Annotated in this window: 40 protein-coding genes (1 of these 40 only partly in view); 8 read left to right on the plus strand and 32 right to left on the minus strand. The window is 41.2% G+C overall.

What is annotated here, in order from left to right; all coding sequences use genetic code 11:
• Positions 1–208: 208 nt before the first annotated feature.
• The 16 genes from J7E57_RS07280 to J7E57_RS07355 form a co-directional block, all read right to left on the minus strand.
• Positions 209–1,231, minus strand: a complete 1,023-nt coding sequence (locus J7E57_RS07280; RefSeq protein ID WP_215126555.1) for a LacI family DNA-binding transcriptional regulator — start codon at positions 1,229–1,231, stop codon at positions 209–211.
• A 26-nt stretch (positions 1,232–1,257) separates the two neighbouring features.
• The gene (locus J7E57_RS07285) at positions 1,258–2,862 is read right to left on the minus strand and encodes a hypothetical protein (protein ID WP_215126557.1); all 1,605 of its coding nucleotides are present in this window, start codon (positions 2,860–2,862) and stop codon (positions 1,258–1,260) included.
• 18 nt (positions 2,863–2,880) lie between these two features.
• Positions 2,881–4,083, minus strand: coding sequence for an alginate lyase family protein (locus tag J7E57_RS07290; RefSeq protein ID WP_215126559.1), 1,203 nt, complete (start codon positions 4,081–4,083; stop codon positions 2,881–2,883).
• 10 nt (positions 4,084–4,093) lie between these two features.
• Positions 4,094–5,866: a right-handed parallel beta-helix repeat-containing protein gene (locus tag J7E57_RS07295; protein ID WP_215126561.1), complete on the minus strand. Its 1,773-nt coding sequence runs from the start codon at positions 5,864–5,866 to the stop codon at positions 4,094–4,096.
• Positions 5,867–6,558: 692 nt separating this feature from the next.
• Positions 6,559–7,689 carry an alginate lyase family protein gene (locus J7E57_RS07300; protein ID WP_215126563.1) on the minus strand — a complete coding sequence of 377 codons (1,131 nt, stop codon included), beginning with the start codon at positions 7,687–7,689 and terminating at the stop codon, positions 6,559–6,561.
• 14 nt (positions 7,690–7,703) lie between these two features.
• Entirely contained in the window at positions 7,704–8,747 is a 1,044-nt protein-coding gene (locus J7E57_RS07305; protein ID WP_215126565.1) for a family 43 glycosylhydrolase, read from the minus strand.
• 237 nt (positions 8,748–8,984) lie between these two features.
• Complete coding sequence (locus tag J7E57_RS07310) at positions 8,985–9,548, minus strand: RNA polymerase sigma factor (RefSeq protein WP_215126567.1); 564 nt, start codon at positions 9,546–9,548, stop codon at positions 8,985–8,987.
• 153 nt (positions 9,549–9,701) lie between these two features.
• On the minus strand, positions 9,702–13,847 hold the full coding sequence (locus J7E57_RS07315; protein ID WP_215126569.1) for a two-component regulator propeller domain-containing protein: 4,146 nt from the start codon (positions 13,845–13,847) through the stop codon (positions 9,702–9,704).
• 379 nt (positions 13,848–14,226) lie between these two features.
• Positions 14,227–16,035, minus strand: coding sequence for a RagB/SusD family nutrient uptake outer membrane protein (locus J7E57_RS07320; protein ID WP_215126572.1), 1,809 nt, complete (start codon positions 16,033–16,035; stop codon positions 14,227–14,229).
• Between the two features lie 10 nt (positions 16,036–16,045).
• Positions 16,046–19,369 carry a SusC/RagA family TonB-linked outer membrane protein gene (locus tag J7E57_RS07325; protein WP_215126574.1) on the minus strand — a complete coding sequence of 1,108 codons (3,324 nt, stop codon included), beginning with the start codon at positions 19,367–19,369 and terminating at the stop codon, positions 16,046–16,048.
• A gap of 725 nt (positions 19,370–20,094) precedes the next feature.
• Entirely contained in the window at positions 20,095–21,327 is a 1,233-nt protein-coding gene (fucP, locus tag J7E57_RS07330; protein WP_215126576.1) for an L-fucose:H+ symporter permease, read from the minus strand.
• Positions 21,328–21,355: 28 nt separating this feature from the next.
• Positions 21,356–23,254: a glycoside hydrolase family 97 protein gene (locus tag J7E57_RS07335; RefSeq protein WP_251029839.1), complete on the minus strand. Its 1,899-nt coding sequence runs from the start codon at positions 23,252–23,254 to the stop codon at positions 21,356–21,358.
• 113 nt (positions 23,255–23,367) lie between these two features.
• Positions 23,368–23,550 (minus strand): hypothetical protein, encoded by a 183-nt coding sequence (locus tag J7E57_RS07340; RefSeq protein WP_215126579.1) that lies wholly within the window; start codon positions 23,548–23,550, stop codon positions 23,368–23,370.
• 324 nt (positions 23,551–23,874) lie between these two features.
• Positions 23,875–25,503 (minus strand): glycoside hydrolase 43 family protein, encoded by a 1,629-nt coding sequence (locus J7E57_RS07345; RefSeq protein WP_215126581.1) that lies wholly within the window; start codon positions 25,501–25,503, stop codon positions 23,875–23,877.
• A gap of 270 nt (positions 25,504–25,773) precedes the next feature.
• On the minus strand, positions 25,774–26,973 hold the full coding sequence (locus J7E57_RS07350) for a glycoside hydrolase family 88 protein (protein WP_251029840.1): 1,200 nt from the start codon (positions 26,971–26,973) through the stop codon (positions 25,774–25,776).
• Between the two features lie 159 nt (positions 26,974–27,132).
• Entirely contained in the window at positions 27,133–28,023 is an 891-nt protein-coding gene (locus J7E57_RS07355; protein WP_215126583.1) for an ROK family protein, read from the minus strand.
• 449 nt (positions 28,024–28,472) lie between these two features.
• Between J7E57_RS07355 and J7E57_RS07360 the strand changes: the two genes are divergently transcribed.
• Positions 28,473–28,667, plus strand: a complete 195-nt coding sequence (locus J7E57_RS07360; RefSeq protein WP_215126585.1) for a hypothetical protein — start codon at positions 28,473–28,475, stop codon at positions 28,665–28,667.
• A gap of 178 nt (positions 28,668–28,845) precedes the next feature.
• Here J7E57_RS07360 and J7E57_RS07365 read toward each other — a convergent pair whose 3' ends face one another.
• The 7 genes from J7E57_RS07365 to J7E57_RS07395 all read right to left on the minus strand — a co-directional run bounded on the left by J7E57_RS07365 (position 28,846) and on the right by J7E57_RS07395 (position 37,236).
• Positions 28,846–29,856 (minus strand): NAD-dependent epimerase/dehydratase family protein, encoded by a 1,011-nt coding sequence (locus J7E57_RS07365; RefSeq protein WP_215126587.1) that lies wholly within the window; start codon positions 29,854–29,856, stop codon positions 28,846–28,848.
• Between the two features lie 64 nt (positions 29,857–29,920).
• On the minus strand, positions 29,921–30,409 hold the full coding sequence (locus J7E57_RS07370) for a Crp/Fnr family transcriptional regulator (RefSeq protein WP_317196527.1): 489 nt from the start codon (positions 30,407–30,409) through the stop codon (positions 29,921–29,923).
• 189 nt (positions 30,410–30,598) lie between these two features.
• The gene (locus J7E57_RS27450; protein WP_215126592.1) at positions 30,599–30,715 is read right to left on the minus strand and encodes a YciI family protein; all 117 of its coding nucleotides are present in this window, start codon (positions 30,713–30,715) and stop codon (positions 30,599–30,601) included.
• A gap of 231 nt (positions 30,716–30,946) precedes the next feature.
• Complete coding sequence (locus J7E57_RS07380) at positions 30,947–32,542, minus strand: RagB/SusD family nutrient uptake outer membrane protein (RefSeq protein ID WP_215126594.1); 1,596 nt, start codon at positions 32,540–32,542, stop codon at positions 30,947–30,949.
• Positions 32,543–32,568: 26 nt separating this feature from the next.
• Positions 32,569–35,046, minus strand: a complete 2,478-nt coding sequence (locus tag J7E57_RS07385; protein ID WP_317196528.1) for a SusC/RagA family TonB-linked outer membrane protein — start codon at positions 35,044–35,046, stop codon at positions 32,569–32,571.
• 47 nt (positions 35,047–35,093) lie between these two features.
• On the minus strand, positions 35,094–35,747 hold the full coding sequence (locus J7E57_RS07390; RefSeq protein WP_215126596.1) for a carboxypeptidase-like regulatory domain-containing protein: 654 nt from the start codon (positions 35,745–35,747) through the stop codon (positions 35,094–35,096).
• A 601-nt stretch (positions 35,748–36,348) separates the two neighbouring features.
• Positions 36,349–37,236, minus strand: coding sequence for a helix-turn-helix domain-containing protein (locus J7E57_RS07395; RefSeq protein ID WP_215126598.1), 888 nt, complete (start codon positions 37,234–37,236; stop codon positions 36,349–36,351).
• A gap of 397 nt (positions 37,237–37,633) precedes the next feature.
• Between J7E57_RS07395 and J7E57_RS07400 the strand changes: the two genes are divergently transcribed.
• Positions 37,634–39,457, plus strand: coding sequence for a M60 family metallopeptidase (locus J7E57_RS07400; RefSeq protein ID WP_215126600.1), 1,824 nt, complete (start codon positions 37,634–37,636; stop codon positions 39,455–39,457).
• 175 nt (positions 39,458–39,632) lie between these two features.
• Here J7E57_RS07400 and J7E57_RS07405 read toward each other — a convergent pair whose 3' ends face one another.
• Complete coding sequence (locus J7E57_RS07405) at positions 39,633–39,863, minus strand: hypothetical protein (RefSeq protein ID WP_215126602.1); 231 nt, start codon at positions 39,861–39,863, stop codon at positions 39,633–39,635.
• A gap of 257 nt (positions 39,864–40,120) precedes the next feature.
• Here J7E57_RS07405 and J7E57_RS07410 point away from each other — a divergent pair, with 257 nt between their 5' ends.
• The 3 genes from J7E57_RS07410 (at position 40,121) to J7E57_RS07420 (ending at position 43,447) form a co-directional block, all read left to right on the plus strand.
• A complete protein-coding gene (locus tag J7E57_RS07410; RefSeq protein ID WP_215126605.1) occupies positions 40,121–40,804 on the plus strand; it encodes a phosphatase PAP2 family protein in 684 nt (227 codons plus the stop codon).
• Entirely contained in the window at positions 40,805–42,334 is a 1,530-nt protein-coding gene (locus tag J7E57_RS07415; RefSeq protein ID WP_215126607.1) for an ArnT family glycosyltransferase, read from the plus strand. It abuts the gene before it with no gap.
• 159 nt (positions 42,335–42,493) lie between these two features.
• Positions 42,494–43,447 (plus strand): alpha/beta hydrolase, encoded by a 954-nt coding sequence (locus J7E57_RS07420; protein WP_215164947.1) that lies wholly within the window; start codon positions 42,494–42,496, stop codon positions 43,445–43,447.
• A gap of 19 nt (positions 43,448–43,466) precedes the next feature.
• Here the strand turns inward: J7E57_RS07420 and J7E57_RS07425 are convergent, their stop codons facing one another.
• From J7E57_RS07425 to J7E57_RS07440, 4 genes are all read right to left on the minus strand, one after another.
• A complete protein-coding gene (locus tag J7E57_RS07425; protein WP_215126611.1) occupies positions 43,467–44,282 on the minus strand; it encodes an endonuclease/exonuclease/phosphatase family protein in 816 nt (271 codons plus the stop codon).
• Positions 44,283–44,350: 68 nt separating this feature from the next.
• Positions 44,351–46,057, minus strand: a complete 1,707-nt coding sequence (locus J7E57_RS07430; RefSeq protein ID WP_215126613.1) for a RagB/SusD family nutrient uptake outer membrane protein — start codon at positions 46,055–46,057, stop codon at positions 44,351–44,353.
• A gap of 7 nt (positions 46,058–46,064) precedes the next feature.
• The gene (locus J7E57_RS07435; RefSeq protein WP_215126615.1) at positions 46,065–49,436 is read right to left on the minus strand and encodes a TonB-dependent receptor; all 3,372 of its coding nucleotides are present in this window, start codon (positions 49,434–49,436) and stop codon (positions 46,065–46,067) included.
• Between the two features lie 55 nt (positions 49,437–49,491).
• On the minus strand, positions 49,492–50,610 hold the full coding sequence (locus J7E57_RS07440; protein WP_215126617.1) for a FecR family protein: 1,119 nt from the start codon (positions 50,608–50,610) through the stop codon (positions 49,492–49,494).
• A gap of 161 nt (positions 50,611–50,771) precedes the next feature.
• Between J7E57_RS07440 and J7E57_RS07445 the strand changes: the two genes are divergently transcribed.
• A complete protein-coding gene (locus J7E57_RS07445) occupies positions 50,772–51,434 on the plus strand; it encodes an RNA polymerase sigma-70 factor (RefSeq protein ID WP_215126619.1) in 663 nt (220 codons plus the stop codon).
• Between the two features lie 9 nt (positions 51,435–51,443).
• On the opposite strand, the gene J7E57_RS07450 is transcribed toward J7E57_RS07445, so the two are convergent.
• Positions 51,444–51,641 carry a hypothetical protein gene (locus J7E57_RS07450; protein ID WP_029277580.1) on the minus strand — a complete coding sequence of 66 codons (198 nt, stop codon included), beginning with the start codon at positions 51,639–51,641 and terminating at the stop codon, positions 51,444–51,446.
• Between the two features lie 276 nt (positions 51,642–51,917).
• On the opposite strand from J7E57_RS07450, the gene J7E57_RS07455 reads away from it, so the two are divergent.
• Positions 51,918–52,889: a Gfo/Idh/MocA family protein gene (locus J7E57_RS07455; protein WP_215126621.1), complete on the plus strand. Its 972-nt coding sequence runs from the start codon at positions 51,918–51,920 to the stop codon at positions 52,887–52,889.
• 132 nt (positions 52,890–53,021) lie between these two features.
• On the opposite strand, the gene J7E57_RS07460 is transcribed toward J7E57_RS07455, so the two are convergent.
• Together J7E57_RS07460 and J7E57_RS07465 are read right to left on the minus strand one after the other, a co-directional pair.
• Positions 53,022–53,993 carry a zinc-binding alcohol dehydrogenase family protein gene (locus tag J7E57_RS07460; RefSeq protein WP_215126623.1) on the minus strand — a complete coding sequence of 324 codons (972 nt, stop codon included), beginning with the start codon at positions 53,991–53,993 and terminating at the stop codon, positions 53,022–53,024.
• 61 nt (positions 53,994–54,054) lie between these two features.
• Positions 54,055–54,636 (minus strand): Crp/Fnr family transcriptional regulator, encoded by a 582-nt coding sequence (locus tag J7E57_RS07465; protein WP_215126625.1) that lies wholly within the window; start codon positions 54,634–54,636, stop codon positions 54,055–54,057.
• Positions 54,637–54,766: 130 nt separating this feature from the next.
• On the opposite strand from J7E57_RS07465, the gene J7E57_RS07470 reads away from it, so the two are divergent.
• Positions 54,767–56,509 carry an ABC transporter ATP-binding protein gene (locus J7E57_RS07470; RefSeq protein WP_215126627.1) on the plus strand — a complete coding sequence of 581 codons (1,743 nt, stop codon included), beginning with the start codon at positions 54,767–54,769 and terminating at the stop codon, positions 56,507–56,509.
• A gap of 518 nt (positions 56,510–57,027) precedes the next feature.
• Here the strand turns inward: J7E57_RS07470 and J7E57_RS07475 are convergent.
• On the minus strand, positions 57,028–57,671 hold the final stretch of the coding sequence (locus J7E57_RS07475) for a right-handed parallel beta-helix repeat-containing protein (RefSeq protein WP_215126629.1). It continues 1,168 nt past the right edge of the window; only the last 644 of its 1,812 coding nucleotides appear in the window; the start codon falls outside the window, past its right edge — the gene reads right to left on this strand; its stop codon occupies positions 57,028–57,030.

The raw sequence follows: 57,671 nt of genomic DNA on the forward strand, positions 1-57,671 counted from the left end.
GGCAACAAAACATCTTGTGATGTTAAATAAAATATTCATAAAATGGCTGTATGATGAAATCGGGCCGGATAATACCCTGCCTTGATGATGGCAAAACACGTATTTATGGCCTTGATGACCCAAACCGTAAAATTCTGCCCTGTTTCCATCATAAGACACACCACGCTGCTTTCTATACCTATTATTTACCAGAGATTTTCATCACATTTTATAACAGTCTGGCCGTTGAATCCCTGATAATGAAATGGGCAGGAACGATCACCTTTTGGACAGCTCTCTCTTCCAAAGGTTTGTTGAGCAAGCTGAGCAGTACCCTGATCGACTGCCCTGCGAGTTCAGATATAGGCTGAGCGACTGCAGTTATGGTAGGTTCATAAAAATCAAAAACCTGATGGTCATCAAATGCGATAATAGCCATTGTACCTGGGATCTTATATCCAAGCTGGTTAATAGCCTTCACGCCACTAAAAGCCAGGTAATTGGTAGCGAAATAAACAGCGTCGACTCTTTTGTTCTGCCTGAGAAACCGAACAAGTTGCTTAACCGTTTGGGCAGGATCATTTCCATAAGGTATTTTTTCTATAATAACCTCCAGCCCGTGTTCAGCCATTGCTTTAGCGTAACCCTGTTTCCTATCTTCCATCTGGCTCTGGTTACTATCCAGTGTAATGAATGCAATATGGGCAAAAGCATTGTCTGCCAAGTATTTCGAAGCATTATAACTGGCTTTGAAATTATCAAGAATCACATAGCTTGATTCAATATCCGGATAATACCTATCGAACAATACAACCGGAGATCCCTCATCAAGAAGGGACTGTATTTCTTTTTCCATCCCGGCCGGAGGAGTTATGATGTAACCATCTACATTGCGGTCTCTGAAAAGCTGGATAAGTTCCCTGGTCTTATCCGGATCATTATCGGTACTACAGTAGAAAATTTTATATCCGTTTTGGTAGGCAATTTCCTCAATATGATAGGCCATCTGGGCAAAAAAATAATCGGAGATCTTTTCTATCATCAGGCCAATAATCATTGTTTTACCAGTACTCAGGCTCTGGGCCAGGCGGCTTGGTTTATATCCGTTTTCATCAATGTACTGCAGTACTTTTTCGGTTAAAGCCGAACTTATGCGTTTCTCTTTGCCTTTGCCATTGATAATGAAGGAAATCGTTGACTTTGAAATATTCAGGGCAGTAGCTATATCGCCAATGGAGATCTTTTTTATCATTACCGGAATTGGATTGAAGTGACCGATCAGTTGGTTATTGAAAATGTCCTTTGCATCGGAACAGCCGATTGGATCTGGCGCGCCGGAGTGTTATACCCATATTGCCATGCCACCAGGGTAACCTTTATCGGCAACCTGCTCTTGGGCGGGATCGTTGCAAAATAAAGTATGCCATCTACGATTTCTGCAGGCCCTTCCTTTACGAAATACTGTAAGGGCAGTCCGGCATCAGAATAGCCAATTAGTTTCAGGGACTTTACAAACCTTCTCTGGTCGGGGATCTCCGGAAAAATAATTTTCTGTTGAGCCCCTTTCACATTGGAAAGTGGGATCTTCATATTTGCCTGCTGTACTGAAGAGCGATATTTAGTATCTCCTTTCTGACTGGCCATTAACCAGATATCGTTGCTCCGCTTGGTGTTGTTGAATCCCATTCGGTAAAAAGATACCTGAAATGTAGAGTCATTGATTTTCCTGACCGGGCCGCAGACCCTGGAGATCACGATTTTCTCTTCAGGACGGTAAAACACATCAATTGCATGAGTTGTGGTATCTGTATTTATTGCAGAAACATGAAAGGTGATCCCGTCCGTTAAGGGCTCAAAAACAGGCCTGAAACCAGCAAAGCCTGCAGGAGGCAAAAGTTTGCCATGCTGGGTGAATCCAATTGACCGTTTTATTTTAGCCTGCGCAACTTTATACTGATGCTCGGTTAACTTTACCATCTGTCCATCAAATGCCCATCCGGCCTCTGCTTTGTTTCCCATATAATCATTGTAGGGAGCAGAAAGGCCATTTGGCAAGCTACCTCTTCTCCATCTATCCACCAGCCATCCTTTTTTGGGGTCTACAGCAGAAAGTATCGGGAAGGTATTTAAAGGTGTTATTTTGGGGAGCCGGTTTTTTACAGCTTTAGAGATAAACAGATTAAGATAGGCTATCAGTTCATCTGAATAGTCAAAGTGACCATGACCAGCATCACAGAGAAACGCAATGGGAGCATCAGGATTATCTTTTCTGTATTTCATTGCCGGGGTAATCCGCCCCTCAAGCCATTCATCTTCGCCCATTACAAAAAGTCCGGGGATGCCGTTTAGGTTCCTTCCCCCCCAGTCTGGATTGGGCTTACCGCTACCAGTCATATTGGTTAATGGTGCATCTCCATGTATGGATAGCACGGCAATTGTCCGATCGGGATTATAAGCTGCAAAATTCCAGGGATAGCTTGCAGCAGCAGAGTGTCCTATAGGTATAACAGGGGCAAATGCCAGTTCACTGTAACCCGATATTTCTGCCAGGTTTTTCATTGTTGCGAAAAAAACCGCCGAGGAGCTAAAATTAAAGACCATATCCACTGAAGGCGTAATCCAGATTTCAGCAAGGCCGAGCGCAGAAAGGTTTTTTCTAAAAGCACTGTGTTCCAATATCCCTTCTTCGAGCATATTGTGCTGCCCTATAACTACCCCCCTTACCTGTTTACAATCAGGCGGGATCCATAAAAATGCTGTTGGCAGTTCTCCTGTCTCGGAAGAAATACTGCTCTTTACCGGAACAGACCATTGCCATTCGGCAGCAAAAATGTTTTGGCACAGCAATAAAAAAGTAAAGCAGATAAAAATTATTCTGTTCATACAAATTAATTTAGATTATTACGGCTGTGGCAGGGAAAAGAAAAGTGTTCCGAAACCTGCATTATCGGCATTAAATCCTGCACCTTCTGGTCTAAGTTTATCTGCGGCCTGTTTAGTGTAACGGTACTGATCTGCCGGTATACCCTTTATACGAAAGGCATAATGGTTGTATACCTGTTCAAAGATCGAACGGAGGTTACCCCTTCCACTGGTTGATACCTTATGGGCCGGAAATCTACCACTGATGTCGGTGTAAGACTGAAAGGGCACATCTTCACCGAGATTATAACGGGCCGTATACTCAAAGCCTTTGAGCAACCTGTTCTGCGAAAAACTGTACATGTCCATTCCCTGGTTCCATCCAATTTCGCACATTTCTGCCAGATGGCCGATGCCAAGCATACTGTGTGGCTGATCTCGTCCGCTCTCCTGCCCCTGGCCCTCTTCATTTACGATATAATGCAAAAGGCTACCATTTCCTGGGCCCTTGTAGTAAAAATCAACCGCGCGATCGAACATTTCATGATCATCATTAAAAACGGCAATAGCCATCATGCCTTTCATGCAGGCAAGATCCCAGTTACCATGGGCCCAAAGCGCAAAATATTGAATCGGAGGATAAAATACTTCCCTGAACATAACTTTGCATCTTTCGATGTCTTCCTGTTTCCATTTTGGATAGGTAGCGCGCATGATCTCTGCGGCACTCGCCATCTTAAAAACATTTAGTCCAGCCCCTAACTCCACATCTGTCCCATCAAACACCTTAAAAGTTTCAGACCAGGCATTGATAATTTTTATGGCAGTTTTGGCATGAGCTTCATCGCCAGTAACAGACCACATCACTGCATTTTGATAAGCGGCACAAACATCTTTCTCCAGGTTTCCGATATTTTTGCCGGCACCGATCAGCAAGCTACGCTCTACATGTTGGACGGCATGAGGTTCCCAGGAAGCGCTTGACCATGGATGCGATCTGAATTTCTCAAATGCACTCTTCCATGGTTCTCTGCCCAAGGTAACCATATCTTTCATCCGCTGGAGATCATTAGCTGAATGCAACAGGCCGGGATGGGTAAAAGGTTTGGGATGATAGACGACCGGTTTTTCCAGTTTTAGCACCTGCCCGTAAGCATTCACCATATAGAAAAAGAATATGATTAAGGCTAACATCCATTTATTGTAGTGGATTAACCTGGTATAAACATTTAAACTATGCATGCTTAATATTTTAAAATAATTTTATTCTTGGTTTAAGGCCCTGCCCTTGATAAAAAGGTCCGGGAGTTCTTTCTAAAGTCCCGCCCACCGCATTGAGGAAATCCCTGTCAATGGTTATCTTTTTTCCATCAGGATACTCTATGTATTGCTTGCTCAGCGCAAAAAAACCAAAAAATTCAGCTGTTAGCGCCGGAATTTTTATTTGCTTTAGTGCTTCCTTTTTCCAAAATAATTCTACCCCTTTCTGGCTGTGTTCCAGGCGAAAGGAAAAACTATTTTTGGCTTTTGAGCTATTCAGATCGGCCCAGCTTAGCGGAAGGGCCCCATCTGCATAAAGGTTAAAATCTGCCTCACTTCCTGCTGACTTTGCTATGCCTGCACCTTTGCCGATAAAAAGATTGCCATACCAACGGTGGTCGATATCCAGTGCTGGGATAGTCTGTTTGATCACCAGGCTATGTGGCAAAAAATTTGAGGTTGATACTGATTTACCGGGTTGCCGGCCATTGTAGAAGCTACAGTTATAGAACAGGTTCTGAACAAAAACATTTGCTTCTGATGCCTCCATCTTTACACCTGCCATATCTTTATCTGCAGTATCTGCCATTGCAAGTATATTGTTGTCAAATAAAACAGGTCCATGGTTTTTAAACAGGTAAAACAGTCCGGCGCCACTATTTGAAATAATATTTCTCGACAAGCGGGCACCCTGAAAAATTGGGCCTAAAAATACACCATAACTGTTTTTTCCATAAACCCTACGGATCAGGTTATGCGTAATGGTGGCATCAACCGCCATGGCCAGCCGGATACCTGCAGATTCATTGCCCGTATAACCGCCATGCTGGTTAATGTTCTCTATCAGGTTATCTTCGATGGTGCTTGAAGTGCCACCAATTAACCCAAAAATCCCTGCCTGCCCACAGTTGAAAATATGGTTTCCTTTGATCTTGTGATGCCCAACCGAAGCCAGATCCGTATAATCGTTAAACTCTGGCCTTCCTGGATTAGCATCTGCATAAACATGCCCTGGCACACCGATAGAAATACCTACAGCGCGGCATTCACTTATGGAGCAGCCTATTATATTCCAGTACTTTCCATTTTTAGTATCTATTGCGCCGGGCTGTTCTGCATAAATAGAGGCATAATCATTGAAAATCTGACTGACAGCAATCCCTTCAATGGTAAGATAATCTACACCAGACCTGGCACTGATCCCGACATTTCTGACCGAAATTTCCGCTAGCCCGGCATTGGGATTCAATACCCCAAAATTCGCCCATATTATCGTTTTTCCTTTCTCTAGGGTTTTAGTCCACCGCAGTGCATTACTGCACTCCTGAGGGGTGGATACATTGACCATTTTTTTGTCATTAAAGAAGAGCATCATCCCGGTTTGGGAAGAATCCAGCATACATTTCCAGAGTTTATCTTTACCCTTTACCCAGCCTGTCTTCCGCTCAGAACCTTTGATTATAACTTTTGCCTGATTTAAGGCCTGCAGCGTAATCCTTTTGCGCTCCGAACTTCCACCACGTTCAAACACCACCGATTCACGGTAAACTCCTGCCGAAACAAGTATCCTATCTCCAGGCATTGCCCTGGAAACAGCATAACTGATTGTTCTTAAAGGTTTTGCTGCCGAGCCCTCTGCCCTATCGCTCCCAGATACCGAAACATAAATGCTTTTTGGAGGAACTGGAACTGAGACATGTTCAAAAGCTTTCCCCGCAAATTGCATTAGTAAGGGAAAAATCAGAAATATGATAATTTTATTCATCAATGGTTATAGGGTTTCTTTTATGTAAATGAAAGATCCGACAGGATAAAAGATTTTCGGATTTCATGAATAATGACACCAGGTTGCCGCTGGGATACTCTAAATATCCAAAAATTGTTTGTCGGAGAATATCCTGGTTATGTGAATTGCTTATATCTGGCTACCCAAACTTAATTAAACAAAACCAGTTTAGCAAAATGAACGTCTTTTTCACGTTTATTATCGCATACTAACCCAGATCCACAGCATTATAGACCGACTGCCTGGGGCAATTGCGGTAGGCTGTGAGGAATCGTCATTGCGAGAAGGCTTTTTCAGCCGACGAAGCAATCTTAATGCGCACGCTGTTAGTGATCGTTGTAAGATTGCTTCGTGCCTCGCAATGACGACCTTTCTTCGGGAACCTGTCAATACTAGGATAATTATTCCATAAAAATCAATACGAATGACAGAGGATTTTAAGGAGATAAACGGTCTCGAAGTATCGTCATTTCGAGCGGAGTGCAACATAGTCGAGAACCAGGAAATGCTCAGCGAAGCTAAATCTAACTAGTATAGATCTCTCTATTTCACTACGCTACAGTCGAGATAACGACCTTTCTACTGACGACTGTGGTGCTTAACTCAATGACATTGACTGCCCTTGGCAATCGGAAAAAGGAATCAGATAAAATGACGATTGGTAGCGAAGCTTATTTGCTGCCAAGGTAAAGTAAGCCACCAAAACCCGGTTGGTCCCGATCATAGCCTTCTGCCCCCATCTTTGCTATTAACTGCTGGGTAAACGGCATTGAAAGCCCTTTTCTGCGCACATAATGGTTATAAACCATTTGGTAAATAGGGATAAATCTTCCCCTTCCCATAACAGATATCTGTTCCCAGTCACTATACTTTCCGGTAATATCTTTCCATTTTTTAAACGGAACCTCGTTGCCGAGATTATAGCTGGCGGTATATTCAAATCCTTTTAACAGCCGGTTATCAAGCGCACCATAAAGGTTATCGCCTTGTTTCCATGCAATCTCGCAGATAGTGGCCATTGCCCCGATCCCTAACTGGGAATGCCCCTGGTCTCTACCACTTTCCTGGATCTGTCCGGTTTCCGCATCCACATAGTTGACTATGGTTCCGTTATCGTTAGCATGGAGATAAAAACGTACAGCTTTATCGTACATTTTCTGATCATCAAGATAGATTGCGGCCGAGAGGTAGAATTTTGTCACTATGGGTCCCCAATTGCCATTTGTATAAGCAGGGCTTGCATAAAACTGCTCACAGACTGTCAAAAAAATCCCTGTTACCATACGGGCTATCCGCTCAAGCGTTCTGGGATCAGCCCTTTTAAAATCGTGTTTCAGGATTTCCAAGGCATTGATAATCTTGGTTCCTTCCAATCCGACCAATAATGGTGCATCGTTGGTAGCTGGAATGCGCTGCAGGGAATCTGCATAACCTAGCAATATTGTAATAGCTTTTTCAGCATGTTTTTGATCACGGGTAGCTACCCACATGAGGCTGTTAAGATAGGCCGAGCTGAAGTCTGCTTCCATCAGGCTCTTGGTATTCCCGAACTCCCCATCCCTGGATATTACCCTGAACGGCCCTTTCATCTTATAGTCTGCGCTGGCCAGTGGGTTATTCCTTAATAGTTCAAACGATGTATAACCGACTGAACTTTTATCCTGGGCGGCCTGATATATCCTTTGTAGATCTGAGCCGGAAAAGAGGATACCAGGATGTACAAACTTCTGCTGTGCGGATGAAATGGAACTTAAAAAAAACAGAAAATAAACTATCAAATAAAGACACTGTATTTTTTTCATTGTTTGGGATTAAATTATTTTATGACCTCAGTTTCTCCTGTTTTCACGTTGATGCGCCATGGTTTAGGTTCCGGAAGCCAGAGTTTGCCATCGCCGATCTCCAGGGGCATCCAAAGGTATCGGGAATCCCATTGGGTACGGGGTTTCCATTTGTCGGCCACAAAGATTACAGCAGTTGATTTTGTACCGACAACCTTAAGCATAAAGGTAGACTGTGAGCCATAAGTATTGGTCAGAGGTGGGGCAATATCTTCGAATTCGGACCATGGCCCTTCCAGGGATTTAGCAGTTGCGTACTTATTTGGGTTTGGGTTCCAACTGGTCAGTGCCGAACCAATCGCATAATAAAGTCCATTATATTTTACCACCGCTCCGCCTTCCAGCGGTGCTTTAATGACACAGATATCTTTTTCAACATTCAGGTAATCCTCAGAAAGCTTCGCAATGTGGAAGCCTTTAACTGGTCTGTCTTCAAAAATAAGATAAGCAGATCCGTCGTCATCTATAAACTGGCCTATATCACGGCTTTCCTGACCCAAGGGGCGGAAAGTACGAATAAACTTGTAAGGTCCTGTTGGAGAATCACCAATTGCCACACCTACCCGCGCATAGCTATAATTACCTTTCTGGCCCTTTACCTGCCCATCGATATGCATATACATGATGTATTTTCCGGTTTTGATGTTATGGTAAACCTTTGGGCGCTCCAATACCCATTTTTTCCCTAAGCTGTCAGGATCGGTCATTTTAAATACATCTCCCCTGAATTTCCAGTTCATCAGATCTTTTGACGAATAGCAGCTCACATACCTGTAATTGGAATCAAGTCCCTGGCGGCGTTCTTCTCCATACCAATAATAGGTATCCTTCACTTTAGTAATCCCTCCCCCATGTGCCTGGATATGGTTTCCTTTATCATCTGGCCAAAGTTCGCCGGGAAGGATTGATTTTCGCTGTTGTGCCATACCTGTTGCTGTGTATAACAATGCAAACAGGAAAATGGCAAATCTGAACAGACATTTGCCTCTATGGTTCATTCTCATTTTATATAGTTTCATTTTTTTAATAGAGCAGTCTCATACCATCGGAACAGGTTTCTAACTATCCTGAAATATAGATGTCCCAGAAGTATGTTATTGGTCAATATTATTAAGTTAAGCATATACGTTGTCAGTCTGAGCCTGTCGAAGACCTTTACTAGTCGAAAACAAAAAAATATTTGTCCTTCGACAGGCTCAGGATGACAATACTTTTTTGTTTTCTCCTTAACTTAATCACATTGGGCTATTGGTTGGTTAAGCTGCATAAACGGATGAAAGGTCTGAGACCTGCCGAAGCGTTTGTACCGCACGGTAAACATGGTTTATTACTGACTGATAACGGATCTTAAGAATATCAGCAATCTGTGGATAGCTAAGCTCATCATAGAAACGCATGGTAAGTATTTCCCGCTGTTTGGCAGGAAGCGAATTGAGCGCCGTTACCATCTGTTGCTTCATCAGGGAATCTGATTCATTAGATACCATAATCTCCTCTGCAGAAAATACTAAACTTGGTGCGGGCATTAAGGTCAACTTATTTTCGCGATGTTTGGTGAGACGGATATGGTTAAGTACGATCGACCTGGCAGATCTATAAAAGTAGGCTTCCACATTCCTGATCGTTCCGATTTTTTCTCTGTTCTCCCAGAACTTAATAAAAAGGTCCTGTAAAAGATCATTTACCAGATCATCATCATCTAACATTCTGGTGGTAAAAACGAAAAGCTTTGGATAAAGTTTTGCATGCAGTTGTGCATAATCGCGCTCATTTCCCCTCAGTGTACCTTCCCATAGTGCAATCAATTTCTCAGTCATCATAACATATCAATATTTGGTTGATACGAAGATGGCACGAGCTAAAAAAAATGACGGGTATAAATTCGTAAAATAGGAGTGTATTTTCGCCAAACCGCTTTAGCAATACCTAAAAAGCCATTTTACCCTTAAAATCGGCAGCATGATGAAACATATCTATTTCATTTTATACCTTTTATTGAAAGTCTTCCGGTGTTTTCTGATAAACGCTGAGGGGGTTGCGCCAAAAAGTTTTGAGAACTGTTTACCAAAATATTTGGCATCATTAAATCCCGAACGGAAAGCTACTTCGGTTACATTATGGTCTGAATTGATCATCAGTTCTGCAGCCTTCCTCAAACGGATGAAGCGGATGAAGGAATTCACCGATTGTCCTGAAATGCTTTTCACGCGCTTATACAAATTAGAGTGGCTCATTCCTATCTCATCGGCAAGCGCCTTTATGCCAAAGTCAGAATCGGTAAGGTGATTTTCAACAACTAAGATGCAGGTATCCAAAAATTTCTTGTATTCTTCTGATACCACCACGGCATTACTTTGAAGGGTAATTTCGTTATAGAAATAGTTTTGGAGATTATTCCTGTTACGCAGCAGATTGGCTACCCTGGCAATCAGGTATTCGCGTTCGAAGGGTTTGTTAATATAGTCATCAGCACCACCATGTACACTTTTCAGCTTCACTTCCTGAGATGAACTTGCCGTTAATAGAATGACGGGGATATAGGAAAGCGTAGGATTGGATTTGATCATCTGACAGAATTCTATCCCATCTATCCCTTGCATTTTGAAATCTGTAATGATCAGGTCTGGAAGTTTTTCCGCCGCGAGCTGAAGTCCCTGTTCACCATTTTCTGCCTGGTAAACGGTGTAAATGCCGGAGAAAAGACTGGAAATATACTGGCGGATATCCCTTTCATCATCAACAACCAGAATAGACTGCCTATCACTAACCAGGTTTATATCCAGACTGATATTATTTTGCTCTGCAGATTCAGGAAGTGCGGTAGCATACATTTCATTAAAAAGCGCTTCTGACCCTTCCTGTTCTTCTTCAATGACCTGGCTAACAAGATGTTCTTTCCCCTTTAGAAGACAGATATTGAACACACATCCACCTTCGGCCCTGTTTTGATAAGAAATATTGCCAGAATGCGCTTCCATAAACTGTCTTGCCAGATAGAGCCCGATCCCAAATCCGGCTTTATGATTCCCGTCTTTTCGTTCTGCCTGATAAAAACGGTCAAAAATCTTTTCCCCAGCGGCATCAGGAATACCGGGACCAGAATCCTGGACGGCGATTAAAAGACTTTTATCGTCTTCGGTTAGGCTTACCACTATTTCTCCTCCCTTTGGCGTATATTTCAATGCATTGGAAATCAGGTTAAACAGTACGATTTCGATCTTTATCCTATCGGCATAAACTTCTTTATCAACAGCAACACTTTCAAACCTATAATCGATCTCCTTGGCCGAGGCCTGTTGAACAAAGCAATAAAAAACCTCTTTGGATAGTTTTTCAAGATCAAGTTTAGCAGCTTTAATGTGCTCAAAACCTTCTTCTGCTTTTCTGAAGAGCAGCAGCTGATCTACCAGCGACAGCATCCTTTTGGCATTTCGCTGGATCATGCTGAGCTCCGCATTTTCCTTACCTTCCACACTACTGTTTTTGATCAAGTCATTAATTGGATTAATGATCAGGGAAAGCGGAGAACGGAACTCATGCGAAATATTGGTAAAGAACGACATACGCTTTTCGGCAAGTGCTTTTTCCTGCTCATTGATCAGTCTCTCTTTGTCATGCGCCAAACGTTCCATATTATGGAGGGCTACCTGCGTATCATATTCAGCTTTTTTCCGTTGGGATTCAAGACTTACGATCTGAACTTCATATTTTAAACGGGTCTGTGCCGACCGATATCGAAGATATACATAGATAACCGAGGAGATAATGGCGATATATCCCAGGTAGGCCCACCAAGTTCTGTACCATGGTGGAAGAATTCTGATCTTCAGGGTAATTTCGTTGCTTCCCCACATCCCTTCCGTATTGGTACTCTTGACCCGAAATATATAACTTCCTTCAGAAATATGCGTATAAGTTGCTTTTCTGTCCTTTCCCGAATTTGTCCAGCCCCTATCCCAGCCATCCATAAAATATTTATAGGAAATCTTTTCGGGGGATGAAAATTCAAGTGCCGTAAACGAAAAGGTAAATACAGCCTGATCATAAGGCACTTCTATTTCCCGGATGGCAATATTGTCTTCATCCACAATTAGTTTCAGGTTCTCTTCCAGTGGCGTATTGTTAATGGTTATTCCGGTAAGGAACAGACTCGGCATCTGGCTGTGCGGAATAATTTCCCGTGGATCGAAAAGACTAAACCCTTTTATGCCTCCAAAAACGATTTCGCCGGTACCAAGTTTGATTCCTGCATTGATCTGAAACTGGTTACTCTGCAGGCCGTCACTCTGATAAAAACTTCTGAAGGTACCTTTATCAAGGTTATAGCACGATACTCCAAAATAGGTACTCATCCAGAGATTTCCCTGGTTATCAGGAATCAGGCTCAGTACCGAATTATTGCAAAGGCCATTGGCAGTAGTCAACCTCGACACCACTTTGCTTTTGAAAGGATCAAAAATGATGAGTCCCCCACCTTCTGTCCCTATCCAGAGCAGCCCTTTTTTGTCCTCAAATATCACCCGAACGGTGTAGCCAAGATTATAAAATCTATGTTTCTTTCCCTTTTTATCAACCCGGATCAACTGATCAAGATTACCCGCCCAAATCCGGCCATCCCTGGCCTGCATCATTGCAAACAGATCACCCAGCTTCTGATCGAAAAGTTCAAACTTATCCAAACGGTGGTTAAAGCGATAAAGCCCTCCAAGAAGACTTCCACGTCTGAGTGTTCCTGCCCAGATGTCATAGTCCCGATCCTCAAATACCGTGAAAGCGACCTTGCTTTCTACCCCGGTCTGCGGATCTATGATCTTATACCTGGTAAATTTCCTTGTCCTTGGATCGAAACGGTTGGCACCTTCTGTAAAGGTTCCGATCCAGATATCCCCATGGCTGTCAGATACCATCGATGAAATAAAATTACTGGATATAGTGTTAGGGTCTGCAGCGTGCTTATAATTGGTGAATTGATTTAACTTCCTATCCCAGATGCTAAGCCCGGTACCATCGGTACCGATATAAAGTTTCCCATCTTTTGGAGCTAAAAACGATGATATTGAGTTTCCGGGGATAGAATTTCCCTGCGGATTGTGTACCCATGTCTGGAATATTTTTTTTACCGGATCAAGAATGGTTACCCCTCCTGAATAAGTTCCGATCCATTTTCTATCCTTTTTATCGATAAATATGGAGTAGATCTGTTCACCGCTCAGACCTTTATCGATTTCATTGCCCAATAACTGCATGCCCCCACTTGCCGGATCATAGCGGAACACGCCATCTCCATTTGTTCCCAGATAAAGAATGTTATGACTGTCGGGGGTGATAGCAAGAATTGACTTGCCTCCAATTCCGCTGGCGGTAACGGCCGTATTTTTCTTTATGACAGGATCATAGCGATACAGACCGTTATAAGTGCCGATATACACCTGCCCAGCACTTATTCCCAGAGAGAGCGCAAGAACAACATCAGCGCTAGCCAATACCAGTGCCCGAGCTTTGGGATCAAAATAATAAAGTCCGAGATTTTGTACAAACACCCACTCTCTTCCCTTATCATCCAGCCTGACGGATTGCACACCATAGGAAAAAGTGCGCCTGCCATTTATCAAAAGGGGAATCTGCTCACCTATGGTTTTCCCTTTGTTGAACCTCAGCAGCCCGATTCCTTCGGTTGCGACGAGCATGGTATTGTTTATGCCGGGTACAAGGTCTCTGATTACTTTTGTAATCGCTAAATCTGTCCCTTTTATAGGGTCATGCCATGAGCCTTCTGTAAAAATGCCTTTTTTATCATTATAGATACTTAACCCCTGCCTGGTACCGATCCATATGTTATTATCTGTATCACTGTTAATTGCATGTATAATATTGTGGATAAGGGAAGTTTTATTACCGATCTCATTCCTGAAAACCTTGAATCCATATCCATCATAACGGTTGAGGCCATCCCTACTCCCAAACCAGAAAAACCCTTTTCTGTCCTGATAAACACAACGGACATAATTATTGGACAGCCCATCTTCTATTTCCAGATGACGTACACTGAGCGAATCTCGCTGTGAAGCGACACTCAGACCGGCATACAGAAAAAGAAAAATCAGCAGTATTCTTCGCACAGTTTTGCAATTGTTGGTTACTAAAATAATGAAACATTATTATAATAGGGACATATTTAAGCTTAATTCATACTCTGTCGATTTCTCCGTTCCGCCACCGGTGAAAAACCGATTGGCTCCAGTCGAAATGACGATTCTTATATTGGGTCTGTCAATGGTAGCGTAGTCGAAGGGCATTTATTTGCGTTAGATCAATCTCAAGAAGTCTTCGACTATGCTCAGACTGACGACCGCGGTGCTTAATTTAACACATTGGGCGGTAATCAGGTCGAATAAGCTATTGGTATATTGATAAAACCTGGCCTTTTCAAAAATTTTAAAGCATAAAACCCGGCCACCATTCGGCAACCGGGTCGATAAAGAACTAAAATCTAAAAAACTACCACCCAGGATTTTGGATCAGGGCTGGATTTAAGGTTAACTGCTGTGTAGGAATGGGATATAAATAATGTCTTTCGGAAAAGGTACGGGCTGTATTATCTAAAATCAAATTTCCATTGGCGTCTTTAGCATTTGTTGGCACAGTTGCTAACTGATTTGGCCCTAATTGTGCCTGGGTTCCGGTAAATCTAATAGAAACAGGCCATGGACTAACAAATCCAGCGGCATTTCCATAAGCCGATCCACCAACATTGGTCACCAAATCGGTACCTGCGCTATGCCATCTCTTAATATCATCGAACCTGAAGTTTTCGTAGTAAAGCTCGGTAAAACGTTCCCTTCTGATTTCAGTACGCAAATCAAGTCCATTTGTAGCCGCAAACGCGTTCGACAGTTTAGGCATTGTCTTGTTGGCACGCAGGCGTACAAGATTTAGAGATTTGTCCAGATCGGCATCGCTAATGGCCCCGTTTCTTTCGTATACTGCCTCGGCATAGTTCAATAAAACTTCAGCATACCTGAGCACTGGATAATCTTCAGATTCTTTTGTATCTGGCACGTTGCGTTCAGAAACCCATTTCTGGTTAGTATAACCTCCGATCTGGACCACCTTACCTGTAGAGTTGGCATTATCGGCAGCATCGTTCAACCAGGTTACCCTAAAGTTGGCGTTACCATACCAATAATAACCGTTTAATACTCTCATGGTATACTTTAACCTATTGTCTCTGTTGGCAAACTGCGAACCATAAGTTTGAAAACCTTGGAAAAGAGGAGATTTTTCGATAGGTAAGCCATCCTGGCAAAGAAAAGCATTTACAAATTTCTGCTGAGGGCCAATCTGGGTTCCCTGCCTGCTGATGTTAGTATTAATTGTTTTTATCACATCATCGTATCGATAAGAAAGGATATATTCGTGGTTGGCCGACTTGTTTACTCCAGCCGGATTGGATTTTGGATTTTCGAGGATAAACAGGTATTTCTGTGCTGAATCTCCTAGAACGGTACTATTTCCGCCTAAGGCATTAGATGCTGCTGTGCCGAACAATGCAAACTGGTTACTTAAGATTACCGCATTGGAGGCAGCTGCAGATTTATCAAGGAGGTTGTTAAATCTGGTGGCATCACCATTCCTAAATTTAAGCCAGGTTCCTTCATAAAGCGCAACCCGGCCTAAAAAAGCCTGTGCAGCAGTCTTGCTTACCCGTCCGAAATCGGTCGATGTTGACGTAATTGATGCCGGAAGATCAGGGATGGCTGCCTCCAGATCAGCAATAATTTGATCTGCTATTGCTTCTCTAGCCGCTCTTGCACCATAAAGCTCTGGCGATTCCAGATCCAAAGTTTTTGTAATAAGAGGAACGCCACCATACAGCTGTAATAAGTCGAAATAGGCGTATGCCCTGAAAAATTTTGCCTCTGCAATATATTGTGCGATACTCGCTTTATCTGCAAAAGCTGCCGCTTTTTCAAGCAAAAAATTGCAGGCCCTAATCCGGGTATAATTGCTATTCCAATTTCCATCTGTAACGGGAACGGTGTTTGTACCCGAGCCAAAGGCACCACCGCCACCAAATACATCAGCCCTGCCATCATAATGGGGGTTATCGGCAAAGGAATTATTAAAATTTCTCAGATAACCATAATATTGGTTGGCAAAAGTTTTAAAATCATTTGCATTCTTAAAATATGCAACCTCTGAAAGCTGGTCCTGAGGAAGGAGATCCAATGATTTTTTACATCCCGATGCAGCCATCAGGAAAATCATCGCCAGGGAGAATACTGTTTTATATGTTATGTTTTTCATGACCTTTTTATTAAAAAGTAAGGTTGGCACCAAAAGTTAAATAACGGTAAAAAGGGTAACGCTCATTGCCTGAGGTAGTCCTGGTAACTTCCGGATCCCAACCGTCCTTGATTCCGCTAACTTCCCACAGATCACTTCCAGAAGCATAAAGTCTAAGGCCGCTAAAAAGATGTGATTTGGCCATTAGCGCTTTTGGAAGGGTATACCCCACTACAACATTTTTCAGGCGTAGGTAAGCTCCATTCTCAACCGACCAGGTTGATGCCTGATAATTGTAGGTATTAAGGGTCGTATTGGCATGAAGATTCGGATAATAAGCACCAGTGTTTTCAGGCGACCAGGTATTTCCTATCCAGGCAGTAACCTGAGCCTGGCTAAGTGACTGATAGGGTATCCGCCAGTTATTCGCACTTCCATTTGACCTGAAAATAGCGCGTTTTCCAACTCCCTGAAAAATGGTTGTCAGATCAAAACCTTTCCATTGCATACTCAGGTTTAAACCGAATGTATACCGTGGGATATCACTTCCCAGGTAAACAAAGTCACCCATATCAGATGTAGATGTACCATTTGTCAGTTTTCCATCTCCGTTTACATCTGCAAACGAATTGTCTCCAGGCCGAAGGCCGGATAATTGTCCCGGAAGGTTGGTCAATGGACTTGCAATCGGAATACCTATCCCGTTTACAACCCCTCCTGGAGCATAAAATTTATTATAGGCATCAACCTCTGCCTGTGTTTGAAGGCGGCCTGCATATTGGAGGCCAAAATAAGATCCAAGTGAATAGCCTTCTACTGCCCCATTGTATCCAGCATTGATCAGTGGAGTTCCGTTTAGGTAAATAATCTTGTTCTGGCTATCGGTAATGTTAGCAGAAACAGAATAATTTACGCTTCCGATCTTATCCCTCCAGGTCACGATCCCCTCCCATCCCCATGTTTTTAGCTCCCCGTTGTTTGACTGTGGTGCACCGATTCCAAGCGTTCCGGGGTAGGTTATGCTGATAAGCATATTCTTGTTGCGTTTTTCGAAAAGTTCGAAAGTCCCTGTCAATTTTCCTCTTAAAAGTCCAAAATCAAGACCAAGGTTTTTGTTTACAACCGTCTCCCATGTCCTATTAAGGGAAACCAGGTTTCCTGTAGTGGTTGTTGCGGTTGCAATGTTCGGGCCCAATAGTACACCACTGCTTCCTACATTTAATGATTGAAGGTAGTCATATAACCCGATACCTCCTTGGTTACCTGCTGTACCATACGATGCCCTGATTTTAAGATCAGAAAACACATCCAATTTCTTAATAAAAGCCTCTTCTGAGAGCCTATAACCCACTTGGGCACTGTAAAAAGTTTTCCAGCGTTTATCATCGATAAATTTAGACGAACCATCATACCTTACACTGCCTTCGAAAAGATATTTACCATCATAATCATAAGTACCTTTGGCAAAGTACGAACCAATGGCATAATGGTTCCTGGCCTCATCGTTGGTAACAAAACCCGCAGTTCCGTTACTCAGACCAAGGTTCAACGAAGGGATGTCGTCGCTACCCAGGTTATAGGTGCGGGTATTGAACATGTTATATTCATCCCTTTCATATGATCCGCCCGCAAGGACAGTTACATTATGGTGTTTCGCAAATGTATTTTCATAGGCAACCCTACCGATGAGGTTATAATATTTATCGTTAACCGTCTGCCTAAAATAATTGGCATTTCCGGTAGCATTACCAGCCGTACCTCTACTCGGTGTAGTTGAGATCAGGTAACGGTCATCATATGAATAGAACTGCACCGCTTTTGCCTGTACTTTATTATCCTGATACCACATGTTATATCCTGCAGTACCTGAAAAGGTAAGGTGTTTTACAGGTTTATAATTTATTGTAGAATTCAATAAAATCCTGGTATTATTTTCCAGATTATCACCACCATCCCTTAATGATCCCGGTGGACTGATGACGCCACCCCATTGGTAAGGCCTGCCAGATTGCGTAAATGCAGGGATTCCGGGCTGAAAACCATTTCCAAGTGCGCTGTATGGACCTGTAGTATATAATGTTGGCTGTTGAATATTATTCTGTTCAAGTGAGACATTGGTTTCCAACTGAACTTTTTCATTGAATCTGAAGCCATTGTTCAACCTAAGGTTATAACGTTGGTTTCCGTTATTTCCAAACTGGAGCTGACTGCCGTCGTTAAGATAGCCCAGCGATGCCCGAAAGGTATTTTTTTCATTTCCTCCTGCCAGGCTCAAATTATGCTGAGTTGAAGTGGCTGCGCCCCAAAGAATTTCCGACATTCTGGTATCGGTAAAATTAAGTTCTCTTACATCACCAAAAGTAGGCACGGGCAGTCCGTTATAAAAAAGTCCGGGAGTGATAGCCGATCCATTATAACCGGGAATCTGCGAAGCCAAAATCACATTGCCGTTGTTCGCAATCGCAAAATTGGCCATTTGATACCACAAATCTGTTGCAGGTATAACACCATAATTATCGTTAATTTTGGCCTCAATTAAACCTTTTGCCCACTGCTCCATATTTGCCATTTCAGGCTGAAGACCAATCAGTTTACGCGAAACTGTCGGGCTATACTGTACAACGAACTGTCCGCTCTTGCCTTTTTTCGTCGTAATCAGCACAACACCGTAAGCTGCCCTTGCACCATATATTGATGCTGCCGCATCCTTTAAAATTGATACATTATCAATATCATCTGGATTAATTGAATTTAATGCATTGTTATTGTTCAATGCTACCCCATCGAGGATGATCAATGGATCCTGATTATTAATAGATGTTGCTCCTCTGATCTGAAAATTCCAGTTTTCCCTTCCTGGCTGTGCAGAGGTTCTGGTTACCACAACCCCTGGAACCTGTCCCTGGATATTGGCAATTGGATTATTGGTAGGTCCACGATCCTGAAATGTTTTTGAGTTGATGGTAGAAATTGCACCGGTAACCGTTGCTTTTTTCTGAGTACCATATGCTACTACCACAACGTCATCAAGCGCTGTATTGGAAATTAATTTGACTAACATCGGCCTGCCTGTTTCCGCCTTCAAAACTACATTTTTATAACCAATGCTAGTAAACTGTATTGAAGCTCCTGCAGGTACATTAAAAGTGAAGCTACCATTACCATCGGCCGAAACGCCTATATTAGAGCTGACCACTTTAACCGTAGCACCCGGAATAGGGTCGCCTGTTGCCGCATCCACAACTTTCCCTGTCACTACCTGCGTTTGTGCAAAAGCAGTGGTGCAACAAAAAAACAGCAGTAGAAATAAGTGCACTGCACTTACCTGCCATAATTTTTTGTAAAAAATATCCATAATTTCTGTATTTAATATTTGGTATTTGCCCTCCAACAACCAGAGCAACTTTATTATAGAGTTGGAAGGCTGGATTATCTTAAAGACACAGGGAAATGATCTGTATACTCAGTTTTTTGTTTTTTTTTAGAACATTTTTTATTAAAATCTGTACGATTAAAAAGGCATAAAAATAAAACCGTATAAACCTTCAAATAGATTGACTAAATGTTCTGCTTTGCCATTCTGTTCATTGCATATTAAGCCCAATCCACTACATAGAAAGCAAAAGCATGTTAGCCATGCTGAAAATGAATCAAGCGTAAAAGTTTGGGAGCTAATATTAATTTGGAGCGCAGTGGCTTGCTACGAACAATGGTAGTCCCTCCATACACTCCAGTCTTTTGGAAACTCGGTCTATACTGCTCATGAACCGCAAGCCAAAAGGATTTCGCTACTGTAGGGGCTATTGATCTGGGGTTGTACAGAGAAGTCCGAAGGACCGAAAACCCGGAGTCTGGATGTTAAGAAGAAAATGAACTAAACCTTGAACCAATTTTCAGGCGGAAATCCCGCCAAAAACCACTGTCTTTGTTATTTAAACCTGACTGGAACGAACACGAAGCGCAGCGGAGTAAAGTGGAAGGCGGGACTACAGTAGCCAAGTACTACTGGCACTGTTTTCCTATTCCCAATCCAAAAATACCTTCATCCCCCAACTTTTTTGCTTGATCCCTGAAAATTATTTATCTGATTACTTTAAAAAATTTAGCTGCAAAAAGAAAGATCACTACATAACAGATGATGGGCAGATAATATGCATGAGCAACATCTACATTGGCTATCTTACCCATAAAATAAGGCATTACAGCTCCGCCAACTACACCCATTGAAATAAATGAGGAAGCCTGCTGTGTATGTGAACCGAGATTTTTCAGTCCGAGGCTGAAGATCGTAGGAAACATAATACTAAAGAAAAAATTGATGCTCAACAGGGCGCAGTAGGATGTCCAGCCCCAGCTTTGGGCTACAATAATACAGGCAATGATACTGCAAATAGCGAATGCTGCGAGGATCTTATTTGGCGCTATAAATTTCATCAGGTAAGTTCCAACGAATCTACCAAGCGCCATCATTACCATAAACAAAACCATAAAGTTTCCTGCCTTCTCATCAGAAAAGCCCATTTTCTCATGCCCATAGTTTATAAAATAACTCCAGGTGCCCGCCTGTGCCGCTACATTAAAAAATTGAGCAGCTACTGCCCAAACAAAATGCCTGTGCTGAAAAAGCCTTTTTCCCGGCGCGATGTCAATGTTCTGTGCAGCTATTGGTGCATCGGAAATACTGTGCGGATCGATCAGGTCTGGAATGCGGATAAAGAAAAAAGCCACCGCCACGATCAGGATAAATCCTCCCAGCCCTGCATAAAGCAATTTTACTGAATCTAGCGAGTTTTCATGCCCACCAGAAGTTGCCCTGAGCAAAAAGAATGTTCCTATCGCCGGACCGATTATCGCCCCTATCGCATTGAAAGATTGCGAAAAGTTTACCCTTCTATCACTGGTGCGTTGATCGCCAAGTGAGGCCGCAAAAGGATGCGCAACAGTTTCCAGCGTTGCCATGCCGCAGCCGAGAATAAAAAGTGCTATCCTGAAAAAACCAAAACTTTCTGCGTTTGCGGCAGGGACAAAAAGAAAAGTCCCAGTAGCAAAAAGTCCAAGCCCTAATATTACGCCTGCCTTGTAGCCAAAACGTTTCAGAAATATCCCGGCTGGAATACTCATGATAAAATAAGCCCCAAAGACCGAAAACTGAATCAGACCAGACTGTGCTTTTGATACATTGAGTACATTCTGAAAATGTTTATTGAGTACATCACTCATGGAGTGCGCTACCCCCCATAGCATAAACAGGGAAGTAACCAGAATAAAGGTGAAAAGGAATCTTTTTTCGGTAAAAGCAGGTTTATTGTTCATTTTTATGTTATTGTAATCCTTTACATAATTATTTTTTATGGAGCCATATTGCAGCACCTCCTGAAGGCTGGAGATACAGTTTCAGGGTCGATTTTGAATCAACCGCTATGTCTTTTATCCCTACCTTGGTGGCAGTATTAACCTTGTTGTCGTCATTATAAATCCTGGCAACAAATTTTTGCCCTTTGGGAAGAAAATCAAGCTTCAATTCTACTTTACGGGCCTCATTATTGGTAATGCTACCTAAAAACCATTCCTCGCCACTGCGCCTGGCTGTTGTGACGTACTCACCAGGACTTCCCGACAAAACCTTTGTTTCATCCCAGGTAACAGGAATCTTGTCCCAGAATTCGAGTTCGGGTTCTCCTTTATAAAAAGCAGGTTTATCATACCAATATAGGGTCTGAATGGGACTAAAATAAATTGCCGCAAGCGCAAGTTGGTGGGCATGGGAAGTTTTTATCCTTGGATCGAAATAACAGATGGTATAATCTGCTGCGCCAGCGAGATACCTGGTAAAGGGCATTACCGTATTACTGGTGGCATCGGGCATTTCTTCATTTCCCCTTATTCCCTCCGAGGTCATCAGATTGGGCCAGGTGCGTTGCTCGCCAGTTGGGCGCCAATCATCGTGAATGTTCACCATTATCTGGTTGTGTGCAGCCTGTTGTATAGCTTTTTCTACCCATGTTGTCCAACGGTGTGATCCTGATTGTACAAAACCAAACTTAACGCCGGCAATACCCCATTTTTTATAGATTGAAAAAAGGCTATCGCTCTGCATCAACAGCGCCTGTTGGTTTACATATAACCATACCCCTATTCCCTTTTCTTTTCCATACCTGATGATCTGAGGTAGATCGAAATCTGAAATTGCAACTTTTGATGCATCAGAACTGAAACTAAATGCAGGACCATACCATTTCCAGTCGAAGAGGATATATTGCAGGTTTCTTTTTGCAGCAAAATCGATATTCTCCAGTGCATCTTTTGTAATTTGCGACATCACCCGCATAATCTTTCCGGGTTTTACCCAGCTTTGATCTTTTATCTTTGATGGTTCATTCAGGTTTAGAATTAGGTCTGTTCCCTCGGCAATCCCTGTGGCAGTTTCGGCAACCATTACCGCTCTCCAGGGGCTTGTTACGGGAGAAATCAGATCTACAGGGGTGAACATAGAGGTGACTACTGTATTTTTTTCTTTTAGCTTAAATTTCGTTCTTGAATAATCCACCATCTGTGCCTCTAAGAGAGATACAAACAGACCATTTTTCAGTTCAAGAGTCAGTGGCCGCTCAGCCTCACCATCCCAGTTCTCTAATGCAACCTTATGATATGGTGCCTGTGCCCAGTTTGCTTTCCAGGCCAATGCGCCTTCTTCAAACTTAAATTCTGTATTTTCCGACATGATCCGGTAGTAGGTTCCCTTAACATTTTCCGGAAAGAAAAAGCGGAATGCAATACCCTGGTTATAGGCCCGGAATTCGATATTCATCTCATATATTGGATTATCATCCTTCACGGTTTTAATCACCAGACTGTTGTAATGATCACGGATAAACCTCCTTTCTCCATAAACAGGAGTCCAGGTTGTATCTTTTTGCGCGCGTATTGAATTCTTTATCTCGAGGTTCTCAAACCAATTTTGATGCGTATCTACCTTTAATGCCATTGCACTTTCTGAAAGGTGGTTATCAAGCTCCAAATCAAGTTTTGACTCCAGAATAACGTTTTTTCCTTTATAAGATAATTGATAAAAAAATGCCTTTTTGTGATCTGCAGACTCTTTTTGAAAAAAACGGACCACAAGCGATTTATCTGGGGAATAAAGCATTTGTTCAGAAATCACGGTGGTTGTTTGGGCCGATGCCCCAAAAAATGTAAGAAGGGAAAGTAGTATCAGAAAAGTGTGCTGGTAAAATTTCATAAAAATATATAGGCGTATTGATGGTTGTTTTTAAAAAGTATGTGCGGCTATCAACAAATTATCCTGCTGAACGGGTAAATTGTAGGGAAAATTTCATTACCGGCAAAGTCATATCAAGCCTTATTCTCTCCCTTGTTATCCTTTGGCTCCAGAGGATATTCAGCTTCTCCACCTCTAAAAATTCTTGTCGCTATGCGGTCCCAATGCTTTCTGATATCTTCATCTGAAACTATCTGCCGCTTAAAGTTGAAAGGCAGATCCTCATTATCTATTTTTTCTGGCAGATCGTTTTTCATACTGGTATGACACAGGGTAGCGTTTTTAATACTCTATTAATCGATAAAAAGAATAATTTGAAAAAATGCCCAATACAAAGAGGTCGTATTATAAAGGCGTTTCACCTCAGATGCTGTCATGTTGTCCAAAGGACTCCTACGGAGAGCCTGTCGAAACACCTTAAAGGTATTTAAATGAGTCCTTCGACAGGCTCAGGATGACAAATCTATCTTTATGTACACCCTCTCTCATTACTTAATACAATTCCCTTCAGATACGATCAGTTCTTGACCGATTTAAGTTGCTCCTAATTACGTCAGAGGGATATTTCTTGTGTGCAGATTCTATCTGGTTATCCTAAAATAATCGAAATCAGCATATCCGCCGGTACGTACGTCGCTCCCGCTTGTACAGAAAATTCCGATTTTTGCGCCTATCCACTTATCAGGCTGCGCTTTAAATGTTTCCCCTATTTTGTGGTACAGCTCGCCATCTTCACTGTATGAAAAAGTTACCTGTCCTTCCTGAGCAACCTCTGCCCGAAGATAAACGGCTCCAGACTTCAAGGGCCTTTGAGCCAATATCTGCTCAATTCCATTATTGGGAGCGTTTTTACAGATTACCTGTGCGATCTGAAATCCTTTTTCATTTTTAGATACAGAGAGATAGGAATAGTCATTTCCCATAATGAGCAATCCCGTCTTTTTCTCTTGCCAGGTATCCCATTCTATAATATAGTTCAGCTTGGTAGTGGCAGTAAAAGTAGGTGCAGGAAACTTCTGAAGAAGCAGGTTCGGCACATTCCACAAGCCTTTATTAATTTGCGGATTGGGAAAGGCAAAAAGCCTTAAGTACCCGCTTTTAGGGATCATTGCCGACCATTGTATTTTTTTATTGGCATGCCACTGCCATTGCAGGCCTGGTTCAATGCCGTTAAATTCATCACTTTCTGATGGTGCGGAGATTGCATGAGTTCCTGAAACCGATGGTTTAGTGTAGACAGAAACCGGTTCTCCTATCCCGTCGCCATCCCCATCTGAGCCGATAACCGGCCAGTCGTTCTTCCAGTTTACAGGCTGAAGGTGAACTACACGGCCATAAAGTCCCTTGTCCTGAAAATGAAGGAACCAGTATTCATCCTTTGGCGTACGGACCAAAGCCCCCTGATGGGGACCGTTGATAGCCGTTTTTCCCTGTTCCATAACCTTACGTTCCTCATATGGACCATATATGTTTTTTGAGCGCATTACAAGCTGCCAGCCAGCTGCCACTCCTCCGGCAGGTGCAAAAAGGTAATAATAGCCATTGCGTTTATAAAACTTAGGCCCTTCTACTGTATGGTTTTTGCCATGTCCATCAAAAACGTGCATTCCCTCATCTTCTACCCGAGTGCCATCACTGTTCATCTTGAAAACGGTTAATAGGCTATTTACACCGGCTCGGCTTGCTGCCCATGCTACAGCCAGATAAGTCTGTCCATCGTCATCAAAGAATACACTTGGATCGATAATCCCCTTGCCTTTAAGGATGAGTACAGGTTTTTCCCACTTTCCAAGGGGATTTTTGGCCCTGACCATAAAAATCCCATAATCGGGATCCGGATAATAGATCCTGAACTCTCCCTTATGGTAATTTATACTAGGCGCCCAAACGCCCTTTCCGTGCTGAGGAATATCATAAACGTCTACTGGTTCCTGGAGTTTGAGTGCATGGTTAACCAATGTCCAGTTTACCAGGTCCCTGGAATGCAAAATAGGAAGTCCTGGAATACAATTGAAGCTTGATGCGGTCATATAATAATCCTCTCCGGCCCTGATCGCGTCGGGATCGGAATAATCCGCATGTATAACCGGATTTTTATATGTCCCGTTTCCCAGGTCGGCAGTCCATACTTTTGATAGATTATCCTGACCATAAGCCAGATGAGCACCTAAGATTAAAAGTATGATTAAAGAATATTGTAGTATTTTCATTTTACATCATTATTTTCTTTAGGGAGTGATTCACCGTTTCCGGTTATTGTAATGCTGAAACCTGATCGGGGGTCCTAAACTCATTATGCGGCATCATTTTTATTAAAATATTGTGAGCGAGACTGTTGAATTAAGTCTCGGTTTTCCGGCTGCAGCAGGCATATGGGTCTACTAAAACTAAATATGAAAAATGGCTGCCAGAAATTAAATCAGACGTCCCGCCCAGCAATATTCCGCAAAGAGAGCTACATGTTTATTATTATAAAGGGCTTAATTTAGCTTCGTTCCTTTTTGAAGTTTTTCCAGTCTCAACAGCGCTTCTATATAATAATAATCTGCGTATATGATCGATGTATCAATTTCAGATCCATTGGGCTTATGCCCTGTTGAATGTAATAGAAAGGCTGAATTCTTATTTCTACTTTGGTATGCTGATGAAGAAAGGGAAGTCAACATAAGCACTGCAGCTTTCCTGTATTTTTGTGATTTCGCTTTGTCCTTAACAAAAGTAGAAAGCTCCAAAAGTCCTGATGCGACCACTGCCGCGGCAGATGCATCTTTAGGGGCAGTGGGGATAGAAGGATCATTAAAATCCCAATAAGGAATTCCATCTGCTGGCAATTTTGCCAGATAAACGTCGCTTACCTTTTGGGCAAATTCAAGAAATGCAGGATTACCCGTCTCCCGGAAACACATGGTATATCCATAAATGGCCCACGACTGGCCACGTGCCCACATGGAGTCATCAGCATATCCCTGGTGGGTTAGTCCTTTAATTTTTTTTCCCGTCACCCGGTCGTAGATCACCGCATGGTATGCAGAATAATCAGGTCTGAAATGATTCTTCATGGTTACGTTGGCATGTGAAAAAGCGATATCATATAATCTTTTCCCTCCCCCATTCCGGGACGCCCAAAAAAGCATTTCGAGATTAATCATGTTATCAATAATGGTATTATGCTGTGGCCATTGCATTCCGGGAACTTCCCTTGGCCATGAGAGGATCGTTCCCACCTTTGGGTTAAACAGGGTGGCCAAAGTATCGGCTGTTTTGAGTATAATCTCTTTATATTTAGGGTTTTTGGTAAGTCTATATCCGTTCCCATAGCTGTTAAATATCTGGAAGCCCAGGTCATGATCGAAAGCCGGCTGCTGCGAAAGGGGTATAAGCGCTGATGAAAAAACCTCTGCCTTAGCAAGAAACGTTTTTGATTTTGTTGCTTCATAGCTATACCACAGTATTCCAGGCCAAAAACCACTGCACCAGTCTTTATATCCTACAAACTTCCATTCAGATGAACCGGGAATAATACTCCTTGGAATATTGTCTCCATGATGAGGAATAATTTTCAATGTTTTTTTTACCTGTTCGGTACAGTAAGCCAACTGCCTGGCCGCATTAATCTGCGCGAAAGCAGGTCTGCCGAAAAAAAATAGCAAGGTAATTATGGCAAAAGCTGTATATCTCATGTTGTGCATATTACCTAGACAACAAATACAGAAAGATATACTCACCTTCGAACTGGCAGTATAGGTTATTGCCTGTACCATTCGAAATAACTACATATTTCTGTTAGCAGCAGAAAGTATCCATCTTAAATCACATGGGTAATATACGAGCATACTTTTTTATGAAGCCAAAATTCCTGTTGCATGTGAGTAAGCAGCACCAAGCATTGCAGCGTCTTCCCATAATGCGGTTATCCTCAATTCAGCCCGAATTCCCTGCTGGTGTAGTGCATTCTGGGTCTTGTTCAGAAACAAAGGATGTGCTTTGGCTATATTTCCTCCAATGATGACCACTTCTGCATCGTGCGCCTTGATAAAAGGAAAAAGAAAGTCTGCAAGGCTTCTGGAAAAATCATTAAAGAGTACAGGCACCATAGGATCACTTTCATATAGATCGACAAGCGCTTTTGTATTTTTTACTTTCTTTCCGGAGAGTTCTTCATAACGTTTCACAAACCATCTGGTGGAAATATAATCCTCTGCTATCCCCTGCTTAAATGAACTCACCCCGAGGTTTGCATCGGTGGTTTTCCCCCCAATACTTACGGCCGACCCCAGGCCGGTACCCAATGTGATCCCTATCGCCCTGTTGAAGCCCAAACCATTGCCCCCGCTAACTTCTCCATGGAGAAAAGCCTCTGCATCATTCCTAAAAATAATGTTCTCTGGCAACAGCCCCAGCTGCTCTATCAAAACAGCCTTAATATCCGTAAGATACAGGGATTCATATTTGTTCATGTTCTTGATCAACGATATCCCATTTACGTAATCGAAGGGGCCAGGCATGGCAATCCCTAACAATATCTCGTCCGGGGATTGGTTCCCGATAATATTTTTAAGCACACTGATCCATGAGGCTAATATATCTTCCTTTGTGTCATGTGTATTAACATGGCTACGCACACGTGAGTGATCTATCACTGAATGTGACCTGAAATCAATGATTGCAGCTGTAATATGTGAGCCACCGATATCAACACCTATCATAAGTGGCTTTCTTTTTTTATTCATTTAGTTGAAATATTTTTTCCTGACGCTATCCATACCGTATTAACAGTATCTACCATATGAATAGAGACATAAAAACCACTGTTCAATACTCTTTCAGGTTTTATTTCGTAAAATCAATGCTACCATATTATAGCCGGCTCCCACCCTTGCCCAATGTCATTAAGTTAAGCACCGCGGTCGTCAGTCTGTCCAAAGGACTCCTGTGGAGAGCCTAGTCGAAGACTTCTTGAGATTGATGACCCGCAAATAAATGCCCTTCGACCTACACTACAATTGACGTTATTCTACAAACCACTATTAATCAATATTTTAACCGATTTTGTGTTTATCCCCCGTTCTACTTAAACCCGGCCTAACAAATTTTTCGGGCCGCACTCCTCAAGCCAACCCACTAGCTTCGAAAGAAAACGGCGAAGCCCTCATGAATGCAGCTGAAAACTATAATACAAATGAATAAATTTTCAGCCGGCATTTTTTGTTTTTTCATGGGCTTTTATGTTTTCAAGGGCATTCAAGCTAGCCATGCTGGTCTTTTTGATGCCAAAAAGAAAGAGCCCTTCGGCGGCGGCGAGCCGGGGGCAAGACCGTGCTGTATGGCAAAAGAAATCAATTACACGTCACTCATATTGATTTTTATAAAATAAATCACCCCCTCAGGGTGACATCTTTTTGCGATTTATCCATTATCTTAACGAGATTACGCCCATGCCACGAATACGCTATCTTATCTTGCTCTTTTACTTACAAAGTCCATTAAAAATGCCCACCAGGTCTAGAAAACAGGTATAAAATGGCAATTCTGTTACCATATTTTTTCTAATATTAAATCAATTCTCTATGGTCCATCAGGTAAGTCAAGGCTTCCTTTACTGCCTGTTGACCATCTTTCGGATTAAATCCTAATTCGTTCCTTGACTTCGAAATATCAAAATCCTGCTGCAATCCTGAAAACATAGCAATATCTTTAGTGGTAAGCAGTGGAGGTTTTCCAACTATTTTAGCTGAAAGCTCCATAAAACCTGCAATAGCATACAAAATAAACTTTGGCACAGTTCCAGGTACTTTGATTTTCAATTCCGGATAAAGTTTTTGTGCCAATTTAGTCGTATCAGTAATGGTCAGACATTTTTCGTTGGCAAGGATATAACGCTCACCAGACCGGCCTTTCTCTGCAGCAAGGTAACAGCCTTCTGCTACATCTTTAACATCGACCCAGTTCAGGGTAATCCTGGTATCCATAGGAATCTGCTTGTTAAGAATCAGTCTTAACACATTATAGGAAACATTTAACGGAAGAAACGCTTCACCTCCTATCATTGCTCCGGGCATAACCGATACCAATTCTATACCGAATTCTCTTGCCAGATCAAAAGCCAGCTTTTCACCGTCATTCTTGGAATTGTAGTACATATCCCTTCGGTCGGAATTGTATCCGTTGCTTTCTTTTGTTGGAAGATTGGTATAATCCAGTGCAGCAATTGAACTTACATAGACGATTCTTTTTACGCCCGCTTCTGCAGCAGCTTCAATCGTATTCCGGGTGCCCAGCATATTCACATCGTAGATTTCTTTCTTGGGGTTTTTAGCCCACAGTTTGAAGGCGGCGCCCACTGCAAAAAAAGTATCCACATGTTGCAATGCGCGCTTAAAGGAAGCTTTATCCGTTATATCCGCCTGAACAACCTCGCAGTTCAGATCCTTGAAACATTCTTTGCTTTTGATATTACGGACTGAAGCCCTTACCGGGGTCCCTTTTTCGATCAACAGTCTTACAAGATTATTGCCTAAATGCCCATTTGCACCGGATACCAGTACTAGTTTTTTATTTGTCATAGCCATTGATTTTAAATGCTGTGGCAAAGTTGAACTTTGCAGATTTAAAACCACTTCGCAAATGTTACCTAATGATCTTCTTTCTGATACGGCTCAGACTTTTAGGGTTCATTCCAAGAAAAGACGCAATGTATTGCATAGGAACATTCTGGAGAACTTCGGGGTACTGGTTCATCATTTTTAAATAACGCTGTTCCGCATCAAGGGTGGCCAGCTCCCTGGCACGTGTTTCATTATAGGATAAGGATTGTTGAAATACCAAAAAGCTAAAATCCATAAAAGTAGGGCTCTGTTGTATCAGCTGATCAAGATCTGCTTTACTAATGCGCAAAAGTTCACATTCGGTAATACATTCCAGATTTTCATCAGATCTTTTCTGGTTGGTAAAATCAGCATAAGAGGTAATGAAACCAGGCGGACAGTTTATGTGCGTTGTAACCTCATCGCCTTTATCATTGTAATGGAATAGCCTCGCAAAACCCGAAACCACAAAATATAGATGTCCGGGTACCTTCCCTTCTTCTTCGATTATCCTGTTTTTCGGATATCTCACAGGTTCAAAGTAGCGTATGCACAAATCTCTATCCCGGTTAGAAAGTTGTAGGCTTTTTGTTATAAGACTTAAAAGTTGACCGTGCATGGTACAAAGATAAAAAAACAATGCTGATCAATCCCAAATGAAAACTGTTCCGCACTTCTAGGAGAAAAGAAAGTGCCTAAGTCAGAGTTTTAATAAGCTGGCTTATTTTTTAAACTCGCGGACTTCCGAATAACCGTCAGATTCATAGATTGGGCATGACGATGCGATCTCTGCCGCCTCATCCAGATTATTTGCCTTTAATAATATAAATCCACCCACAATCTCTGTCCCTACTTTATGGGTTGCTGGGCTGCCCGTAAACGGATACCAGAATAGGCAGATAAAAGAGGCTGTATCATAAATATGTGAATTGTCATCCTGTCCAAAGGACTTCTACGGAGAGCTTGTCGAAGGACTTTTTTTAATGTCTTAAAAGGCGTTTCGACAGGCTCAACGTGACAAATCTGAAGTAATTATAATTTATGATACAGCCTCATCTCTTTTGTTGATTTAATTCCAATCACTACCGATATCCTTACCAACATTGGGATTTGCGTTCTTTTCTGATAGTGGGATAGGAAATAAAACATTTTTATCCTGAAAAGGCTGGGTACCATCTTCTATCTGCCTTTGCGAATTAATGGTCTGCTTAGCTATACCCCATCGGATCAGATCAAAATAACGGGTCTGTTCCCCGGTCAGTTCCAATTGTCGTTCGCGCATCAAAATGGTCATGGCTTGAGATTGGCTGCCCAAACTTAAATAAAGCGGCGCATTAACGCTCGGCCTGCTACGTACCTGGTTAATCAGTGCCAATGGCTGTGATCCGGTATTACCCTGTTGTATGTAAGCCTCGGCAAGCATCAGCAATACATCTGCATAACGGATCACCTGCCCGTTGATACCACTTTGCGGACCACCAAAGCTTGCTACTTTATTATAATACTCATATTTTAAATATTTGTATCCGGCTGAGGCATAGGGAAAGGCTACTGGACCGGTTGCGCATTGCTGGCAATATTGGGTTTGCCCCCCGCTTGCAGCATCTCCATAAAAAGTATAAGCCGCACGCGGATCAACGTAAGTGGCATTGGTTTGTGGGTTGGTGTAAGTAAAAGCTTTAACAGCCGTAGTGGTAATAAACACATTATTCCAATCGTTAAAGCCATATTCCTGTGCACGGGCAGAGTGGCTTGCTTTCCCACCCCACGTTTCCTGACCGCCAAACGGAGCATACTGGTTACCGATACCCCAATCGGTCCAGGCCTGGTTCATGACCTGAAAAATGGTTTCCTTATTAAGGGCTGTATTATTCTGATTCGGATCATCAAACAGGTTGTTATATACGGGTGTGAGCGCATAGCTATATGGAGCCTGTGTCAGTTTGGTCAATTCAGTAATAGCATCTCCCCATTTTTTTTCGTACAGGTATGACTTACCAAGCAAAGCAACCGCAGCCCCCCGGGTAGTACGTCCAAAACTGGCTGGAGCATATGAAATAGGAAGGTCAGCTTGTGCGTCTTTTAAATCCTGTTCAATAAAAGCCCATACATCTGCTACAGCGGCACGGGGCAGATTAATTTCTTCTGCTGTTGGCAGCGGGATATATGCTTTACGCAAGGGTACACGCCCGTACAGGTTAACTAGATTGAAGTAGGCATAAGCCCTCAAAAATTTAGCCTCGGCAATATATTGCTTTTGATTGGCCTGTTCGGTTGCATTGGCAGGAGCCCATGCCTGAGCACGGTTAATCACAACGTTTGACCGCATTACCATTCGGTATAGTGAAGACCACATGGCTTCTAACTGTGGCTGGTTAGAAGCAAAATTATATTGTGCCAGGGCCAATAGATCCCCTTGGAGTGGTTGGGCATTTTTGGCATCATAGCCCAGCAAATCAAAAATATAATACCATTCGCGAGCCCACAAACCAGAATGCAATAAAGTAGCGTAACTGGCTATCACGGCTTGATTTATAGCTGCATCACTTGTGAAATAAGTGTCATAGGTATATGCGCTTTTACTCTGTAAATCCAAATCCTTCTTACATCCCCCGGTTGCAATCATTAAAACTACAACAATCAGATATTTTATATATTTTTTCATCATTATATCTTTAATATTTTTCATCATTAAAATCCAACTTGTATGCCCGCCAAAAATGTACGTGGTTGTGGTATCTGCCCATCATCAATGCCCCGGTTAAATATATAATCGCTGGCCCCTCCATTAACACCTCCATTGGTTTGGGTGCTTATTTCGGGGTCATATCCAGTATATTTTGTTATGGTAAATAAGTTTTGAGCCGCTACATAAACCCGTAACCTGCTTAATACATTACCTGAGAAAGAATTTAATGCCGTTTTTGTAAAAGTATAACCTAAGGTTACGTTACGTACCCGCAGGTATGATCCATTCTCAACAAAAAAATCAGAAGGCCTCAAATTCCCTGTTGCCGTAACATTTTGGCCTGCCCTTGGCAAAGCGGCGATATCGCCCGGTTTTCTCCACCTGTCTAAAATAGCGGTAGAAGCATTATGTCCGGTTGAAGCATTTTCGGTGTAAAATTTAAGTGAGTTGGCCAATTGAACACCCTGAACACCTGACATAACAATATTGAGATCGAAGTTTTTATAAGATGCCCCGGCATTAAAACCGTATGTAAACTTCGGAATTGGACTGCCCAGTACCTTCTGATCCTTACTATCCACAACACCATCGTTGTTAAGATCTTTAAATATAAAATCTCCTGGCAATAATCCATCCTGATATAGACTGGCTGGATTTCCAGTTTTTTGTCTGGTAGCTGCATTTAATGCATCAATTTCTGCTTGTGTGCTTGCTACATGATCAACCGCATAACCATAAAAAGCGCCAATAGGCGAACCTGGTTGTGTTAATGTAATACCATTTAAATTATTAAAGTATCCTCCAATTATAGGGGTTGACGATTGTGCACCCAGTGATAATGTTTTATTTTGGTTATAACCTCCATTTACACTTACATTGTAGTTAAAGTCACTGGTTTTATCAGCATAGGCCAACTGAAATTCGAAACCTTTATTTTGAGCATCTGCAGCGTTGGTAATTAAGGTACTGCTGAATCCGCTTAATCCGCCAATGCCTACGCTGGTTGGTACCGGAATTCCCACTAGCAAACCACTGCTTTTTCGGTTATAGTAATCAAGGGTAAGCGTAAGTTTGTTTTTCAGGAAACCCAGATCAAGCCCGATATCGGTCTGGTCTGTCTGCTCCCATCTCAACAGTGGGTTTGCAATGGAAGTTACAGTAGTTCCGTTTACAAAACTTTTGTTATCCCCTAGTGAATAAATCAGGTTGCCGGTCGGCGAACCACCAAAAGTAAATACCTGTGTTGTGGTTAAACCAAACTTATTATTGCCTGTACGGCCCCAGCCTATGCGAAATTTTGCATCGCTGATAAACGGAAGTGCCGATTTGACAAATTCTTCTTCGCTGATGCGCCATGCAAAGCCAACTCCCGGAAAGTTACCATAACGGCTTTGAGGCCCAAAGTTTGAAGATCCGTCACGGCGGATACTTCCGGACAAGATATATCGATCGTTAAAGGTATATACCAAGCGGCCATAATAAGAGATAGCCCTGCCAAACTGTGTATAATAACCAGATGTGTTGGCTTGACTGGTGATGGTTGGCGCTACACCTATATCTTTCACATTGTCATTCAACATTCCTGTACCCAATACGCTCAGGTATTTGCTCGATCCTGCATCAATATAACTGGTACCTGCAGTTGCCGATATACTGTGTTTGCCAAAAATACGGTTGTACGACAGGTAGTTTTCAAAAGTATAATTGGAATAACTGTTAAATGCACGCCCTGCCTGCCGACTGAAACCCAGGTTGTTGGATGTAATATAAGGTATCTGATATGAATCGTTTGTCGAAGTACCATATACACCCGCCAGCTGCGACCTAAAAGTTAAACCTTTAATAATATTTACTTCGCCAAAAACCTGCGGATACAATACCAGATCGTTGCTTGATAAGGTTTGAACGCCTAAGCTCTGTAATGGATTTACGGCGTTACTGTTGTCGTCAACATTGGTAAGGATAGAGTAGCCACCCAAAATAGCAGGGTCGTATATTGGCTGATAAGGTGCATAGCTGATCGCATTTAATATGCTTGCTGTCTGTCCGTTAGTGTTGGTGTAACGGATATTAAGGCTTTGACCAAAATGAAAACGCCCTAGTTTCTCATCTAAAGAAAAACGGCTGTTTAATCTTCTTAAACGGTAATCTTTAACAATAGCCTGCTGGGTTAAATAACCTAGTGAGAGATTATAGGTAACCTTTTCGCCGCCACCGCTTATACTTGCATTGTTTTGGGTAGATAAAGCCGTTTTAAATATTTCTTTTTGCCAATCGGTACGGTCAACACCAACAAAAGGAGTATTTAATTTGGCCGGAGGCGTAAGGTTATTGGTAGCGGCTATATCTTTTATAAGATTGACATAGTCGTTTGCATTAAGCAGGTCAAGTTGTTTGCGCACCGATGAAGTACCAACCTGCGAGTCAAATAATATCTGCGGGATACCGCTTTTAGCCTTTTTAGTGGTAACGATAACCACACCATTAGCGGCAGCAACACCATAAATGGCGGTAGAGGCTGCATCTTTTAAAATGGTATATTATCAATGTCCTGTGGGTTGATGGTATTAAAAAGGTTGGCATCACTCTGTATGCCGTCAACAACATACAATGGTTCCACATTGGTAAACGAACCAGTACCGCGTACAATAATCTGGGCATTTGAACCCGGGGTACCATTTGAATTTAATACCTGTACACCTGGGGCCTTACCGATAAGGAGCTGTGCGGCACTGGTATTGGTGTTAGCGCCTGCATCCTTCGCGGCCACAACATTTACCGAACCTATCAGGTCCTTTTTTCTGGCTGTTCCATACCCTATTACCACCACATCATTAAGGGCACTTACATCACTCTGCAATTTTATGTTCAATACTGTTTTTCCGTTTAATTTAACTTCCTGCTTTGTGAATCCTATAGAAGAAAATACGAGTGTAGCATCCTGTGGTACATTAACTGAATAAGAACCATCGGTACCAGTAACCATACCATTCTGCTTTCCTTTTTCCAATACAGTAACTCCGGGAATCGGACTGTTATCATCGGCTGATGTTACAACTCCTTTAATGGTGACTGTTTGTGCCATAACGGGCAATGCGCTCATCGGCACAAGCAACAGCAGCAAGAGCCATAATCTGGCTGGTCCTAGCAGCCTTGTTAAATGGGTAATTTTCATGCTCATAATTGTTTTTTTGTATATAAATGGTTATTTCTAATATTTTAAGTGTCGGACTGAACCATGACAGAAATCTACAAGTCCGGACATGCAGTTGCATTAAAAGTGGAAGACGGTCTATATGGTCAGCGTTTCTAAAATAGCCATAAGCTGGTTTCTTTAAGGGCACATTTGATAAAAAATAGGTATATAAATGTTAACTTATTTGTTGCCTTAGTCTTGCCAGAAACTGGCAAACTGGGTATAAATACAGCGTACTTTGTATCAAGTGAACATGAAAAAACTAAGCTTAGAGGCATCTAAACAGACATATAAAAAGAAAAGGCGGTATGTTGTAAAGAAAAGAAGTGGCTGATATCACTGCGAATGAACAAATCGAAAGCAGGTCTTATTTCATCCAGAATGGTACAAATGATAATCAGATCTTTCTAATTGCGAGAAGGCAGGATTACCTTCATAGCCATCATTTTTTATGGCCGTAAACTATCAATCCAGCGATGTGTTGCTCCAAGGATTAAGCGATAATCATATCCGTTATATCATTCAGTTACCTAATGCTAAATGGGGTTTTAAAGCAATCGGCAATATTAACATACAAATTTTTAGTTTAATGGTTAAAACCAACCTGATATATCTGTTTCTTATATATACTGGGTGCCATGCCGGTTAACTTTTTGAAGGTTTTAGAAAAGTAGGAAAGGTTATCAAATCCGGTCTGGGCACAAATCTCTGAATATGACATTCTGCTTGTCGCCATTAGATACTGTGCCCGTTCAACGCGTTTTTCGTTTATATAATTCAAAGGTCTGGTTCCCGTATACTGTTTAAACTGCCTTGAAAAATAATCGGGATTTTGATTTACGCGAGAAGCAAGCTGATATACTGAAAGATCTGTGTGTAAATTGATAAGGATATAATTTAGGGTTTCTACAATTTTTACCGGTATAAGTTTGTGTTCCGGACTTTTGAAAAGCTGGGGATTTAGGAACCTGGCAGTTAACAGCATCAGTATCCCTTGGGTTTCCAGATAGGCCGAAGTGTTCTGCTGATTATTAAGCTCCTGATATTCTTTATAATAAATATCTTTTTCATAGATTTTAGGATTATCAGACCTGTTTATTCCTCTTCCAGGGTTAATCTGGAGCAGCCTGCCAAAAAGATTAAGGTCTATTTCGGTGGCCGCTGTCTTTAATACATTTCTGTTATTGGCAAAAAGTGAACTTCCATCTGTCGAATCCTCAAAAAACTGGACAAAATACTGGCCAAGAGAATTCTTACAATTTAAATTACATAGCGTGAAACTGGGAACAATGTACAAATAGCCAGGCTCTAGCTTTAGCAAGCTCTCAGCATCTGATATTTCACCCTCTCCCTCATCTATATAGTAAATGCGGTAGTATGGGCTGATCACATTTCTATAATTCCATTTGGCGTTAAGTCGCACATAGTCAACATTAAGAAGTGAAAAGCTATGCCGTAAGTTTCTTTTGATCATCTACTACAAATATGCAAACTACGTTAATATCTTTAAAAGCATGCGAAAAGATTTCAAATATAATAAAAATCGATCCATGCCATTTTAATGTTGTTTCAGAACGAAACTCTACTAAGCAATAAAAGCGTTAAAATTAAGTATTACCACGTTAACTATCCGTTTTACTACGCTGATACAGATATAGCAGTCAATACCGTAAAGCACAGGCGAATCAAACGTTTGCGCAGTCTTTACCCTTTTACATCAATGTAATTATGAATACATTGTATTGACGTTTTAAACAGACTCACACACCTGTTTTAGAATAAGCTGATTAGACATTACAAATGTAATTATTACCGTAATCCATTACTGGAATATGGTTACCTATAACCAAATATTTACTAAAACCTAAAAAATGAAAAAAAAATTATTACTCTTAACCGTTTCGGCGATTGTAGGTCTTTCGGCCTGTAAAAAAACGGCTGTATTACAAGAAGAAGTTGTAAACAGCAAAAAAACCATGAGTGGTGCCAGCATACAATCACTTACTCAAACCAATGTTTTTAATGTCACCGAAAAAATTAATGCATCAATTGAAAGGGATCGCTTAAAAAATGGATACTATTTAACCGATTTTACCGCAACCGGTTTATACATGGCTCCAGGTGCTACTTTAGATATCACCGTAGAACAAACCGCAGGCACCCGCTTGCCAAAATTATTAATTGGCACCTATTCTCGATATGGCACTTGGAACACTCAGCCCACAGCTGTACAGTTAACGGCGGGTACCAATACCATTACCAACGCTGTTGGCGGCCTATTGTGGATCAGGTACACCAATTCTACAACCGGCTCTACCGCTAAAGTAACTTTTAATAACGGTTACCAATACGCTCCATATTACAAACTTGGCGTAACCACCAATTCAGACTGGATTAATCAATTACAAACTTACACTACTCCCGATGTTGTTTTAGAGGGCACAAATTGCTTTATTGTGGTATCAAGAACTAAGGCAATACAATACCAAGCAGAAGATCAGAATGCTATATTGAACAAGATTACACAGGTTATTGCGTTAGAGGATGATTTGAACGGCTTAGACAACTCTTTGCCCGCACATGCGAAAAATGTGCATACCTATCTTTTAACGCAGCATGAGGATCCGGCCTATTATTTTTTCGCTTATGATTATCGTACAGCCTATATCACTTCGGATGTTAATGCCATTTTAACTTTAAGCGCAGTAGGCACCAATGGTTGGGGATTATGGCACGAACTGGGCCACCAGCACCAAATGATGTGGCGTTGGGGAGCTTTAGGTGAGGTTTCGGTAAATCTTTACAGTTTATATGTGCAACGTACCCTTACCCCGTCTATCAACAGGTTGGTAAACGATGGCGTGTGGCCAAAAGCTTTTACCTATTTAGGAAAACCTGCCGGCACAAAAGATTATAACGGATCAGCAAGCTATACCAATCCTTTAACCGATCTGTTTATCAGACTCTGTATGTTTCAACAATTAACCTTAGCCTATGGTGATAATTTTTATAGAACCCTGGCCAAGGAGATGCGTGTTGAGAATCCAACCTTAGCTAATGATGATGCCAGGATGCGTTATTTCATGCTGAAGGCATGTAGTATATCGGGCAAAAATTTAAGTACTTTCTTCCAAAAATGGGGATTGAATTTATCTACTTCAGCAGCTACAACTCAAATATATGCAGACATCGCAGCATTGGGTTTACCTACGCCAAGCACAGATCCCTCTACCCTGCAAGACAATGTTGCGCCATTAACCGAATTAAGTAAAACTGGCTGGACCATAAACTCTTTCAGCTCTGAAGAAACCAGTGGCGAGGGCGCTATCAATGGCAGGGCAGCTACTTTAATCGATGGTAGCCACAGTACGTTCTGGCACTCACGCTGGACTACTTCTGCAACAAGTTATCCACACCAGATTGTGATTGATTTAGGATCTTCGAAATCGGCAAACGGCTTAAGTTTAGTGCAAAGAAGCGGATTGAGCCGCGCAATTAAAAACTTTCAGGTTTTAACAAGTACCGATAATATAAATTTCACATCGGTAAACAATTATGTAGCTCAAAATGCGGCTGGAGTACAATATTTTGCGTTTGGCAGCACCAAAACCTTAAGATACCTTAAGGTAATTATGAACTCTGCACAAGATGGTTTGCAGTTTGCATCACTGGCAGAGCTAGGTTTATACAATTAACAATTTCATAAAAAGAGGACTGATAGGTGGTCCTCTTTTTATTTATCACCTTACAACGCATGTCTTTTTGATTAATATTTCCAGTCAAAAAAATGTTATAAGTATAACGGAAACAGCAATTAATGATGAGCCTGATGGGCAGGCTGATTATAAACTGGATAAATCGGTTTTTGGCTTATAGGTTATTTACTTCAAAACCGCGATAGCTAAGCATTTCGGCATTATGCAAAACAATTAGGCGAAGTTTTAATCTTTCGATGATTGCTCTGGCTTGGGCAATATTTCTTTGCATATCGTTTATCCCCCTGATTTCGATTCCTCCAGACATGAGTTTAAATTTGCTGGGCTCAAACTTATCAATAAACTGCTGGAGATCTGGGCTAACTGTTACCTGATTGTTTTGCATAATCAATTATTATTTCTTTTGCCACAAAGCAAAACAAAGCATTTTAACTTATCAGCGCTTTCATATTAACTTATTAAGAAATGTTAATAAGGCGCTTTATCTATATAATAGCCTCCCCTACACCCATTATCGAGACTATTGTAGGCAGCATGCAGATTTTATGATCAATGTTTAAATCCAATAGCATGACACAAACATGACGCTCGCTTAACTTTCAGATGATATTCAGCTAATAGCTTTGTATCAAAGGACAGGACATGCGTACAATAAAAAGATTGACCAATCTCAATTATTATTTCTTTACTGCAATATCCATGCTCCTGTTGGCATTCCTTTTTAATTTTAGCTTTTCTAAAACAGATGGATTCCTCATTTTTAATCATTTTCATCCAGCGTGGCTAGATATTTTTTTTAAGTACATCACTAATTTAGGAGACGGTTTAATCAGCATTCTGGCTGCAGTAATTCTGCTTGCACTTCGGAAAAAGAAAAAAGCAATGACTGTGGTTCTTGCTTATATTTATTCAGGGCTCCTTATTCAAATTGCAAAAAGGATATTTCACATGCCACGGCCTAAATATTTTTTCGGGCAGACTTTATTTCATTATACTCATTTTGTTGAAGGGGTAAGCATGCATGATCAAAATTCTTTTCCTTCTGGCCATACCGCTTCTGCGTTTGCCTTAGCCACAGTATTCGTTTTGGTTTTCAAGAAAAATAAAATCTCGTTTTACTGCTTATTTTTTGCTTTTCTAATCGGTTATTCGCGCATATACCTGGCTCAGCATTTCCTTATTGATGTAATTTTTGGGGCAATAACCGGTATAACCTGCGCTTTGGTTAGTTATCATCAAGTATACGATCTTAAACTTTTCAGATCGGCCAAGGCAAGCAAAAGGTATAAACAGCTTAAAATCGCCCGTCAGGCCAATCCCATTTAAGTGAAAGAAATTCCAGCTAAACTTTGGCTTTTTATAATGGTAATGACTGTGGTCAAAGTGATCATTGCCTTAACAATAGCCCTTGGAAACGATGAGGTATATTACTGGACCTATGCTTTAAATCTGGAATGGAATTATTTTGATCATCCCCCATTTGTGGCGTGGTTAATCAGAGCAACAACAGTAAATTTATACATTCATAACGAATTGGCTGTTCGGCTCGGCGCCATAGTATCATCAACAATTGGTACAATAATCGTATATAAAACAGGCAAATTACTCCTTAACACCCGAGTAGGTTGGTTTGCTGTTTTACTTTATTCTTCTTCTTTTTATTGCAGCATTATCGCCGGGACATTTATTTTGCCAGATAGCCCTCAAATGGTTTTCTGGTTGTGGAGCATCTTTTTGTTACTTAAAATCACCAAATCTATTCATCTGGGTTTACCCTCATTAAGTCTATGGTGCTGGTTCGGCGTGGCAACAGGTCTTTGTATGATGTGCAAAATTCATGGCATCTACTTATGGGTGGCCGTTGTATTGTTCGCCCTGTTTAGCAATAGAAAATTGATGGTGCAAAAAGGCATGTATGTTTCTATGTTAATTAGTTTAATTATAATATCTCCTTTTATCATCTGGAACATCCAGCATCATTTCATTACCTACACCTATCACAGTAATCGGGTTAGCCTGTTCCACACCGGCATAAATCCAGTGGCTTTCGTCAGAGAAATTAGCGGGCAAATATTTTACAACAATCCCATTATTTTTTTTCTGGCGTGGATTACAATTTTCAGTTTCATCAAAACTAAACATCACCTTCTTAAAAGCGAAATACAACTGTTATTATATTGTGCGCTCCCACTTATTGCGACGCTGATTTTTCTTTCAATTTTTAGAGATACATTACCCCATTGGTCTGGCCCGGCTTATAGCTGTTTAATATACCTTTCTGCATTGAAACTGGAATCTTTTACCTTATCAAAAGTAAAAGCCATTATTAGTACAAGCATGCTGTTTTTCTTGTTCGTGGTATGTGCAGGTCTCATCGCAATTAATTTTTACAAGGGCACATTTTCGCCGCGAAAAGACCCCATGCATTTAGGTACCGGCGACCCCACCATAGATTTATACGGCTGGAAAGAAACATCAAGAATAATTGATTCTATTTACCGTGTGGATAAATCATCCAAAAAGAATAAGGCTACCCATACCATGGTGATTACAAAGTGGTTTCCTGCTGCTCATTTAGATTTTTATGTCTGCGCCAAAATGGGTTTACATACCTATGGCATAGGGGAAATCTTCGATCTTCACCAGTATTATTGGTCCAACCAAACTAAACCTAAATTAACTGCTGGCGACGATGCATATTACATTGTTCCTTCTAATCTCTACGATGAAAACAGTTTAAACTTTATTAAATCGCAATTTAAAGGCAACAAAGCACCGATTATTACACCTATTTTCAGAAATGGCGTTATTTGTAAAAACATTCTGTTATTTAGGCTAAACGGCTACAAAAAATAGTGCAGTCGCAATTATAACCGATTAAATTAATGTTTAAAATTAATCCATAGTGTAGAATATGGTGTATTTAATTGCACTTGAGCTGAAAATGCAATAAATTAGCTTAGAAATCAAAGCCAATTACATTTGGCTAGTAGCGAACCTCTTCCTAAAAAATAGATGATGCCCAATAACAAAGTATATCCGCTAAGCTTGCTGTTCCTCACGCTTTTATTCAGTTCTCTATCCTCAATTGGACAGATTGTACTCAAGGATAAAAAATATCATGTAGATACTAAAATATTTTCGCAAACAGATTCAGGCGCACTAAAGTTAGATATTTATTACAGTGGTAAAATAACAGAAACTAAGCCAACAGTACTTTTTGTATTTGGTGGTGGCTTTGTAATGGGCCACAGAGACAGTAAGTTATTTGATCAATACTTTAATACTTTGATAGGGCATGGTTTTAAAGTGGTGTCTGTTGATTATAGATTAGGCCTTAAAGGAAAGAAATTTCCCAGTCCCTTTAATACTTCAAATTTAAAAGCAGCTATTGATACGGCTACGACTGATGTTTTCGACGCAACAGCTTATCTGCTTAAAAATGCAAAAGAGCTCGGTATCGATACGGCTATGATCATCCTATCGGGATCAAGTGCGGGCGCTATTACTGCACTACATGCCGACTATAACAAGCGGAATGCGACAGCGTTATCGGCTAAACTCCCACAGCATTTTCAATACAAAGGTGTAATTTCTTTTGCCGGAGCAATATTAGGTTATCATGGTGCGCCAAAATATGCTATGCCACCAGCACCTACAATGCTTTTTCATGGCACAACCGATAAACTTGTACCCTATAACAAAGTGAGATTACTTAACAGGGGCTTTTTTGGCTCCAAGTACCTGGCACGCACCTTCAAAAAAAATGGGTATCCATATTATTTTCAGTATGTACAAGGTATGGGACACGAAATAGCAGGATCACCAATGGTTGAAAACCTGCCTGATATTTTGTGGTTTATAGAAAATTACATCATTAAACAAAAGCGCTACTTTATGGAAGTAGACTTTAAAGATGCCGACAAAAAACCCACTTTTAGCATACCTCCTGCTTTAAAAAAGAGGTAGCGTAAATTGTATGGTTTCGCTATTTTTTCAATTCGAGCACTGCAACGATAGGCAAATGATCAGAAGCATAACGCTCAGAAATAACCTCGTGCGAAACAATTTTAAAAGGATTTCCTGTTTTAAAGCCAATATGATCAATTGTTTTCCGCGGGTTGATCACAGGAATGGTAAAACCACAATTGCTACATGTTCTGGTAAAATTAGAATCGAATATTTTAATGCTTTCTGAACTTGGATCGGCGTTTAAATCACCTGCAACAATTAACGGCAGGGTTTCTTCTGCTGTTAACCGATTAATCTCCTTAGCTTGAAGGATACGGTTATCTTCCGGGCGTTGCGCATCAAGATGGGTAGAAGCAAAACGGATAAAAACTCCTTTGGCAATTTCGGCAGTTGCAATGGCCAAAACCCTTTGTTCTGCTTTGGCATCGTTATTTTTAGGCAACATAAAAGTCTGCTGTGCAGATAAAGGAAAGCGAGATAAAATAGCTACGCCATAGTCACCCCCATCATGGTCTATCGCTTTACCAAAATAAAAATTCATCTTCAATTTGGTGGCCAGCAAAGCGGCCTGGTTAATAGTGCCCGATCTTTTGGTATTCACATCTACTTCTTGTAAAGCCACAAGATCAGGTTTTTGTTGTGCTATCGCTTTGGCAATGGCATCAACATCAATAAGGCCTTCTTTCTCTTTTGATGGAGGGTTGCAATGGTGAAGGTTATAAGACATGACACGCAGTACATTACTGCGCTTTGATTCAGCTTGTCCGTTGATCTTAGGTGAACAAGCGCCCAAAAGGCAAATGCTTAGTATTAAAAAAGAGTATAATTTCATGTCGGTTAAATTAATAAATAAAAAGAGGCCGTATCATAAAATTTTAATGACACAGCCTCTTTAATTAGTTACCAGCCTGGGTTTTGCCCCAATACCGGATTGCGTTGTAATTGTGTAATTGGAATTGGCCAGAGATAATTTTTAGGAGCAACAAATTTTCTACCTGTGTTTACCACAAAATACCCGTTGGCATCTGTTGCAATGGTAGCTACATATTGCTGGTTAAAACTTTCAACCAAACTTTTCTTCATGCCCTTTACATCCTGAGCTAATAAATCGCCTTGTTTCCAGCGGAGGATGTCGTAATAACGCTGTCCTTCAAGTGCCAGTTCAACCCTCCTTTCGCGTCTGATTTCGGTTCTTAGATCCAAGCCAGCCGCTGCAAGTTCAGTAATTACCATTCTCTTCATCCCAACACGGTCGCGCAACTTATTAATGGTATTATCAATATCAGTTTGGGTAAGTGTACCTTGCTCCAACCTCGCCTCTGCGAAAGTAAGCAGTACTTCTGCATAACGGATATGATGGATATCGTTCGAGTCCTGGCTTACCGTACCCACCGCAGCAACTTCTACGTATTTGCTAAAGTAAAATCCAGTTCCTGTTATACAACCCTTTTTATCGGCGTTCCATTTAGGGGTGTTAAATATCGGATTTGTAGTGGCATCGGCATCACCATCATCTTGTCCTCCCCAAGCCCAACCGGGCGTTAATATGGTTTGGTTCATACGTGGATCTCTGTTTTTAAAGATATCGGCATAAGTGCTTTCGCTATACAATGGCGATTTATCTATCGGAAGCCCGTCTGTACATAAATAACTATCTACCAACGATTTGGTTGGCGAGTAGCGGCTCGTTTGATCGGGCACCTGAATTTCGCGACTGGTATTGTGTACGCTTACGCCGGCCACATTCGGTCTTGCTAAAATGGTTTCTTTGTTGGCTCCCGCAGCTAATTTTCCTTTGTAGGTAAAAAGGTCGTTATAACATTTAGTTGTACCACCAGCTGTATATAGCTGATAAACATTCAGATCCATTACTGATTTAGCAGCAGCCTCGGCTATGCTCCATTTTTCGAAAAAGAGTGCTACTCTGGCTTTCCAGGCAAATGCGGCACCTTTGGTAATACGACCAAGATCAGCAGAAGTATAAGCAGTTGGAAGCCCAGCCGCTGCTGCATCTAAATCCGCAAAAACAAATTCGAGCACTTCTGCCCTTTTATTACGCGGACCAAATACTTCTTCATCGCCAATATCGAGTGTTTTAGAGATTAGCGGCACATCGCCGAAAAGGAAGATCAGATAAGTATACATAAAAGCCCTTAAAAACCTTACTTCTCCTGCATACTGCGCCAAGGCAGTTGCACTGATATTGGTGGCTTTGGTGTAATTTTCGAGGAAATGGTTACAACGCCTGATGGCAGCATATAAATTTACCCATTCGGAGTTTAAGGTACCAGAGGTAAAATCGTAATTACCTGCAGAAATGGCCTGATATTCTGAATTAGGGGGATAAATGGTATTGTCGCCCATGTTTTCCATGGCGATGGTATTATTGTTTCTTAAATTGCTGTAACAGGCATATGCAGCCAGTTTCAGTTGTTCTTCCGTTTTCCAGAAACTGATATCGGTTACTGAATCCAGCGGTTCACGATCAAGAAATCCTTTTTTACAACTGGCTAAGAAAAAGGAAGGAATCAGTGCAGCGCCGCCCAACAGACCCGTTGCTTTTAAAAATGATCTGCGGCTGTTTATATATTGATTTTGATTTTCCATGGGTGGTTTATTTTAACTTAATCGAAAGACCGAAAATGAACGTTTTAACCTGAGGGTATAGCCCGCCACTGGTTGCCTGCGATTCGGGATCGTAAGCATAAAAGAAATTGGTATCGGTAAACAAGTTATCGGCCGAAGCGTAAACCCTTAGCCTATCTATATGAATTTTCTGTAAGAAATTTCCAGGAATAGTATAACCCAATTGCAGGTTTTTTACCCTTAAATAAGCAGCATCCTGTAACCAATAATCGGCCAATCTCCCAGTGTTGCGGGTATCTTTATATACGAAACGCGGGTATGAACCTCCTGTATTTTGTGGGGTCCATCTATCCATATGCACTTCTTGAGGAAATGCAGCATCGGCATTATAAGCATGTAAACCCACTCCGGTAATGTAGCCATTTGCCATGCCTACGCCTTGTAAAAACACACTCAGATCAAAATTATGATAAGCAGCATCTAACCTGAAAGAATAATTATACCGTGGATAAGCATCGCCGATTACCTCGCGGTCTAAATCGGCACTAATTAAACCGTCTCCATTCAAATCACGGTATTTAAGATCGCCAGGTGCCACTTTACCTGCATCTGCAGCAAAGATTGGAAACTTCGGCATGTATTTTCCTGCGGCATCTTTAGTAAAATCAGCCTCTTGTGCTAATCCATCTGTTCGGTAACCATAAAAAGCATCAAGCGGTTGCCCTACCTGACGGATCCTGTCGCCAATGGTTGGAGGAACACCGCCCAAATCGGTAACGGTATTTTTGATATCAAAAAACTGTCCGGTAATGCCATATTTAAAATTTCCGATCTTATCGTTCCAACCCAGGCTCAATTCATATCCTTTGTTTGATATGGCACCCGCATTCTGATCGGGAACGGTAAGGCCTATTACATCAGGCTGTGGCACTTTAAGTTGAATATCTACCGTTTTTTTGTTAAAGATATCTCCGGTAAAAGTAAGTCGGTTGTTAAAAAAGGCCAGGTCCATACCTACATTGAGCATCGTGGCTTTTTCCCATCTCAACAATGGATTAGAAAGTATAGTCTGTGCAAAACCAGTAGTCAGGATATTACCTATGGGCATGGTACCCACACTGGTTAATACTTTAATATATGGATACCACTCAGAATAGGCTGGTCCGTCTGCTCCGTATTGGTTACCTAATGAACCATAAGAAGCGCGGATTTTACCATCGCTAAGCCAGTTCCGGCTATTGTCTTTTATAAAACTTTCTTCACTAAATCTCCAACCTGCAGAAACTGAAGGGAACACACCCCATTTTTTTCCAGGTGCATATCGCGAAGATCCATCATAGCGCATATTAAATTCTACCAGATATTTTCCGGCATAATCGTAGTTAACCCTCGAAAAAAGTGATTGCAAAGCGTATTGATAAGCATCTCCTGTTGCTGTTGGATTTAGTGATCCAATATTCAACACCGGTACATCATCACTAACCAAATTGGTTTTAGCAGCAGTAAAAGCATCAAAACGGTAAGTTTCTTGCTGATAACCGCCAAGTAGTTTAATATGGTGTTCGCCTAAATTAAGGGTATAATCCGCCTGCATGGAGAAATTTTGCAAGGTAGTAGTGGTGGCAACTTCTCTTAGCGAATTGTTCGGACTGGTGGTATAAATAATGGCATTGGTGGCTGGATTGAAATAATCGATCCTCCGATTAAATGTTCTTCTTTTTTGAGAACTGGCAATTAAACCATACTGCGATTTGAGATCCAAACCTTTTAGTAAATGCAAAGTTCCGGTAATGTTGGAAGTAAATTCTTTAGAGAAAAAATTATTGAAACCGCCATCCGTAGCAATAGCTAGTGGATTACTAGATCCACCACCGTAACCCCAGGTACCCGTGGTAAACCGTACAGGTGTTAACGGCGAACTGGTAAATGCCGTATAAATAGCACCTCCTCCACCTTCAGTATCGGCAGCAGGCTGGTTTTGATTACGGTCTAAATAGCCCAAATTCACATCAACATCCAATAGAGAAAGGAGCTTTAAAGCTGATAGTTTTATCCTGGCATTGTTTTTTGCAAACTTATATTGATCGCCGGCAATTAGGCCATCCTGGTTTTCTCTTCCGTAAGAAAAATAATAATTAAAATCGCTGCTTCCCCCTTGCACATTAATGCTATGGTTCTGTTGTGGAGCATAATCTTTAATCAATGCCTCTGTCCAGTTGGTGTTGGCAAAATAGTTAGGATCAGAACCGTTACGTGCCACCTCAATCTGGGCATCGGTATACGATTTCGGAAGACCTGCATTTATCTGTGCCTCGCCAAGCAATGTCATATAGTCAACTGAGCCTAACATTTTAGGCAAACGTGTTGGTGTTTGAAAACCATAATAACCGTTATACGAAATAACAGCCTTCTGATTAAACTTACCCTTCTTTGTGGTAACCAAAATTACACCGTTTGCAGCCCTGGAGCCATATATTGATGAAGATGCGGCATCTTTGAGCACGGTTACGCTTTCTATATCATCCGGATTAATCCAGTTCATATCACCTGGTACACCATCAATCAGCACAAAAGGATTTGGATTATTGGTGGTTCCTGTTCCTCTTATCCTTAATGCTGAATGTGTAGCACCTGGTTGCCCGCTACCGCCAATAGTGGTGAGCCCGGTAATAGTGCCTTGTAAACCTGTAGAAATTGCTGTAATAGGCCTGTCTTCCAAAACCTTGGCATCAACCTGCGATATGGCCCCCGTTACATTTGCTTTGCGCTGCGTTCCATAACCAACTATAACAACATCATTCAGACCAACGGTTGATGGTTTTAAACTGATGGTATAAGTTGTTTGGCTTCCAATGGTGAAACTGTAATCTTCATAGCCCACCATCCGTACCCTTATTTTATCGCCAGCAAAAGCTACAATACTAAATCGGCCCATATCATCGGATGACACTGCTTTTTTTGAACTTTCGTTCACAATACTTGCTCCAGGCACTGCCGTTCCGGTTTCATCAGTAATGGTACCCTTAATATCAAGCTTTTGCGGTAGCACCTTTTTCGTAATTACAATGGTGTGCTGCTCTATGGCATAGCTAAGTGGCAGGTTTTTAAGACTTTTGTCCATTACCTGCTGTATGGTCATATCTTTTACCGTTACATTGAAAGTTCCGGCATCACCGATCATTTCGTTGTTGTATAAAAAATCATATCCGCTCTGCTTTTTAATTTCCTGAAAAATTTCTTTCAATGAAGCTCCTTTTAGCGAGAAGTTTATCTTCTGTGCATAAAGGGATGCTCTTACCTGGACGCAGAAGATTAATAATACGGCAATCGTTAGTCGCATCACTTTAAGTGGTTGAAACAAGGAACTCAGCCTGGTTCTTTTTAAATAAAAAAAATTCATTTTGTATGGTTTGTTTAGTGGGTGGTTAATCCGTTTTGTTGTTTAGGGCAAAAATTTAGTTGATAACGGTTACCCTCCTTTCTGCAATGTTGAATTTTACCGTTCCTGTAAGACTGAGCACTTTTAGTACCTCAGAAATATCTTTAAACTTCGATACCGAACCTGTGTATGATAATTTGTTATTATGGGTATTGTATACAATATCTATATCGTACCATCTCGAAATTTTGCGCATTACTGATGATAAATTTTCTTCATTAAACAAGAAATAGCCATTCTTCCAAGCCATGGTCTGCTCTATATCTGCTTTGTTCACAGTAAACTTGTTTTCATATAAAACCCCTTCTTCGCCAGGTTTAAGATAGGTAACGGCTGAAGCTGATGTGAGCATCACTTTTCCTTCCAATAGCGTTGTTTTAATAAAAGCTTCGTCTTTATAGGCCATTATATTAAAGTGTGTACCCAGTACCTTTAGCTTCATATCCTGTGCTTTTACATAAAAAGGCATTTGTTTATTCTTTGCTACCTCAAAATAGGCCTCACCATCGAGCTCTACCTCACGACTGTTGCCCGTAAACCGTGTTGGAAAGCGGATGGAACTGGCAGCGTTTAACCAAACTTTAGAACCGTCAGGAAGCACCAAAGAATATTGTCCCCCTCTTGGAATTGATACTGTATTAAGTACCACTTCTTCTGATGCTGCGGAAATAACATCATAGGCCAATGTTCCATCAGCGGTTTTATTGATGGTAGTACCGCTTTCTAAAGCTATTTGTCCTTGAGCTGCAGTATTTAGTACAATCTGTTGTCCGTTGCCAAGTGTAAGTATGGCTTTATCAGAACCAGGCTTGATCGTTTTTGCATGGTTTAATACCACCACATTCTTCTCTCTTTTATGGCTATTATTGAAGTAAAAAACCGCTGAGACAATAAAAACCAATATTGCCGCTGCTGCAGCTATCTTCTTCCACAGTGTAAATGGTTTTACACGCTTGTGTTCACCAGCCGTTTCCATGATCTGCAAGAATATGCGTTCGGCCTGCTTGCCACCCGGCTTTGTGCTTTCAATCAGTTCGAAATCATCTTCGTAAGCATTTAAGCTTTCTATTTCTTCTGGTGTACACTTTCCTTGAAGTAATTTTTGATAGAGAATAATATATTCCTGTTTTGTCATGTAAAGCGCTTTTCATCATAGAGCCACAACTCCACCCACACACACATATTTTTTCAAAAAAATATTTAACAAGCCTAAAATGATTGAGAATTAAGATATCGTTCAAAATATTTATATTAGCTTAACAAATTCTTTATCTTGATCAATGAACTTTGCATATAATGAAACCTATCCATCTAGAGGCAGACGAGTGCGAATTATGGGAGGCCATTAAATTCGGGAATCAAAAAGCATTTAAAATATTATTTGATCGGTACTTCCCTTCATTGATAGCTACTGCTTCGTATTATTTGCAGGATGAAAATGAGTGCGAAAACCTTGTACAGGATATTTTTCTCAATATATGGCTCAAAAGAGGAGTGCTCGAGATCAGGGATTTTAAAAGTTACCTTAAAGCCGCAGCAAGGTATCATGTATATAAGGTGATCAGGAGTAAGAAGCTAGCGGGAAGTGTAATTTTTACGGATGAAAATCTGGAAAACGAATCAGCCTATGCCATTAATAATGGTGAGGAATGGCTCAACGTATCTGCACTAAAAACACAGATTAGCGGATATTTACGGATGTTACCTAAACGTTGCAGGGAAATTTTCTTAATGAGCAGGGAAGAAAATTTAACAAATGGCGAAATTGCCGAGAAACTTAATATTTCTAAACGAAGCGTTGAGAATCAGATAACCGCAGCACTTCATCACCTGCGGGTTAATATCAAAAACTATCTCTTTATTAGCGGATTGGTTTATTTTTATGCGTCACAAAATCCTTCAACAGACAAAAATATTCATTTCCTTGTTGAGTCGCTATTGTTGTACCCGCTGATTTAGTTTAATGGATTAGTTTTCATGCGCTCCGGCTTCGCCAGCCAATATCCTCTCCATTTCTATCATCATCTGCTCGGCCAGGCGTTGTTTAGCTTGCAATTTCGACAGGTAAGCATCTGCAAATGTTACTTCCAGTTCATCCATAATAAAGGCATATTTTGCCTTAAGTTCTATAAGATCAATCTGAAGTTTCTTGGAAAGATTTTGCATAATACAAAGCTAAAAAAAGGAAGGCTATAATTCCGGATAAAGGTTTTATTTTTCTTTTTAAAAAAATACACTAAATAGACAAAACCCTTAAAACAATCTCCTAATTCTTTCGTTTATAAATTGATTCCGGCGTGGTTTCCGGAATAGTTTGTTTGGTTAGTTGATTAGGGATCACTCCCAAAGTGAATCCCTTTTCTTTTTTAAAAAGCTTTCTATCGATTGAGCATAGTTTCCAGGCAATATTTTCTAAATTCAGCCTTTCAAATCGATTATACAATGGAAGAAATCAGATGGGGCATTATTGGCTGTGGAGATGTGACCGAAGTAAAAAGCGGGCCAGCTTTTAATAAGGTAGCCAATTCTAAGTTGGTGGCCGTAATGCGCCGTGATAGTACCAAAGCAGCAGATTATGCAAAAAGACACAATGTTCCGAAATGGTATGACAATGCCGCTCAGCTGATTAACGATCCGGAGGTTAATGCCATTTACATTGCTACCCCACCTTTACAGCACGAAGCTTATACCATCGAGGCTTTACAAGCTGGCAAGCCGGTATATGTAGAAAAACCCATGACTTTGAGTGCTAATGCTGCTCAACGCATGACTGATGCTGCTAATCAGCTAAAGATAAAGCTTTGCGTGGCCCATTATCGCCGTGCACAACCAATGTTTTTAAAAGTTAAAGAACTATTGGCTGCACATACCATTGGCAATGTTCGTTTAGTCCGGTTAAAAATGCTCCAGCCGCCTAACCCTGCACTAATTGCCAAAACAGCCGATAATTGGCGGATCAATCCAGCCATTTCTGGTGGTGGTTTATTTCATGACCTGGCTCCGCATCAATTAGATCTGATGACTTACTATTTCGGTGCTGTAAAAAATGCCATGGGTGTTGCCACCAGACAACAGGAAAACACTGGGGTTGATGATTTGGTTGCGGGAAATATCCATTTCGAAAACGGAGTTGTTTTTAGCGGTACCTGGTGTTTCTCTGTTGCCGCACAAGATCAGGCCGATATTTGCGTAATTTATGGTTCAAATGGTAACATCAGCTTCCCAATGTTCGGCAATAAAGTCACGGTTACAACTGATCAAACGGAAGAATTTATGTTCGAGCCTTTGCAACATGTACAGCAACCTATGATAGAAAAAGTGGTTGATTACTTTTTAGGCCAAGGGCGAAATCCATGTAGCGGCGAAGATGCATTGATTACCATGAAATTAATGGATGATTTTACGCGGAAGTAAATAACAGATACATAAAGTGGTCGTTATGCAATGCATTTGTAATTCGCTTTGCTAATCCACCTCAATCATTTATATCTTACATGGCCCGCTCTTAAAGGGTATTTAAATTATGATTTAAATACCCGAAAGAATTTAGATTGTGACCACTAAACGTTTGCCATCTGCAACTTTAAGGTCCCAAAGGCTGGAAATATCCGCTAGCTTAACCTCAATGGTTTCTACTTTCAATTTACCATCTGCTGCTAGCTGAAACATTTGAGGCAATATTTCAGTAAATAACAATCCAACCTGTTCTTTGCTCCAGCTACCCAGGCCCGAGCCGGTGAGCTGTAGATCTACACTTCTTAAATTAGCAGCCGATAGCTGGATCAGATCACCAGCCATACTGCCTACAGAAACAAACCTTACCTTATTCGTAAACGCCCCCTGCCCCATTAAACTGGATAACAACAGTTCAGCGGTAGAGCCCCAGAGGTAATCGATAATCACGTCTATTGGTTTTTCTTGATGACACTGTTTCACCAGCGATAAAAATGCTGAATTATCGGGCGTAATCTCGATGATTTCGTCAGCCCCAAGTGTTAACAGATTTTGAAGTGATTGTACATTCCGGCCAGTTGCAATTACTTTTGCTGCACCATAATGTTTCGCAATCTGTACAGCTACCATTCCCGTAAACCCAGTTGCGCCATTAATCAATACCACATCTCCAGGTTGAATAGCCGCTTTAAACCTTAAGGCCATGGCCGAGCCAATAACGGCATTGGCCAATGCGGCGGCTGTTGCATCATTTAACCCTTCGGGCAATTTCACTATCCTGCGCTTTTCTATAATTGCTTTTTCTGCCAGCATTCCACTTACGCCCATTCCATAAACCCGAGTGCCATCTTCGAGCAAGCATACACCATCACCGCCGATCACACGGCCTGTTGCTTTTGGTACATCGCTCGAATAATGCGTACCTGCTGCTTTGTCTTTATCGAAATGTTTAATGGCAACGGCCTTTACACGCACCAATATTTCCTGGTCGTTTTGGGCTACTGGCTCTTCAAAGTCTACATATTGGGGTAATTCCCCTTTTTGATACATTACTGCTGCTTTCATCTTTTTTGTATTTTGTTGATACAAAGTTAGATTTGGCTACAGTGCAGAACGATAACATATGTTACCGATTACCTTTTTTTAGCAGTGCACTTTTTATACGGCTTAAGTGTACACGGGTTACGCCTAAATACGAGGCGATATAATGTTGAGGAACACGCTGTACAATATGAGGCCTTTCCTGTAAGAGTTTTTGATAACGTTCTTCGGGTGTATCTCTGATGAAGGAGACAAATTCATTCATATAATGCATCTGCCGCTCGGCCAGAATATTTAAGATTATATCCGCAAATGCGGGCACCTCACGCATCTCAGTCATTAAAGCTTTAACTTTTGTTTTATGCAACAGATAAATAACCGAAGGCGCTACAGTTTCGATGGTAAATAGGCTGGGCGTATTCTTCAAAAAACTTTCTAAAGAAGTTAAACCCTCTTTTTCAAAGAAAAACTGAACAGTTTTATCATCTCCTTGTTTATTTAACGCGGCACGTACACAACCTTTTTCAACATAAAAATAATGATGGGATATTTTACCCTCTTCCAATAAAATGGTTTTCGCCGGAACCTCAATACGCTCCTGAAATTCCAGATATTTATCCCAATAAGGGTTTAACTGCGGAAATTTATCTTTAAAATAGAAAAGCATCTGTTAGGGTCTTCCTACAAATTTAATTTATTCCGCAGAGAAAACAGTAGCCTAAAGCTAATCTTACTGAAACTATTGTAAGCCATTAACGTTTATTAGTTGCCCAACCCTATTTGTATTCCTGCTAAAGATGAAAATACTTTTAAAATACCTGAGGCCTCATCAGAAACTCATTATACTATCGCTCTTACTGGCTGCCGCAGCACAGCTTTTAAGCCTGCTCGATCCCATTATCTTTGGAAAGATTATCGACGATTATTCTACCAACAAACATCACTTAAGCGAACACCAACTCATTAGTGAAGTTTTTTACTGGCTGCTCATTGCGCTAGCTATTGCACTGGTGGCCAGGCTTTGCCGCTCCATACAGGAATTTACTACACGAAAGGCCGTGGCTCGCTTTGGCATGAATATCTTTAATGATGGCCTAAAACAAACACTCCGCCTCTCATTTCAAGAGTTTGAAGAAAGCCGCAGCGGCACTACCCTTTCGGTACTTCAAAAAGTAAAAACCGATGCAGAACGTTTTATTAATGCTTTTATTAATATTCTTTTTTCTTCTCTCGTGGGGATCGGTTTTTTATTGTGGTACAGCCTGAACAAGAACTGGCTTTTGGTACCTGTATTTTTTATTGGAGTATTGGTATTGGGATCTTTAACCGGACTGCTCTCTAAAAAAATAAAAGCGATCCAACGGTCTATTAACCGACAGGCCGATAGGCAGGCCGGTGTAATTACCGAAAGTCTGCGTAACATCGAACTGGTAAAAAGTTTGGGTTTAACCTTTGCCGAGATCAGAAGATTGAATGTACAGACGCTGAAAATTTTCGATCTCGAAATGTTAAAAGCCAGAAAAGTGAGCACGCTCTCTTTTTTACAGGGCAATCTACTCAACTTGCTAAAACAATCGGTACTGTTCATATTGCTATGGCTAATCTTCCGCAAGATTCTCAGCACCGGAGAACTGATTGCAATGCAGTTTATCTCCACGGCAATCTTTACGCCTCTTCAGGATTTGGGCAACATGATCATTCTATATCGGGAAGCAGACGCTTCGCTTAAAACATTCGATAACCTGATGCAAAAACCAATAGAAACCCGTCCGGATGATGCCGTAGCGCTTGATGCACTAAACAGACTCGAATTCAAAAATGTAGTATTCAGGCATAAAACTGCTGGTTACAATGCTATTGATGATATTTCCTTCGAAATCCAAAATGGTGAGACTGTGGCATTTGTTGGTCCTTCGGGCTCTGGTAAATCTACTCTTGTTAAATTATTAGTGGGACTTTATCTTCCTGTTGACGGAGAGATTCTCTTCAACGAAACCAGTTCTACACGTATACGCTACAATCCATTAAGGAGACAGATTGGTTTCGTTACACAGGATACCCAGCTTTATGCAGGTTCCATTAGAGAAAACATGCGTTTTGTTAATCCTACAGCCAGCGAAGAAGAGATTATGGAAGCATTACGAAAAGCCTCAGCTACAGCACTCATTGCCAAAGCTGCGTTGGGAATTGATACCGTATTGGGTGAAAATGGGATGAAGCTCTCTGGAGGCGAAAAACAGCGGATCTCTATTGCAAGGGCGTTGTTGAGAAAACCAAGGTTGTTGATCTTTGATGAAGCTACCTCGGCGCTAGATTCGCTTACCGAAGAAGAAATATCGGCAACCATTCGCGAAATATCTGATAGAAGAGAACAAATGACCATTCTCATAGCCCATAGACTATCGACCATTATGCATGCGGATAAAATCTACGTGCTAGAGAAAGGAAAGGTATCTGAAACGGGCAGCCACACAGAACTGCTCGAAAAGAAGGGGCTGTATTATTCCATGTGGCGGCAGCAGATTGGGGAACGGAGGTAAGTTGAATTTTATATATGGCTTGTGCTTCACTGTGAATTGCACAAGCCAATTAACCGTAAATTTATTTTTGGAGCATAATGCCTGTATAGGTAATTAAATTAGTTCCCGTGTTACGCTTTACACTTTCACGAAAAAATCGGGATACCTGCAGGGTAACCCTTCACCCAGGGCTAAATGGACAAAACAGCATTTCATCTTTGAGATTGCAAGGTGCAAAACGCTATGCATAAACCAGATTGTCGGGGAAAGCGCCCGATTCTTCATCCTACAGCGTGGACACATCTTTTTAGAAACATTTTTCTACGTTTTGCTAGCTTGCTTTAATAGTACACAGTTTTACCGAAGAACACCCGTCTCCCGATAGCTATCGAGACCAAGGGCCGTGGAATTCAAAAAAACAGATACAGAATAGTAAAAATGGCATTAACAAATCTTAAACGCAGTGGCTTTTAGAAAAAAAACAATCCAAATATTAAAGCTTTTTTAACAAATACATCCACTTAATTACCATTGGTACATTAATTCTTAACAGGGATTTCGAACTTAATGTCTGATTTAATATCATCTTTAACCATATCTTTCAATCGTATTTCTGGTTTTTCTGCACCAAACTGATTGCCTTTAATCTTCACACCTGTACAGGCTAAAAAGTTAAATGCCCGACGGTTTTTATCTGATGGCATAAAATCTGATCTTTCTATCTTATTATGGATAAAAGTTAGTCCATTTGTGCTTTTTGCCGATAATAAAGGATAATCGTACAGTTTAAAAGTATTGTTTTCGATCCTGATGTTTCGGTGTACGTAGTATTTTTTTACCAACTCACTGTTTTCGGGATTAATCTTAATGGCGTAGCTATCGGGCGCGCTATTAAAACCACATTCTATAAACTGGTTGTTGCGAATGATTACATCGGTTACGGGGCCTGATTCATACCAGCCCATGGCATCATTTTCAATCAGGATGGCATGCATGCCGGTACGATAATATACGTTGTTTTCTATCAGCACCTTGCGTCGGGTTGTAATCAGCGTTCCCCGTGATATAGTTCCCTCAAACCTTGAATTTGTAATTTTTACTGATGGAGTCCAGGTTATGTTTTCTAAAGCATCACCCACTTTAAGTTCGCTCGAAAATGGTTTTTCCATTTCTATCAGCATCT

The organism is Pedobacter sp. ISL-64, from assembly GCF_018613605.1.
In the GTDB taxonomy this organism is placed as follows: Bacteria; Bacteroidota; Bacteroidia; order Sphingobacteriales; family Sphingobacteriaceae; genus Pedobacter.

Excerpts from the sequence above, each read along its gene's own strand:
- J7E57_RS07445 (WP_215126619.1), top strand. The coding sequence starts at position 50,772 with ATGAAACCTATCCATCTAGAGGCAGACGAGTGCGAATTATGGGAGGCC.
- J7E57_RS07420 (WP_215164947.1), top strand. The coding sequence starts at position 42,494 with ATGATGCCCAATAACAAAGTATATCCGCTAAGCTTGCTGTTCCTCACG.
- J7E57_RS07285 (WP_215126557.1), bottom strand. The coding sequence starts at position 2,862 with ATGAACAGAATAATTTTTATCTGCTTTACTTTTTTATTGCTGTGCCAA.
- J7E57_RS07300 (WP_215126563.1), bottom strand. The coding sequence starts at position 7,689 with ATGAAAAAAATACAGTGTCTTTATTTGATAGTTTATTTTCTGTTTTTT.
- J7E57_RS07460 (WP_215126623.1), bottom strand. The coding sequence starts at position 53,993 with ATGAAAGCAGCAGTAATGTATCAAAAAGGGGAATTACCCCAATATGTA.
- J7E57_RS07405 (WP_215126602.1), bottom strand. The coding sequence starts at position 39,863 with ATGCAAAACAATCAGGTAACAGTTAGCCCAGATCTCCAGCAGTTTATT.
- J7E57_RS07410 (WP_215126605.1), top strand. The coding sequence starts at position 40,121 with ATGCGTACAATAAAAAGATTGACCAATCTCAATTATTATTTCTTTACT.
- J7E57_RS07470 (WP_215126627.1), top strand. The coding sequence starts at position 54,767 with ATGAAAATACTTTTAAAATACCTGAGGCCTCATCAGAAACTCATTATA.
- J7E57_RS07395 (WP_215126598.1), bottom strand. The coding sequence starts at position 37,236 with ATGATCAAAAGAAACTTACGGCATAGCTTTTCACTTCTTAATGTTGAC.
- J7E57_RS07455 (WP_215126621.1), top strand. The coding sequence starts at position 51,918 with ATGGAAGAAATCAGATGGGGCATTATTGGCTGTGGAGATGTGACCGAA.
- J7E57_RS07320 (WP_215126572.1), bottom strand. The coding sequence starts at position 16,035 with ATGAAAAACATAACATATAAAACAGTATTCTCCCTGGCGATGATTTTC.
- J7E57_RS07350 (WP_251029840.1), bottom strand. The coding sequence starts at position 26,973 with ATGAGATATACAGCTTTTGCCATAATTACCTTGCTATTTTTTTTCGGC.
- J7E57_RS07440 (WP_215126617.1), bottom strand. The coding sequence starts at position 50,610 with ATGACAAAACAGGAATATATTATTCTCTATCAAAAATTACTTCAAGGA.
- J7E57_RS07425 (WP_215126611.1), bottom strand. The coding sequence starts at position 44,282 with ATGAAATTATACTCTTTTTTAATACTAAGCATTTGCCTTTTGGGCGCT.
- J7E57_RS07465 (WP_215126625.1), bottom strand. The coding sequence starts at position 54,636 with ATGCTTTTCTATTTTAAAGATAAATTTCCGCAGTTAAACCCTTATTGG.
- fucP (WP_215126576.1), bottom strand. The coding sequence starts at position 21,327 with ATGAACAATAAACCTGCTTTTACCGAAAAAAGATTCCTTTTCACCTTT.
- J7E57_RS07435 (WP_215126615.1), bottom strand. The coding sequence starts at position 49,436 with ATGAATTTTTTTTATTTAAAAAGAACCAGGCTGAGTTCCTTGTTTCAA.
- J7E57_RS07340 (WP_215126579.1), bottom strand. The coding sequence starts at position 23,550 with ATGAAAAACGATCTGCCAGAAAAAATAGATAATGAGGATCTGCCTTTC.
- J7E57_RS07325 (WP_215126574.1), bottom strand. The coding sequence starts at position 19,369 with ATGGATATTTTTTACAAAAAATTATGGCAGGTAAGTGCAGTGCACTTA.
- J7E57_RS07305 (WP_215126565.1), bottom strand. The coding sequence starts at position 8,747 with ATGAAACTATATAAAATGAGAATGAACCATAGAGGCAAATGTCTGTTC.
- J7E57_RS07380 (WP_215126594.1), bottom strand. The coding sequence starts at position 32,542 with ATGAAAAAATATATAAAATATCTGATTGTTGTAGTTTTAATGATTGCA.
- J7E57_RS07280 (WP_215126555.1), bottom strand. The coding sequence starts at position 1,231 with ATGATAAAAAAGATCTCCATTGGCGATATAGCTACTGCCCTGAATATT.
- J7E57_RS07390 (WP_215126596.1), bottom strand. The coding sequence starts at position 35,747 with ATGAGCATGAAAATTACCCATTTAACAAGGCTGCTAGGACCAGCCAGA.
- J7E57_RS07430 (WP_215126613.1), bottom strand. The coding sequence starts at position 46,057 with ATGGAAAATCAAAATCAATATATAAACAGCCGCAGATCATTTTTAAAA.
- J7E57_RS07295 (WP_215126561.1), bottom strand. The coding sequence starts at position 5,866 with ATGAATAAAATTATCATATTTCTGATTTTTCCCTTACTAATGCAATTT.
- J7E57_RS07400 (WP_215126600.1), top strand. The coding sequence starts at position 37,634 with ATGAAAAAAAAATTATTACTCTTAACCGTTTCGGCGATTGTAGGTCTT.
- J7E57_RS07360 (WP_215126585.1), top strand. The coding sequence starts at position 28,473 with ATGAATAAATTTTCAGCCGGCATTTTTTGTTTTTTCATGGGCTTTTAT.
- J7E57_RS07450 (WP_029277580.1), bottom strand. The coding sequence starts at position 51,641 with ATGCAAAATCTTTCCAAGAAACTTCAGATTGATCTTATAGAACTTAAG.
- J7E57_RS07290 (WP_215126559.1), bottom strand. The coding sequence starts at position 4,083 with ATGCATAGTTTAAATGTTTATACCAGGTTAATCCACTACAATAAATGG.
- J7E57_RS07365 (WP_215126587.1), bottom strand. The coding sequence starts at position 29,856 with ATGACAAATAAAAAACTAGTACTGGTATCCGGTGCAAATGGGCATTTA.
- J7E57_RS07345 (WP_215126581.1), bottom strand. The coding sequence starts at position 25,503 with ATGAAAATACTACAATATTCTTTAATCATACTTTTAATCTTAGGTGCT.
- J7E57_RS07335 (WP_251029839.1), bottom strand. The coding sequence starts at position 23,254 with ATGAAATTTTACCAGCACACTTTTCTGATACTACTTTCCCTTCTTACA.
- J7E57_RS07310 (WP_215126567.1), bottom strand. The coding sequence starts at position 9,548 with ATGATGACTGAGAAATTGATTGCACTATGGGAAGGTACACTGAGGGGA.
- J7E57_RS07355 (WP_215126583.1), bottom strand. The coding sequence starts at position 28,023 with ATGAATAAAAAAAGAAAGCCACTTATGATAGGTGTTGATATCGGTGGC.